Below are 57671 nucleotides of genomic sequence, written 5' to 3' on the forward strand. Positions count from 1 at the left end.
CTGAAAACCTTCAAAATTCTTGCTGAGCGTTATCGAAATAGAGGTAAAAGGCTTGGTTTGAGATTCAATTTAATCGCTGGAATCTACAACTTGGAGCTGAGTAAAAAATGATTTATGAAAGACATCTATTGGGAAAGTGAATAAGGTGATGGAAAAAACGCATTATCTTCAGCTAAATCAGGGCTTGGATTACGGTCTTGACTGGTCTGTGCCATGCTGATTCTCCTTTATTATTGCTTGGTTATTTTCAGTTTTACGAAACCTAGAGTTCTGTACCACAGCTCATTTATTCAGCATAACAAAGTTTCAACGTGGCTCTGTTTTAAGATGTAAATATAAGCTTGCCTATATGACAAGATAAACATTTGGACAATAAAAAACCCCGACATCCTGTCGGGGTTTTTCGTATTAAGTGCTGAGGTACGACAGGAGTCATACCTTCGTCCTTGAGCTGATCTTTATTGTTATTCTATTGGAGCATCCTGCTCTCTATGGTTCTATATTAAAAAACTTACATGCAGGCGTATAGGCGCAAAAAGCGGGAATTGATGTAAGCTAATTCGTACAAATTAAATAGAATTCATCTTATTATAAATTTTAAGACTTCCATAAAAATCTAAAAATACTCAGGATTAATCAATGATCACTTATGGTATCTACGGATATGAAATTACAAAAACTGCTGAATTAAAGGGTTTCAAACTGATCCCACGCTCACAAAACCATAGAGAAGTTAAAAAATTAGCCGCAGATCGAGATCATTATCATTTAACGGGATTTCTTGAAATAGATGAAAATCAAATTTTAAATCAACACACTTTAATTTTTGATTTACAGGGTATCTTATCTTTTATTGATCAAAAGAATGTGATTATTACCCATCCCTTACGCCCGCATGAAACCGATCAAACATTAGATCAAGACTATCCCTTAAAAATTACTTTTATTGGACGATTAAATGGTATTGGGTCTTTGATTTTAAGAGATACAGTTAGCCCTGAATCTAGAAAAGATTGTATACAAAAAGCTCTCAATAAATTGAAAGAGTCTGACCAAAACCAAGGAGTTTTTCGTAGTGCTTTTTTTAAATCTATAGAGCCGTTTAGAGGCAGTGAGAGCTTCATTGATGTAAATTATTATCTGCTTTTTTCTGCATTAGAATCATTAAGTCGATATCATCTTGATGATTATGATTCAAAGAATGTCTCCACTCCTATTGCAAAATTTCTTAAGCCATATAACTTTGATATATCTCAAGACAATGTCAAAAATTTAACACAATCCGTTTCCACATATACCCATTTACGCAATGCTTTATTTCATAATGGAAAATTGGAATGTGAGCCAAATATAAATGGAACATATATAAAACTCGAAATGTCAGAATATTATGCTAATTTCAGTATGCTAGTCCCACTGGTGATGTTGAAATATATCGGCTTTGATGATGGTTATACTAATTGGAATTCTTGGCTTGATCGAATGCCATTTAAGTAATCATCCAAGTTAAAAAATTGGCTTGAGATCTTCACTCAAGCCATGATGGCAACTCACACAAGCATGGCTTTATAAAACTTAGATAAATTCTTCCAACACTGAGTTTAAAAATACATGCCCTTGCTCGGTACATGCTAAGCGTATGGCATCATCCACCATTAATTTTCGACTGCGTAGTGAGTCTAACGTTTCAGCCAAACTATCCAGATTCAAACCTGTACGCTGCGCATAATATTCAGCTGCAACCCCATCATTTAAACGCAAAGCATTCATCATAAATTCAAATGGAAGTTCGTCGGCTTCAATTCGCTTAAACTGTACATGCTCCGCAGGGACTTTCGCCAAATAGTCTTTGGGTAAACGAGTTTTTTGGAACCGATAAACCCCATCTGGCTGGGTCACTTTGGCATGTGCACCTGCCCCTATCGCTAAATAGTCGCCAAACTGCCAATAATTCAAATTATGTGCGGAAGGTTGCTCTTTACGCCATGCCGAAACTTCATAATTAATAAAACCCTGTGCTTTTAAATAAGCTTCACCTTGGGCTTGAATCTCTTCAAGCACATCGTCCACAGGTAAGACAGGCTTGGTTCTAAAGAACACAGTATTCGGTTCAATCGTGAGTTGATACCATGAAATATGGGTTGCACCATTGTCCACGGCCAGCTTTAAATCCAGTAAAGCTTGTTCTAAAGTCTGTTCAGGTAAACCATGCATGAGGTCGACATTAATTCGCTGAAAGCCTGCATCACGCGCAAGGCCAATTGCTGAAATCGCATCGGCGTTACTGTGAATTCGTCCCAACTTGGTTAAATGTTCCGTGTTAAAACTTTGCACCCCTATCGATAACCGATTGATACCTGCCGCCAAATAATCGGCAAAAGGGTCATGTTCAACTGTTCCTGGATTGGCTTCTAAGGTAATTTCACAATCCGCCTCAAAAGGCAGTAATGCTTTTAGCTGTGCAAATAACCATTGATACCCTTGTGCTGAAATCAAAGACGGCGTTCCGCCGCCAATAAACACACTATGAATGTGACGCCCTTGAGTAAACTCAAGTTGAGTTTTAAAGTCTTCCACCAAAGCATGTAAATATTCTTGCTCTAGATCTAAAGACAGTTTGCCATCTGGCACCGCATGCGAGTTAAAGTCGCAATAGGGACACTTGCGCACACACCACGGCATGTGAATATATAAAGACAACGGAATATTTGCAGGATGTAAATCAGTCAAGGAAGAGACTCTAAAGCACAGCGGTAATCTTGCATATTTTAACATGACTGCATCAAGACACTTATGAAATCTGTGTCTATTTGGATTAGACTGATAAAAAGACAAGAAGAATGAATGGTTTAAAATGATGAAAATATCGAGCCACTTGCTGTTTATGCTACCACTGACCTTTGGTATTGGCATCGCTATGACTTTTCAAACGGCGCTGAATACACAGCTCAGAGAATATTTTTACTCTCCACTACAAGCCGCATTGTTATCCTTCTTCATTGGAACCTGCGTTTTAGCACTTTTGGTTGTACTCCAACCTGTGGACAAACCGCAGTTACATGATTTTTCCAATATTCCATGGTACTTATGGCTCGGTGGTTGCTTAGGGGTTTATGCCATCAGTATAAGCATCTATACTGCGCCTAAATTAGGCTTTCTCACGTTTTCAGGTTTGGTTATTTTTGGACAAATCCTGACCTCGATGATTTTTGACCACTATGGTCTACTTGGTACCGAAAAAACCCCTGTCAATTGGCAGCGTTTACTTGGTGGCGTCGTAATTTTTATTGGTGTGCTTCTCACTTTACAACGCTGAATTTATTTAGACCAAGCACATGATGAATATGAGTAATTTTTGTGTCGACTACAAATAAAATCACGTCCCATCGTTTCGAATTAAAAAAGTTATTGGTGTTAATGCTGCCCATCCTGATCACGCAGTTTTCTCAAGCGGGTCTCGGGTTAATTGATACCATCATGGCGGGGCATTTATCCCCTACCGATTTAGCCTCAATTGCCGTCGGTGTCGGTTTATGGATACCAGTGATGTTGCTATTCAGTGGCATCATGATTGCGACAACGCCGTTGGTGGCGGAAGCCAATGGCGCACGCACCCCTGAAAAAATCGCCACTATTGCTCGTCAATCCCTGTGGGTGGCCTTTATTTTGGGGAGCATTGCGGGTTTAATTTTACAAGCCATGCCGCTGTTATTGCCCCTCATGGGTGTTCCTGCAAACTTACTACCTAAAGCCAGCCTATTTTTACATGCCATTGGCTTTGGCATGCCTGCGGTGACTATGTATGCAGCACTGCGTGGATACTCTGAGGCACTCGGCCATCCACGTCCTGTGACCGTCATTAGCTTAGCGGCCTTGGTTCTTTTGGTTCCCCTGAACTTTGTCTTTATGTGTGGTTTCGGCCCGATTCCAGCACTCGGTTCAGCAGGCTGCGGATTTGCCACTGCGATTTTACAGTGGATCATGTTTTTCACCTTAGCCACTTACATTTTTAAAGCCTCGGCGTATCAAAAAACTCAAGTGTTTAGCACTTGGGAGAAGATGGATCGCTATTGGATCGAACGTATTTTAAAACTTGGTCTACCCATTGGCTTAGCTATTTTCTTCGAAGTCAGTATTTTTAGTACCGCTGCAATTATTCTCAGTCCATTGGGTGAAACCATTGTGGCGGCGCATCAAATTGCGATGTCGGTCACCTCTCAGTTGTTTATGATTCCGATGTCCCTTGCCATCGCCTTAACCATTCGTGTTGGGACCTACTATGGCGAAAAAAACTGGGAGGCTATGCGAAAGGTGCAAAAACTCGGACTGGCGACAGGTACAGTTTTGGCACTGATGACCATGCTGCTGATTGCACTGTTTCGTCCTGAAATTGTGGCGATTTATACCTCGGATCATGAAGTATCAGAAGTTGCGATGTATTTACTGCTGTTCGCACTCGCCTACCAGCTGATGGACGCTTGGCAAATTAGTGCCGCAGGCTGTTTACGCGGCATGCAAGATACCAAAGGCCCAATGTGGATCACCATGGTCGCCTATTGGATCGTGGCTTTCCCAGTCAGTATCTATTTGGCACGCTACACCAACATAGGTGCAGCAGGTGTTTGGATTGGACTGATTGTCGGTTTAAGCGTGGCGTGTGCCCTGCTCTTGCTCAGACTTTATAACAACAATAAACGCCTCAGTCAGGACTATCCATAAGTCATGCATGGCACTGAATAGGAAGGAGGCCGTTTCTTCTCCTATTCCAGCTATTTTACTGCTGTGCCAAAGCGTCTTTCAGACCTTGTGGCACTTCACTTTCATCCTCAACGTCTTTAACCACCACCTGCCCCACGATCACCTCACTACCATTAAAGGTCATGGTGGGTGAACCATACAGGCTATAACCTTCATTCAGTGCTTTGGTGACACGCGCACAAAAATGCACATCGTCCTTGCCTGTAAAATAACGATAAACTTTCATTTATTTCTTACTCAAATTTTTTCGCACAGTGTAACGCGATTTTTAAATGCAGCGACATCTTGTGTGCAATTCACTCAATTGACCACTATTATTTAAATAGAAACATCAGCTTAACAATTTAAAGTAGGCAGTTTTGCATTTGTCGCCTATGATCAAATCTGAGATGTAATGAAGATGCCCCGAGGAATATCGCATGGCAAATACGACTCGTACGCCCGGTCGTCGCTTTATGAAACTTGCCAGCATGACGGCAAGTATCGCAACCAAAACTGTGACCAATTCAATTAAAAACTTCAATGCCGATGAAGATAAAAAAAATGCGGCGCGCAGTCAGCTTTTTCAGGACATTGGACTTCAAATTGCAGACACCTTAGGTGAAATGAAAGGTGCCGTGATGAAAGTCGGGCAAATTGCATCTCAATACAAAGACATTTTTCCGCCTGAAGTGGCACGTGCAATTAGTAAATTACAACGCCAAGCGCCTGCGATGCCTTTTCAAGAGATCAAAGCTCAAGTTGAAAAAGAACTCGGCAAACCGCTCAATCAAATATTTACCGCCTTTGATGAACAACCCTTTGCCGCAGCCTCCATTGGTCAAGTGCATAAAGCCACTTTACCGAGTGGTGAACAGGTTGTGGTTAAAGTTCAATATCCGGGTGTGGAAGAAGCCTGTGAAAGCGACTTAAAACAAGTCCGTTTAGCGCTACGCCTAATGGGTGTACTTAAAATTGACCGTAAGCTGCAAGATCAACTCTTTAAAGAAATTCAAGACAGTTTAGACAACGAGCTGAACTATCAAATAGAAGCCCAAAACTTAGAGGTCGCACGTACCTTTCATCAAGCTTTAGACCCTAAAATTATTATTCCTCAAGTCTACAAAGACTATTCAAGCCGCCATATTTTAACCTTAAGCTTGGAGCACGGCGAAAGCATTGAAACTGCCAGTACATGGTCACAAGACACGCGCAATGAACTGGGCCGTCGTTTATTTCGTGCCATTGGGCGTGAGATTTTCTTCTTAAAGCGCTTCCACTGCGACCCCCACCCGGGCAACTTTGCCTTTCGTGAAGATGGTAGCGTGATCGTATATGACTACGGCGGTGTAAAAACCCTATCGACTGAAATCGTGATGCATTTTAAGCAGCTGATTCAAGCAGCGCGCGACAGTAATATCTTGGCCATGGAACAGCAACTGACCGCTTTGCACTCCATGTCTGAGCAAGGCAAATTTCCTGCCGAACTGTATGAAGCATGGTTAGAAGTGCTCATGCGTCCACTGACCACTTTGTATGACTTTGCCGAAAACTCAGCGCATCATGATGGCATTGAACTGGTCAAACCATCGCTAAAATATTGGGATGTGTTTAAACCCTCCCCCGATACACTAATGGTCAATCGTACAATCTCAGGACATTATTGGAACCTGATTCATCTCAAAGTACACGACAACCTCAATGATCTATTTGAAGAGTTGGTGCCACCTCCTGCCTAAATAAGAACTGCGGGCACGATAAAATCGCTACAACTCAATAAACCCAGTTACATAAAGTCACTGGGTTTATTTTGACTTCTTTATTGTTATATTATAACATTTCAATATAGTATATTTAAGGAGAAGTCTATGCGTGCCAATATTCATCCAGAGTATCGTGAAGTTCTGTTCCACGACACCAATGCCGACGCGTTTTTCGTGATTGGCAGTACCTTACAAAGTCATCAAACTCGTGAGCATGAAGGCAAGACATATCCTTACGTCAGTTTAGATATCTCAAGTGCTTCACATCCGTTTTATACCGGTGAACAACGTCAAACCAGTAATGAAGGTCGTGTTGCAAGCTTCAATAAACGTTTCGCGCGTTTCAAACGCTCACAATAATTTCATTTTTCTTTAAGCTATACGCGTTATAGTAAAGATATCAAGAAGCCTAAGACCTCCTCCAGCTTAGGCTTCTTTTTTATGTATTCTTTTCTGGTTCCTATTTTGACCATCTTTTTTTTCTTAATGTTTAAGCACACTATCCAACAGATAAAATCCGATCCCAAGCACGATGACACCCACCACTAAGCTCGACAGGACGTAACTCAAAGCCAGGACTGTTTGCCCCTGTCTAAATAACTGAAAAGTTTCGAGGCCAAAACTAGAAAATGTCGTAAAACCGCCCAGTATGCCCACCATCAAAAATAAACGTGCTTCTTGTTGCAGTACTGGAAACTTCTGGCTGAATGCAAAGAAAATACCCGCAGCAAAACAACCGATGATGTTGATCCACCATGTCGGCCATGGAAAACTCATACTCGGTTTAAACAACCATAATCCTGCACCGTAGCGTAAACAGGCACCTATTCCGCCCCCCATTGCCACCAAGATCCAATTCATTGACCTATCCTATTCTTTACAAAATGCGGTATGGATAAGTCCGAAGTTATCCACAGTTCATCAACTATAATGCTATTAAACCTGAATCAATCCTCGCACTTCAAGGTTTTTCAACATCGGTTGTTGATCCCTACATATCTTATTGTCTCACTCTCAAAAGTGAACACTAGCATTCAAACTCACACATGCTTTACATGGGATATTAAACCTAGCATCGCCGAATATCTTTACTTCCCCTAATGTGCTCTATGACCAATACAATATAGATTCCCAAAATCACTAGCACTCGTTCTTCATGCAAAACAGAAGGTTTTCTCTCAGGCAAAAACTCACAAGAGCACACTTTTTGGGTATGATGTGGATATAAATTTAGTCGGAAATAGACGCATGGCACAGGTATTATTGGCTCAGCTTGCAGCGGGCGAAGCAAAATTTTCAGATGTATTGGCTTTTATTGAAGCAGCCTATACACATACACCAACTGCATTTAAAAATGGTTTACAGCACAATGCGTCAACTGAAAACCAAGGCAGCGCAAAAGTGTTTTCGTTTGCACAGCTTCAAGGCCTCGATCAAGCGCAAACTTTAAGCCTATTTGCAGAACACTATGCCTCTGTTTTAGCCACACCTGATGCAACAGATCATCAAAATATTCGTCAGTTTATGTTGAATGGATGGGACGGTATTGAGTTTGACGGTACGGCATTAACTGCAAAATAAAGATAAAAAACCACGTTCAAGTAACTTGAACGTGGTTTAAAAATACAATATTAATTTTATTATTAGATACTTATAAATACTATTAACATTGATACACCTATAAGCATCCACAGATTTGACCAATAGGTTTCACGTGGAGCAAGAATTTATATGGGTGTTAATCGCCTAGCAAATATTAAAGCAGCACGATGAAGTAACTAAGCGCTACTTCCAATTTACCCCTTTACCCGTTGGATCCATTGGATTGAGCTGACCCGAAATACTTCACACGCACCATCCCCAGTATCGGTCGGGGTTAAGGATGAGGTCCAGACCATATCTTTGTCTTTAATTTCAACCAACTCACCTTTTAAACGAACCAAATCACCGCGTTTCACGTGTTTAATTTGTTTAGCAATTTCTGGGTTGGCTGGAATAATGTGCATATTCGACACCATTTGCATGGCTTTCTCGGCAGGCACAGGCAAACGATCGATTTTCCAGTTGAGATAACGGTCGTATTGATTCACGGTAATATGGCGTGCAATTTCAGGTTCAGCAAATAACCCCCAACTCACGGCGTAGTCAATCGGGGAGAATTTCGCTTGTGCATCATCCGAATACATTTTAGAACCTAAAATTCGAAAATCACCTTTAAACGGTTTCAATACCGAAATCGATTGATCTTTAGAGGTCGGTGCTAAACCTTTGGCAATGTTGTAATCTACAGTGGCACTTGCACTGATGGGTAACAGCAAACTGCTGAGTAAACTGAGCAGGATAAATTTAGATTTCATTGCAAACCTCATTCCCATCGACCTAGGAAAATACGAAACAATTTCATCTTAGTCCAGTTTCCTGAAAAGAAGCTTATGAACTTAGTAACATTATGAATGAATTATGCAGTCTACTTTTAGCCACAGCACTTTTCAGTTAGGCTAGAGCTGAAGAACAGAGCCCCAAAAAACAATCATGCTTTATAAATACTATCAACAACACATCTTTCCACATGTCCTGAATCAGGTCATGCAAGTACCAAGCTTAATGGACAAACGCCGCGAACTGCTTTTGCCAATTCAGGGAGAGGTATTGGAAATTGGTTTTGGTACAGGGCTAAATCTGCCCTTTTATCAAAATGTCGATACCGTCTTTGCCCTTGAACCCAGCCCTGAAATTTATCATTTGGCTTTAGAGCGGATACAAGCAGCAGCATTTGAAGTGCATCATGTACAAGCCCGTGCGGAAAAGCTGCCTTTTGCTGACCATAGCCTTGAGCATGTAGTCAGTACATGGACACTGTGTAGTATTGCTGAGCTAGAACAGGCTTTGGCGGAAATATTACGGGTGCTCAAACCGGGTGGCACCTTACATGTGGTGGAGCACGTATTAAATACAAATAACCTTTATATTCAGCGCCTACAACACTTACTCACGCCTGTACAAAAGCGTTTAGCCGATGGCTGCCATCTCAATCGAAATATTGAACAGGCCTTAAAAGCAGCAGGATTTAATATGATAGAACAGCACTACTTTTATGCCGAAGGTATTCCGAAACTCGGACAACTGATGTTTTTTGCACGCGCTCAAAAGCCATACTCAAGTGACGGGCTATCATAGTCATGTAGAAAGCACCTGCTCTATATCAAGCAAGATACTTTCATGGGTGCACATCGCCAAGCTTACTCGATCGTATCGAAGTCGATGCGGACCGTTTCAAAACGAACTCGCCCAGCTTGAATCGCTTGTGCAATAGCAACTTGTCCTTTGGTCAGCCTCGCCCCACCGCTTTTAATATCTATCAAAACAATTTCAATATCTTCTGCTCTCCCCTCACCATCACGCAGGTCGGTATAACCATCAAAGACCACATAGTCGACAGGATCACCCAAAAACTTAGCATCACTAGGTAAGTATTCAAACTGCGGCATAATCGGTGCCAGTTGCTCCGCCATTTTGCCTTTGAGCACTGCACGACTGGTATTGACACTGCGCTTTTGTGCATGGGTTAAAGCCTGCTGATGCTCTAGTTCTAATTCGGCAATATAGCGCTCATATTCTGCTTTGATGCGTCCATTTCGGCTGTGACTTAAAATAAAGGTGGTCAAGACCACACCAATTGCTGCACCGATCAACATTGCCATCCATATGGACATGGTTCTTTCCTAATTTTGTGCTACAGGTAGCAAGATTTAAACTTACAACTTTGGTTTGGTGTCATATCCGACACACAAAAGAATGATATGCTAGGGGTGAGCAGAATAAAATCATTTAAGGTCATGAAAACGATATTAATCGCCAACCAAAAAGGTGGCTGTGGCAAAACGATAACCGCAATCAATTTAGCTTCGGCACTCGCACAAAAAGGTTATAAAGTGGCTTTGGCCGATGCCGATAATCAAAAATCTGCTCGTCAGTGGTTAAAACAGCGTCCAGAACAAGTAGCGCATATTCAAAGTTTAGATTGGCGCCATGAGAAATCGATTGGTGAAGTACCTAAAAACATTGAATATTTAATTATCGATGCGCCGGGTGCACTGTCTGGTGAGCATGCCGAACAACTGGTCAGTGAAGCACACGCGATTGTGACCCCACTACAACCCTCATTTTTTGATATTGACAGTACCCGTCGTTTTTTAAAGCATTTACAAGACATTAAACGTATTCGTAAAGGCAAAGTGCAAATTTTGCTTTTGGCCAATCGGGTCAAAGCCAACAGTGCCAGTGCCAAAGACATCCAAGATTTTTTTGCGAAAATTGAACAGCAACCTGTAGCGTGGATTTCAGAACGTACTGCATATGGCCAATTGGCAATGCAAGGTTTAAGCGTATTTGATAAAACACAAAAGAATTACCTCTCCATTCAAAGCCAATGGCAACCGTTGCTCAACGCCATTGTCGATGACCCAAGTGCTTGGTTCTAAAATATTTTGCTATAGATAAAATGGGACTATTCCCTATTTATAATCGGTTATTCACGAGAACTTACCAAGGGTACGTTCTCGTGCGCATTTTTTTCAGTTAATATGACTTTGACCTTAGAGATATAGCAGTGAATACCGTGCAACGATACGCACCAGCCTTACAAAAAGTATTGTTATTTGGACTGATTTTTATTCTGTTCTATTTGAGCTTTCAAGTCCTGAAATACTTTATTGTACCTGTGCTTTGGGCTGCGATTATTGCCTACATCACTTGGCCTTTATATCACTCAGTACAGAAACTCTGTGGACCGCGTCCAACCTTAAGCGCCACCATCATGATCAGTATGGTGGTGTTAGTTGTCGGTATCCCGCTGACCTTTGCCATTTTTATGCTGCAACATGAAGGCCGTAATCTGTTTTATGAACTGCAAAGACAAGTGTTCTCAGGTCATTTAGATGTCCCTCAATTTATTCGGGACTTGCCCATTATTGGTAAAGAAGTCACCCGTACTTTAAAAGAAATCAACACCGATCCGAACAGTATTGTACAAAATGTCTCAGGCTGGTTTCAAAGCCATTTAAATTATGGTCGTTTGGTGCTGAGTGAAATCAGTAAAAATATTTTTAAACTCTGTTTTGCGGTGATGTCGTTATTCTTCTTCTATCGTGACGGCCAGACCATTTTAAATCAGGTCAGTAAAGCGCTGGAGATGGTGATTGGCCCACGTATCCACCACTATTTAGACACCATTTCTGAAACAACACGTGCTGTGGTCTATGGGGTTGGTCTGACTGCAATTGCGCAAGCACTCTTGGCAGGCCTAAGCTATTTTGTTGCTGGTGTCCCAAACCCAATGGTACTGACCATTGTAACCTTTATCTTTGCACTCATTCCTTTTGGCCCTCCTGTGGCATATAGTGCCGTGTCTTTATGGTTATTCTCTCAAGGGCAGACTATTGAAGCGATTGGAGTGATGGTATGGGGGGTTTGCGTGGTCAGCACGGCAGACAATGTGATCCGCCCATTGGTGATCTCAGGTGCGACTCAAATTCCATTCTTACTCATCATGTTTGGTGTATTGGGTGGTTTAGCCAGCTTTGGTATGGTCGGCTTATTTGTTGGCCCCGTGATTCTAGCGGTACTGTTAGCCATTTGGCGCGAATGGCTACATGAACAAGTCAATGACCCCCTAATGATGCCAAAAGCGACATTGGCCTATGATCCTCTTGAAGAGCCTTTAGATACGCCCAAAAAATAAGTTCAGCGAGATGACTTGAGCGCATGCTTTCCTCGAAAGTATGCGCTTTTTTATGTCAGATACAAAAACGCTGTACGGACAACATTGAACCGAAGTCCAGCCTTTGTTTGAATGGTTCTGAATTTTAAGGAAAAAAGGACCCAACATGTTGTCTTCTGCTTTCAAATTAAGCGCACTTGTGACTTTAATCGGTTTAGGGACTGTGGCATGTACCACTACACCCACTGAAACCAATACGATGGTCAAAGACGTCGATGTACACGCTGTTTCAACTGCAGGTGTAGGACAAAAAATTGGCACCATTCGTTTTATTGATAGCCCTGTTGGTTTAGCGATTCAAACCAATTTGACTCAACTTCCACCCGGCCCACACGGTTTTCATATCCATGAAAAAGGTTCGTGTGATGTGGCTGAAAAAGAAGGAAAACCTGTGGCTGCTTTAGCGGCTGGGGGACACTTTAACCCAGAAAAAGCACCAAACCACGGCACACCACTCAATGGCCATATGGGTGATTTACCGATCTTGAATGTCGACTCGGCAGGTAATGCAAAAGTCAATTTACTCGCTCCTCGCTTAAGTTTAGCTGACGTTGAGGGCTTAGCGGTGATGGTACATGCAGGGGGTGATAACTATTCAGACACCCCTAAACCACTTGGCGGTGGCGGTGACCGTATCGCCTGTGGCGTGATTAAATAAGGCTATCGCCTTTGCACTGTGAATAAAACAGTGTTCTGACCTCGTATCTGTGGATAAGTTTCAACTTATACACAATGCAGCGGAGCCATGCTCTGCTGCATTTTTATTGTCATAGGTGAATATTTGATGCAATGGAGCACCGCATTAAATTGACAGTGCCCTGAAAAAAGTTCAGGCTAAAACCAAAATAAAACTAAGCCTAGACTATTACATCGTGAACAATCTTCGTCAGTGGTTTCAGTCCTTTCAGTCCAATGCAGTTTTTATGTATTGCTTGCAAATTTTGATTGTGCTGAGTGGCACAACCTTAGGTTTGTATTTTTTAGGACTGCAACAGCTCATCGTTCCGACCACATTAGGCGCAATTGCAACGGCCTTGACTGACTTCGACGACCGACTCAGCATTCGTCTCAGAAACCTTGCCTATGTCTGTATCTTGTTCTTTAGTGTTAGTAGCATTTTAGATTTTTTACATCCTTATAAATTCTTTTTCATCTTATATTTATCACTGTCTAGTGCTTGTTTTATTTTACTGGGGGCACTGGGGCAACGCTATGCAGCAATGAGCTTTGGCACCATTCTACTTTCCCTATACAGTATGTTTGGCCTAGGTGAATATTCGGTGTGGTACTTTCAACCCAGTTGTTTTGTCTTAGGGGCATTGTGGTATGGCTGTACCGCCATTGTGTTTTATATCCTTAAACCCACCTTGGCCGTTCAGGACAACTTAGCCCGCTGTTTTAATCAAGTTGCCGATTTGCTCAACGCAAAAGCACGTCTATTCGACCCAGACAATCGAGACAATGTAGAAGCGCTGCTCTACGATTTATCCTTACAAAACAGTACTGTGGTGCAAAGTTTTAATCACACCAAAAGTTCACTACTGACGCGACTAAAAGCGTCTCGTGCCAACCAAAATACGATTTATTGGCTCAACCTCTATTTTCTCGTTCAAGACATTCATGAACAAGCCAGCTCTAATTATTTACACTATGAGCAGTTACATCAAAACTTTAGCCGTACTGACCTCATTTTTCGTATTCAAAAAAATATTCGGCTGCAAGCCCTTGCCTGTCAGGCTTTGGCACGATGTATCTTAGCCAATCAAACCTATGTATCCGATCCAACGACCACTCAGGCGTTGCTGAATTTACACAGTTCCATGCAGGACTGGATTCGAGATCATCCACACAATATTGAAGTCAAAAATCTACAACTGATTTTAAATAATTTGGACAGTGTGCATGAACGTTTTCAGCACCTCAACGAACTACAATCGCGCCAAGAACAGCGTTATCAACAGCATATTGATAACCTCAACTTATATGATGATGATATTCATGATTGGCATGATCTGTGGCTCAAACTCAACCAACATCTCACTCCCCAATCCGCACTGTTTCGCCATGCGGTGCGTATCGCCTTTGTCTTTGCTGTCGGTTATGGCATCTCGCTTTTGCCCTTTGCGCAACATGGCTATTGGATTTTGCTCACCAGTTTATTTGTTTGCCAAATGCGTTATTTCGCCACCAAAAGCCGCTTAAAAATGCGAACCTTGGGCACTATTTTGGGTGTTGTTTTAGGGATTCCGCTGCTGTATTTCGTCCCAAGTATTGAAGGACAACTGCTACTAACCATTATTTTTGGCGTGTGCTTCTTCTATCTCAGTTCCAAGAAATATGCCATGGCGACTCTGATGGCAACACTCATGGTGCTGCTGATTTTTAATTTAAAAGGTGAAGGTTATGCCATTATTTTACCGCGAATTATAGACACCCTCATTGGCTGTGCCATTGCTTGGTTCGCAGTAAGTTTTATTTGGCCCGATTGGGACTTCCGCAATATTTCCAACACCATTAAAAAAGCATCCGATGCAACCCTCAACTATTTCAATGCCATCTGTGAGCAATATCAACATGGCAAAAATAACAGCCTGGCTTACCGCAGTGCGCGCCGTAATGCACATAATGCCCAAACTGAACTGGCGAACATGATCTCCAGTCTCAGTACCGAGCCCAATCCAAACCCAGAACTGGTGCATCATGCTTTTCGCTACTTGGTATATAGCCACAGTCAACTCAGTTATATTTCTGCTTTGGGAAGTCACCGAGAATTGGTGCAGGATACGCAAGTACTGGAACTCATGCTCTGGTGTCAAAATACGCTGAATCATGTACTGCTCCATCAGCAGGCATTACCTGAACTCGACATCCAGCAGAAACTGGCCGAGATTAAACGCTTAAATGCGCAAGAAACAATGAATCAGAATTTACACTTGGTACTCAAACAAATCAGTCTACTACTGGAAACTCTGCCCGAATTGCTGAAGTTAAAAACTGAACTGCTCGCCCGAGACATTAAATAAAACAGACTACACATCGACGATCTTTAAAAGCTTCATGATGTACGGGTGTATTGTGGTTCATTTTTATCTGGTTCTTGCGTACACTCGAGCCTCATTCTCATAGATTTTTTGACCATGAACATTCAGACATTACGTGTTGTAGGATTTTTAGAAGGGATTTCTTTTTTACTGTTGTTATTCGTTGCGATGCCAATGAAATACATCTTTGATAACCCCATCCTAGTCAAATACGTGGGTATGGGGCATGGCGTATTATTTATCTTGTTTCTCATCGTGCTGTTTGTGGTCTGTGAAAAGCAAAAATGGTCTTTGAAGATGTTTATTCTAGGTTTGATCGCTTCAATCTTACCTTTTGGGCCTTTTGTGTTTGATGCCAAAATTAAAAAATTAGAGCCTGAGCAAGCTGAAGCCTGAGTTAAAAAACTGGCTTTAAAAAGGATTTTTAAAGCAGTAATAAAAAGCGCCCATTCAAATGAATGCGCGCTTTTTTTATGATGTGAACTTCGCTGAATTCAGCGAATAAAATCTTAGTAAACACCACTCTCGAGACGTTTTTGCATCACTTTTTTCACGGTCGCACGTGGAAAGCTAAACCAAAGTGCAATCAAAATGAGGCAGACCAAACTGTAGGCCCAAAGACCAAATGCCACATAAGCCACGCGAACTAGTTCAATCACGAAGAAGAACGTAAACATCATCAGTACCGAAACGGCTGCAGCAACCGTCCCTTTGGACACTTCCGATGACATCAAAGCAAAGCGATATAACACCGAAAAACTGATACCTTCACCAAAGCTCACCAAAGTCATCCCCACAATCAGTAACGGCAAGAAATAGCTTTGGAAAATGGTGCCGAGCACCACCAACAGCGTACCAACGAGCATCAAAGGCAAACCGAGTAACACAGTTTTACCCAGTGCCATTTTGTCGATGACTTTAATCAGCACAATGTTGCCCAGAATGAGACCGCCCAAGACGGGGAACTGCGCTAAGCCGTATTGCATACTGCTCAAGCCAAGTTCCTCCACCAAGATCACAGGTGAAAGTGCGATCCACAACATCAACGGCATGGCGACCATGGGTAAGCCAAAGGTGAGCGCCAAAAAGGTCTTATTTTTATAGACCGTTTTATAATCATCCCAAATATAGCGCAGCGGCTTTTTGGGATGGTGCTGCTGTGTCGCAGGCATTTTGGCTTTTAAACCAAACCAACTTAAAAAAGCCAAAAAGGCGATGCCAATAAAGCCCCAATGCCATGACACATGGTCAATCATAAACGCGCCCACTACTGGGCCTAGCAGCGGTGCCAGCAAAGAAATATTGGCCATGAGTGCCATGACTTTAATGGCATCACGCTCTTCAAAACTTTCCTGTACTGCGGCATAACCCACCGCAGAAATCATCGATAGCCCCACGCCTTGTAAAAAGCGGAGCGCCAAAAAAGACTCAATATTTTGAGTGAGTAAAATCGCGAGGCAGGTCAGCACGAAAAATGCCACACCTGCGAGCAACACTTTTTTACGGCCTAAACGGTCTGAGAGTGGTCCAAGCAGCCACGCGACACAAGCCCCGCCCAGTAAATAAAAGGACATAGACGATGGTGCCCACGCACTACTTACCCCAAAGTCTTGGGTAATCGCGAGCATGGCAGGCTGGACTAAATCGTTACCGATATAGACCGAAAATTCGAATAAAACCAATGCCAAAGGAAACATCAATGTGGCACGGCTTAACTTTAAAGTTTGTACGTTTTGCATTGTTATCTACATATAAAATGCGTACAAGCCTGAGCGAAGTCCGTTGGAGGGAGAGACGACTAAGCCCAATGACAAGCACTGTAAAATTGAATAAAAAATGTAATGGGTGCGAGAAATGCACACTGGTTTTACGCTGTATTCACAAAGCGTTTTTAGAAAAGGTGTTATTAAAATAGACCGAGCTGTGACACCGACAAATCTCAGTTAAGCTATTTTAGCAGTGTTGCATCTGTTTGTATTGTTACTTTTTTAAGTTTCATCTGTCGCATTTGGTTTTGTATTAGGCGCAATAAAATGCCCTTGTTTTAAGTCCTCATACGCCTGTAAAACTTCGGTGAAGGTGTTCATGACAAAATAACCGCGTCCATAAATCGGTTCATTTAAAGGTTGCCCACTGAGTAATAAAAAAGCACTGTCTTGTACCGCTTGTATTTCGAGATGCTCACCATGATTAGACATGACTGCCATCTGCTGTGCTTCTATCATTTCTCCGCTATTGAGCTGAAGACGACCACTACGGATATACAGCAGTGTCGTTTCGTCTTCCAATGCAGGTAAAACTGTTTTCGTACCCGCTGTAAGCTGAATATCCAGCACGGTCATAGGGCTATGAGTTTGAGCAGGCCCTGTCTGGTTTTGATAAGTCCCTGCAATCACCCTGACCGTTCCTTGAGCTTTCGCCAACTCAACTTCTGAAATAGCTTCATGACTCAAGTGTTGGTAACGTGCAGGATTCATTTTGTCTTTGGCTGGTAGGTTGACCCACAGTTGGATCATTTCAAATGCCCCACCTGTTTTGGAAAATGCCTCACTAAATACTTCTTCGTGTAGTACTCCAGCCCCTGCTGTCATCCACTGTACATCCCCTGCCCCAATCACACCGCCACTGCCTGTAGAGTCCTGATGGGTGAGTTCACCTTGATAAACAATGGTTACGGTTTCAAAGCCACGATGCGGATGTTCACTCACGCCCTTTTTTAAGCGAGTTGGTTGTAAATAACTCGGGCCTATATGATCGAGCAATAGAAAAGGTGAAACCGAATTTCCCAGTTCATAGTGTGAAAACACAGAGACGACTGGGGCAAAGTCGCCTACAGCGGTACGTGCACTTTCTGAGTGAATAAAAGCAAGGGTTTTCATTATTTATTTCTAATAAAATTACACCCACTTAAAGTGGGTGTAATTTTATTAATCGAAGTTCTTAACAAGTCTATTTGGCTGAGCATGATGATGCAGAACTATATTCTTTTTTTGTAGAACTATTTGACTTAAAGTAACCAGCCAAAAAACTTAAGTGCTTATGCCCTTTAGCAATATTTGATGAATCTTTAGTAGTAGATGAGTTAGAGACTATAACTCTAACTTTAACAGTATTTCCCATTTTATATCCCCACTATTTATTTTTTATGCTGTTTCATCGCTAGAAGACACAGCTCTAATTCAACTCTATCCCCAATTTCATCAAGAAGTGTTGCAAATTCGTTAGCTTCTTGCTGATCATTTGGTGAGCACAAATAAGTCCCGTATGATACTAGAGTAAAAACATATTTGTAAGTTTTATCTTGAATTTTTAAGGTAACAGGTTTGCAGTATATTGAACCTATATTTTGAGCACCATTCGATCTATTTGATTTATAGAATAAATTCTGTTTTACCCCCTCGTTTAAAGCACTAATAAATGTACTCTCACCACTATCTATCACCTTTCTAGCTAAAGAATTATTTGCCATGATAGTATTTGGATCTGTGTATTGTTTTTGCCTATCTAGTACTAAAGCATATTCCCATAAATTAGAGTCACTTGTAGTATCTAATACCGTCATTTCTACATGACTCCTATTAACGCCATAAAACTCCAAAAAGTCTACAACTTGTGTCATGATAAAACGAATTTGATCTTTCGGATGCGTAATTTCATCAAAAAAGTTAAATCTTTTATTAGGTTCTATTCTAGCAACACGATCAAAAAAACGTGTCCTTTTAGCATGAACAACATTTTTTATAAATATAAGAAACTTTTTTAGTAACTCTTCTTTATCCTTCTTTACCTTTTCTTCTTTTAAATCAACAACACATTTAAACACAACAAAAAATATTGTTAGAACCATTAAAGTACTATAGATATATCCATGAACATCTTTATGTTCCGAAATCCATTTCCAGTCATCCCCCCAAATGTCTAATGTTCCATAATAAAGACCAGTTAAAATAACTGAAGCAGAACTCAACCATGGTTTTTGTAATATTTTTTTTAATGACATAAAAGAGCCTCTTTAATTGGAAGCTTTTTTACGACATAAAATTTAAAAAATCAATCAATTCAGACTAATATTTTCATTTGTAAATTAATATTTACCAGATGATTTAAACTAAACTCAAGTAAAATCTGCTTCAACCATAAATCAAAGATTTATTATGAGCATTTTGCTGTTTGGAAGTTCTTGGTATTTTTACCGCGCGCACATTGGTAAGAGGTTTTCGTCGCAGTTTTTTCCCAGTCACCATCGACCAACTTAAAGTTATATACGGTACGCACCGACTTTACTGAATCATCTAACAAACCTGTTTCAGTCACTTTGACTTCTGCCGCAGTCGGGGACTCCACTGTATTAAAGTACTGGCGGATTTCAACCGTAGCCAACTCATTACGCAAATCTGGACGCTCTTTGAGTACCTGAGCCAACGGCGTATCTGACGAACCGACTTTATTTACTAACTCTTTGGTCGTCGCACAACCAGACAATAATCCCACACATACGGCTGAAGCTAAAATAAGACGCAACATAAATCCCACCCAAAATTCATTATTTATCAGTCCATCATGCCTTTTTTAGGCCTATTACACTATTTAGTAAATGTAATTCAGTTCCTTCAGCCATAAAAAAGCGCATCACGATGGATGCGCTTTTAAAATTCAATTCGAACTTAAAGGTCGAATAATTTACCCGGGTTCATAATTCCGTTTGGATCGAAAACTTGCTTCAATGCCTTCATATATTCAATTTCTTCCGCCGAACGGGTGTAGTCAAGGTATGGCTTTTTGGTCATGCCCACACCGTGCTCCGCAGAAATTGAACCATCGTATTTTTTCACGGTTTCGAAGACATATTTATTCACCACCTGACATTTAGCAAAGAATTCGTCTTTGCTTAGGTCAGCTGGTTTTAAAATATTTAAGTGTAAATTACCGTCACCAATATGGCCGAACCAGCAGATTTCAAAGTCTGGGTAGTTGCTTGCCACAATGGTATCAATTTCTTTAATAAATGCAGGTACGTGTGTAATCAACACGGAAATATCGTTTTTGTATGGTGTAAATGGCGCAATCGACTCAGAAATGTCTTCACGTAAACGCCATAAGCTTTCCACTTGATCGAGGCTTTGGCTCAACACGCCATCCAGTACCCAGCCTTGTTCCATGCAGTGCTCAAAAATTTCCATCGCCTTGTCCATAATTGGCTCAAATGGCGCTTCAAATTCTAACAATACATAGAATGGACATTCGGTTTCAAATGGACGTTGTACATGACCATGTGCCAACACTTTTTGCATTGCCAGTTCACCAAAGAACTCAAATGCAGTCAGGTCAATTTTTGCTTGGAAAGCATGCAGTACAGGCATCACAGCATCAAAGTCAGGCACGCCCAATACCATTACTTGAAGGTCTTGCGGTTGGCGTTCCAGCTTGATTTCAGCTTCAGTCACTAAGCCTAGTGTCCCTTCACCACCAATGAATAAATGTTGCAGCGCATAACCAGTCGCGTTTTTGATCATGCCTTTGTTTAGACGAAGCACATCACCCTTACCCGTGACTACGGTTAAACCGAGTACCCAGTTACGCGTCATGCCGTATTTAATGACTTTAATACCGCCTGCATTGGTGCCAATGTTTCCACCAATTTGACTCGAGCCCGCAGAAGCAAAATCGACTGGGTAATACATGCCTTGCTCTTCAGCATAGTTTTGCAACTGCTCAGTCACCACGCCTGCTTGGACGCGAACCATACGGTCTGCTGGGAAGAATTCCAAGATTTGGTTCATCTTGTCCATGCTCACCACAATTTCACCGTTGGCAGCGACTGCACCGGCAGATAAGCCAGTGCGACCACCTGATGGTGTAATCGCAACATTAAACTCATTTGCAAGTTTCACAACCGCTTGCACTTGTTCCGTGCTCGATGGAAAAACGATGACTGACGGGTTTGGATCAAAATGTTTGGTATGATCGCGTCCCCAATTTTCAAGGCTATCCGCATCGGTTTTAATGCGGTTTTCACCTACAATTGCTGTCAATTGGGTCAATAACTCTGGGGTTAAAGCGACTGGAGCATTCATCGTTTTCAGACCTTGCAAGAAGTAAACAAGTTGTTTGTGGCGCTAGGGTTCTCTGCATGAAAAGCGCTTCATTTCAGTCTTTCCATGCCCTAAGGCTCAGGCAGTTCGTGAGGATTTAAGCAGCAGTGTGCAACTGGCTTATTTTCACGGAGTCATATTATAAGGCATTTTTTCTGTTTCCCGCAGAAAAAGCTGTTTTATTCAGGATACCTTTGAAATGATTAGTTTAATTAGACCAAAAAGACTTTTTTACGCACTATAGAGGCTAAAAATACCCAGCAGAGTCCGCATAAAGGAAATGTATATCGGGCGCGGTACGTGCTATTATATCGCCACTAAATTTGGCCTTTGTAGCGGAGCCGTAATGAGCCAACATCTTTCACTTCCTAAAGATAAAATTCGTTTCTTGTTGTTAGAAGGCGTTCACCAAAACGCAATCGACACACTAAATGCTGCCGGATACACCAACATCGATTATCGTAAAACAGCGCTTGAAGGTGAAGCGTTGAAAGAAGCGATTAAAGATGCACATTTCATTGGTATTCGTTCCCGTACACAACTCACTGAAGAAGTGTTTGAAGCAGCGAATAAATTAATCGCTGTTGGTTGTTTCTGTATTGGTACCAACCAAGTGAACTTAAATGCTGCGATGGTTCGTGGTATTCCAGTATTTAACGCACCATACTCAAATACACGTTCAGTGGCTGAACTTGTACTTGCTGAAGCTATCCTTCTTCTTCGCCGTGTACCTGAAAAATCGACAGATACACATGCAGGCGGTTGGAACAAGTCAGCTGTTGGTTCGTTCGAAACTCGTGGCAAAACTTTAGGGATTGTCGGTTACGGTTCAATCGGTTCACAACTTTCTGTCCTTGCTGAAAGCTTAGGTATGAAAGTGATCTACTTCGACACAGTAACGAAATTACCTTTAGGTAATGCACGTCAAGTCGGTAGCTTAAACGAACTTTTAGCCAATGCTGATGTTGTTTCTTTGCATGTACCTGATGTTCCATCTACACGTAACTTCATGACCAAAGAAAAATTTGCACAAATGAAAGAAGGTGCAATCTTCATCAATGCTGCACGTGGTACATGTGTCGTGATTGAAGACTTAGCAGATGCCTTGAAATCAGGTCATGTTGCTGGTGCTGCGGTTGACGTTTTCCCGAAAGAACCAAAAGCCAATGGTGAAGAGTTCATTTCTCCACTACGTAATATTCCAAACGTGATCTTAACCCCGCACGTAGGTGGTTCGACCATGGAAGCGCAAGCGAACATTGGTTTAGAAGTGGCTGAGAAATTCGTTTCTTATTCAGATAAAGGTATGACTTTATCTGCGGTGAACTTCCCAGAAATCGCATTACCGTTGACCGAAGGCAAACACCGTTTACTTCACATCCACAAAAACGTGCCAGGCGTGTTGTCAAAAATCAACAACTTGTTTGCTGAACACGGCATCAACATTTCTGGTCAGTCTTTAATGACCAAAGGTGATGTTGGTTACTTGGTGATGGATGTAGACGCAACCGCATCTCAAGAAGCTTTAGATACTCTACAAGACGTTGAAGGCACAATCCGCGTTCGCGTATTGTTCTAATTCGACTCTATTTAAAAACCACAGCTGCCAAGCTGTGGTTTTTTTATTTTTGAATACTTGTTAAAATTTTATGTGCGACCCAAGCACATTCCCCGCTACTTTTCGCAAGTATTCATTTCTCTATCTAGTATTCTAATAATGCCAAATCTAAAAAGTACTCCACACCTTCAAGCGACCTTTTTATTGCTGATTGCAATGCTCAGCTTGCAAAGTAGTGGTTCACTGGCCAAAGTGCTGTTCGATCAATTTCCCATTTTAACCGTTTCCGCCATGCGCTTGCTGTTGGGATCAATCATTTTGGCCGTGCTGTTTAAAATTTGGCAGGTTGACTTTAAGCAAGTCAAATATAAAGCCATTCTCAGCTATGGTTTTGCTTTGGCAGGCATGAACCTATTGTTTTATTTATCCATTGCTCGCCTGCCACTCGGCATTGCAGTGTCGTTTGAGTTTATTGGCCCACTCAGTGTTGCTCTGTTTTATGCCAAACAACGCTTTGACTTTGTTTGGGTCGGGCTGGCTATTTTAGGCTTGGTTTTACTGTTTCCTTTCGACCAAGCAGCTCAACCTTTAGATCCTCTTGGGATTGCATTTGCACTAGGTGCAGGTGCATGTTGGGCCTTGTATATCGTGGCGGGACAGCGCCCATCGGGTGTTTCGGGCAATCATACCGTGTGCTTAGGTATGTTTGTCGGCATGCTGATATTAATGCCACTCGCCCTGTTCAGTGGTTTACCCACAAATGTGTTTGAACCCTCAAACCTGATCTATTTCGTAGCTTTAGCAGTTTTGGCCAGCGCTCTGCCTTTTAGCTTGGAAATGATTGCGCTACGCAATTTAACCGCTTTAAGTTTTGGGACGCTCATGAGTCTTGAACCTGCTATCGCAGCACTATCCGGTTTTGTCTTTCTAGGCGAGCAACTATTGTGGTCACAGTGGCTTGCGCTTAGCGTGATTATCATGGCGTCTATTGGTTGTACTTATACAGCCCAGAAAAACCGCCAAGCCGCAGTTTAAACCATGTGATTCAGTGTTTGAATTTAGCTTTTAAATCCAAAGGCTGTATCGATTACTTTTAAATTCATGTCGTTGCATTTAAAAAATCAACTTATTCAGCATCCAACTTGGGTGCTGAATCGTTATACTAATCCACCTTCTTAAAATAACAGGTCACCATGACCTGATGTGTGCATGATGCCTAATTCTCAACTGATGGCAGTGATGTTCATGGTCTTGTCCATGCTGTCCTATCAAATCAGTGCTTCTTTTGCCAAGCAGTTGATTGCCATCCTTGACCCGCTAACCGTGGTGACCCTTAGACTGTGCTTTGCGGCAATTTTAATTGTGCTGATGTTCCGCTCATGGAGCATCATGAAACGCCTACCGCATTTAAAGTGGAAAGATTTACTCAGCTACACGGCAGCCTTATGCCTCATGAATATTTTATTCTACGCTTCGCTGGGTAAACTGCCGCAAGGTATTGCCGTCGGTTTAGAGTTTTTAGGTCCTTTAACTTTAGCGCTACTCTCGATTAAACAACGTCGTGATTATATCTGGGTCGGATTAGCGATTTTAGGCATTGCACTGATGGTGCCGTGGCATCAAGCGAATGCAACCAACTTCTCTTTCTTAGGTGCTGCATTTGCGGTTTCAGCGGGTGCTTGCTGGGCGCTGTATATTTATTTTGGGCAAAAAGTCGTCCGTCAAAATATCGGCATGCATGCTCTTAGTATTGCTATTGTGATCTCAGCCTTGGTGCTTCTGCCCATCAGTGCCACGCATAACCCAACAGCGCTGATGCAAACGGAATACTGGCCGAAAGCCTTATTGATTGCACTACTCGCCACAACCATTCCCTATGCTCTAGACCTCATGGCTTTGAAACGTTTAAGTAAACTCAGCTATGGGACGCTTTCAAGTTTGTCACCGGCTTTAGCAGCCTTGGCAGGTTGGTTACTACTGAAAGAACAAATTAGCATGTGGCAAACGTTGGCGCTGGTTTGCATTATGATTGCCTCTGTTGGGGTTACCTTTAGAGCCAAACAGCAAAGTGATGACGCGATTTAATCACAAAAGATGGCACTCGCCATCTTTTGTTTAAAATAGACTTAAACCAAACTGTCTTTTTCAATTTTTTTGTACTTTTTGTATTCCTGCTGATACTGCTTAGCGAGTACAGTCTTTTCAGCATCGAGTAAAATTTTTCCTGCTTGCTGAAAGAAACCATGCTCTTCTTCTTGTAAGTGATGATGTACGGTTTCCGATAATTTTTTTGCAATTGCCAACCAGCCCGGATTTGAGAATTCCGTCTCGGTCAATTGTTCCAATAACTCATCCATTTTATGGTGCTCTGCCAAAGCATGGCGGGTAATGTTGAGGCCCGAATCAGTCATCATTAAAGGGATATAAAAATAACGGTCTTCTGCCACAGCATGGGCAAACAATTCATTTTTAAGGCGTTCAAATAGCTCACGGCGCTCAGGTGTATCCCCTGAAGTTTGGAGTAGTCGTTCGGCCAAATTTCGTTGTATAACGTGACTTTCTCTTAAGGCTTCAAATATATTCATTCTATGCTCCAGTTCCGTTCAACTTAAAACATCATTTTTTATTGAAAAGCTTCTTGGCACAGCATTGAGTGCGCTGTATTGATCATAAATGCAATAAACAAGAAATGAGGTCACAGACTGCACATTTTTTGTAATGAAGTTTTAAAGGTGTAGCCCGATTACATCAAAAACATTTGATAGCTCAGCCTGAGAATTAAAATAGTTACCAAAATAAGAAATAAAATGCGGATAAAACCACTGCCATATTTCAGCGCCATTTTTACCCCACAAATAGATCCGATCATATTTGCGACGGCCATCGTGCCTCCTACAGCAAAGAGCACATGCCCCGAGGGAATGAAAAAGCTTAGCGCTGCAAGATTGGTCATCACATTGCCAATTTTAGCCAATGCCGCCGCATGCAAAAAATCAACGCGTAAATAGCGAATAAAATAGAAAATAAAGAAGCTGCCCGTACCTGGGCCAAACAAACCATCGTAAAAGCCAATGGCTAAACTTCCGATCCCTGCCAACAGCAAAATTTTAGGCGTCACACGCTGCGCCATATGCACTTGCCCAAATTGCTTCTTCATGAGGGTATAGACCGCCATCACAATCAACATGACCAAGACAAAGGGTTGGAGGACTTCTTTTGGAATCATGGCCACACTGGCCGCACCCCCAAATGAACTGATAGCAGCACATACTGCGACCACAGCCAAAAGTTTCCATTCAAAGCGAACTTTGCGGGCAAAGGAAACGGCGGAAGTGGCTGTACCCACCACTGCCGCTAATTTGTTGGTGCCAAATAAAGTGGCAGGTGCCATCGACGGAAATGCATTCATCAAAGCGGGAATTTGGATCAGTCCACCACCGCCAACGGCAGCGTCAATTGCGCCTGCACAAAAGGCAAAAAAGATCAGACTGATAATAATGTCGATGTCCACGCCTTATCCTTTTTTTACTGAGTGGTATATTTCGATTATAGATTTAAAACTCGCTTTGGAACCAATCTTTTCTTATCGGTAATTTCAGCCAAACCTAAGCATTTTTCCCCATCGAAAACCAAGACCTGCGCTTCCGCTGTATGCTCAATATTACTTTCCATACCGCGACTAAAGTATTCACTGCGCCCTTCTGGAACTTGTACTTTAGGAAAATGATCTACGGGTGCATACACAGGTAACAACAGTGCTTCGCGCTCTTGTTCAGACAAACTTTCCAAATACTCAATGGTATAACTTGGAATCAGATCAAAATGACCTGTTTTAATGCGGTGTAAATAAGTTAAATGGCCGTAAGTACCCAATGCCTTCGCAATATCTTCGCCTAAAACACGAATATATGTACCTTTCGAGCAGGTAATATCGAGGGTGACACTGTCTGCTGTGAATGAAAGCAACTCAATCGCAGAGATGGTAACCGGACGGGCTTCACGCTCAATTTCAATCCCTTTACGGGCTAACTCATATAAAGGACGACCATCTTTCTTCAAAGCGGAATACATTGGTGGCACTTGCTGAATATCACCCATAAATTGAACCAAAACGGATTGAATCAACTCTTCGGTTAACTCAGGTACAGCCTGCTCTAACAACTGCTCGCCTTCCACATCACCTGTGGTGGTACTGTGACCCAGCTGAATGGTGGTTTGATAGCGCTTCACCGAGTCCAACAAAAAGTGCGAAAATTTGGTCGCTTCGCCCAAACAAATCGGCAGCAGTCCCGACGCCAATGGATCAAGCGCTCCTGTATGCCCCGCCTTTTGCGCACGGTATAACCAGCGCACTTTTTGCAATGCCGCATTTGAACTGATCCCCAATGGCTTATTCAATAAAAATACACCATTCACTGCACGGCGCTGGATTTTTGAAGCAGATGATTTCATAACATAGACACGTCTTAAAGCTGCCGCAATACTATCAACCGCTTGTCTAGTTTTACAACTTTTCTGTTGTTTATTTGCCCTTTTGTTTCAGAATAAATCGAGTTCAGTCATATGAACCCAATAAAAAATACAATACGGATGTTAGGCATAGGATATGCAAAAAAAGAAATTATGGCTCATTTTCGCCGTGATCGTCGTTGTCATTCTTGGTTTTCTCATTTGGCTCGCACCCAATGCAACTGTTGGCTCAAACCAAGGGCCGATTAGCTCTAGTGCTCAAAATACGACAGGCTTATTACCCGCAGCGTCAGACTTGCCACATGCTTCAGGACTGCCTTTTGTCAGCAACAGCCAACAGGACACCGAAATCAACTGCCAACTGGTGCTCGACCAAAGTAATCGCTTAGTTGTAAATGAACAAACACGTAACTGTTTTGAATATTTTATTACTCAATATGGTGAAAAAAATATTGACCAGATCAAGCAAGATTTTAAAGCCTATATCCAGCAAGGTTATCAAGAGCCTGCGCTTAAGCAAATTTTAGACCTTTGGACTCGTTATTTAGGTTATCGTGTGCAATTGGGGAGCCTGAAGGAGCCAAGCCTAAATAAAGAAGACCCTGAGTACTATCGTAAAATTTTTGCTTCGATGAAAACCCTACGTAGCCAGTTCTTTTCCGACTATGAAATCGAAGGTCTCTTTGGCGCTGAAAATACCTACCATGAATATACCTTAGACCGCATGAGCATCATGGCAGATCAGTCCCTGACTGAAGTACAAAAAGCGCAGAAACTGAAAGAACTGTTTGCTCAACTGCCCGAAGATTGGAAAGAAAATCTAGAACAACTCTCCAAACTCGAAGATCTGCGTAAACTGACCTCAGATATTAAGACGCGCGGCGGTTCTGCAGAAGAAATTCGCCAAATGCGCCAGAATCTTGTCGGTGCCGAAGCGACCGTACGCCTAGAAAAACTCGACCAAGATCGAAACCATTGGAAATCTCGGGTCAATACTTACTTAGAACAACGCGACAGCATTCTCAAAAGCAACATGAGTCAAGACGCACAGCAGCAAGCCATTCAAAAACTACGTGATCAACAGTTTAATAATTCACAAGAACAACTTCGACTAGGAGCCTTTGAAACCACGCATGACACAGGAGGAAAACCTCCGTTCGCAGATTAAAGCTATACCGTGTTTGACTTTTTCAGGATGAAAAAAATGTTTATAACGAAAAGAATGATACAAACAATGTCACTCGTAGGTCTGGTTACCAGCCTTGGACTCAGCGCAACCACAGCCACAGCTGGATTACAGACGGTGACTGCAAGCGTAAAAAGTAATTATGCTCAGACTAAATATCCATTGCTATTTACCCATGGCATGTTTGGGTTCAGCCGAGTGGGCGTTCCCGAACTTGGACTAGATTACTGGTATCAAATTTTACCCGACTTGGCTCGAAATGGCGCAACCACCTTTGCAGCACAAATTTCCCCTTTAGAGTCAACTGAAGTACGGGGTGAACAGTTACTACAACAAGTTGAAGAGGTCATCGCCCTGACAGGCAAGCCCAAAGTTAATTTGATTGGGCATAGCCATGGTGGACCAACCATTCGCTATGTAGAAGCAGTTAAACCGCAATATGTGGCCTCACTGACAGGTGTGGGAGCAACATTTAGAGGTTCAAAAGTGGCAGACCAGCTTCTTGCCAATCAAGGCGGAACACAACTGCTCAGCCTAGCGGCGGATTATATTATTGGCCCTATGCTTGCTTATGGGCAAAGTAACCCTGCATTAAAAAGCAATTTAACGGCATCGCTCACCTCGATTAGCGAGCAAGGCTCCAGTGCTTTTAATCAGAAATATCCAACAACAGCACTGGCTTCAGACTGTAACAAGAGCGGAGCAATATCCAGCAATGGCGTGTATTACTATTCGTGGACAGGCACATCTCAAGTCACGAACATTCTCGATGTTGCAGACAGTGCGATCTCACTGTTAGGGCCTTTAGCCTATGGCCATTTAGACAATGATGGTTTGGTGGCACGCTGTAGTACACACTTCGGTAAAGTCATCCGTGATAACTATGACTGGAACCATTTAGATGAGGTCAACCAAGTTATGGGGCTACGTGGACTATTTAGCGCAGACCCTGTTGATGTCTATCGCCAACATGCCAATCGCTTAAAACTTCAAGGACTCTAGTTCTATTTTTCCCTTCGAATCTTTAACGTTTCGGAGGGATGCCTCCTAGAATTATCCAGTTACAAACTGTATTTAATTTAATCGGATTTCTCTACGCTCCTCCTCCCTCACCTTTATACTCATTTTGACAACTTAAATTGTCGTCATAAAAAATAAAAAACGAGGATGATCAATGAAATATGGATTATTGATAGCTGGACTGCTGTTGACCTGCGCACTTGCTGCTACACAAACGCAAGCAGCTGCTTCACAAATTAAATCAAACTACGTTGCCTCTAATTATGCAAAGACCAAATACCCTTTGGTTTTTGCACATGGTATGGGTGGCTGGATTCGAGCAGGAACCGATGAACTTGGTGTGGATTACTGGTATCAAATCTTGCCAGATTTAGCCCGTAACGGTGCAAACGCATGGGCAACACGCGTTTCTCCATTCAACACATCTGAAGTTCGTGGTGAACAACTGCTGCAACAAGTTGATGAAATCTTAGCGATTACAGGAGCACCCAAAGTCAATTTGCTTGGTCATAGTCACGGCGGACATAGTATTGTCTATGTCTCAAATGTTATGCCCAATAAAATCGCGTCTGCAACAGCCATTTCTAGCCCTTTAAAAGGCTCTCCTGTGGCGGATTTGATTATTTCCGCCCAAGGTACGCCGCTAGAACAATCGCTGGTAGGCTTAATCAACTTTGGGTCCAAAGCTATTGTTTGGGCACAACAGCAAAATCCGAAATTACTTCCACATGATGCACTCGGTGCGGGTAAAAGCTTAAGTCAAGCTGGGTCTAAAGCTTTTGCACAGAAATATCCACTGGGTATGCCAAAAACAAGCTGTGGTGAAGGCTTAGCGAAAGAAAATGGAGTTTATTTTTACTCTTTCTCTGGCAACTCAACATTAACCAATATTCTTGATCCAGACTCATTATTGGGTGCGACAGGCTTACTCATGCAAGCGCCTAATGATAATGATGGCTTAGTCTCACGTTGTAGTGCCAAGTATGGCAAGACCGTGCGCGATAACTATAATTGGAACCATTTAGATGTGATTAACCAGTTCTTTGGACTACGTTCTATTTTTGCTCCGGACCCTGTGGATGTTTATCGACAACACGCCAACCGTTTGAAGCTTCAAGGACTCTAAAATTTAGGCATAAAAAATGCGCCATTGGGCGCATTTTTTTACTCGTATAAAACTTAAACTTAAGCTTTAACTTTACGAGCTGGTAACTTTTCACGAATACGTGCAGCTTTACCAGACAATTCGCGTAGGTAGTAAAGTTTAGCGCGACGAACATCACCACGACGTTTCACTTCAACTTTAGCTACGATTGGAGAGTGAGTTTGGAATACACGCTCAACACCAACACCGCTAGAAATTTTACGTACTGTGAACGCAGAGTTCAAACCACGGTTTTTCTTCGCAATTACAACACCTTCAAAAGCCTGAAGACGCTCACGGTCGCCCTCTTTAACTTTTACAGAAACAATCACTGTATCACCTGGTGCGAAAGCAGGGATGTCTTGTTTCAATTGTGCATTTTCAATTACTTGAACTAAAGGATGCTTACCGCTCATGGGGTATCTCCAATAATGCGAGTCAGAAGAGGTCTGATCATCGCGGGGGCTAGAGGCTAAAGCGCATAGACCCGATTATCTTTCCCTTTAAAGTTGACCATCTCAACTTTAAAGAGCCTATTAAAGAATACTTAAACTCAATTTAAGTACCGTTTTCGAAGACAGCACCAATTTCTCAGCAATGTCTTACAAATCTTTCAGCCATTTTTTTTGCTGCTTGGTCAATTCTACTTGTTCGACCAGTTCAGGTCGACGTTCAAGTGTTCGCTGATAACGCTGCAAAAACCGCCATTTTTCAATGTTTGCATGATGACCTGATTTAAGTACCTCAGGCACATCCAAACCTTCAAACTGGTCAGGCTTGGTATATTGTGGGCAGTCTAACAGACCATCCACAAAGGAGTCTTGCACATGGGATTGTTCATCAGACATCGCCCCCGGAAGCCTCCGGATAATACTGTCTAATAAAACCATCGCTGGCAGTTCACCACCCGACAAAACATAATCACCAATTGACCATTCCTGATCAACATATTGCTGGATCAAACGTTCATCGACCCCCTCATAACGCCCACACAGTACAATCAATCCGTCATATTGAACGAAGTCTTGTACTGCAGTTTCGTTTAAGGTTTTTCCTTGCGGTGACATATACACCACAGGAACCTGAACTGCGCCTGCTTCATTTGCAAGCTCTTTGGCACGGTGGATTGCTTGTGCCAAAGGCTCCGCCATCATCACCATACCCGGACCACCACCGAATGGACGTTCATCCACCCGTTTGTAGTTGCCCGTCGCAAAATCGCGAGGATTAATGCAATGAATTTGCATCAAATCACGTTTTGCTGCGCGCCCGCTAATACCGTAGGCTGTAATCGCTTCAAACATTTCAGGAAAAAGCGTAATGACTGCAAAAAACATCGCAGACTCCCTTATTTCCAAAAAGTGTTAGTAGTCTACGCCCCAATTGACGTAAATACGACCAGCTTCGAGATCAACGCGTTGCACCACATCTTTATGCCATGGAATCATGCGTTCTTCAGCATCAACACTGTCTGGTGTTGCGTGAACCACCATCACATCATTGGCACCTGTCTCAAACATTTCATGGATTTTTCCGAGATTTACTTCTTGTTCTTCATCATCCAAACCTAACACTGTTAAGCCTTTCAAATCTGACCAGTAAAACTCATCCATTCCTGCTTTAGGAAGTTGTGCTTTTGAAATCCAGACATTTGCGCCAACTAGGTTATCTGCTGCAGTGCGATCAATCACGCCTTTTAGCGAAACAACTAAGCCTTTGCCATGCGGTTTCCAACGTTTTACATCTATGGTTTGCCAACCTGCTTTGGTTTCAATGTACCAAGGCAGATAGTCAAAGATATTGCTCATTGGTTCTGTATTGGAATAGATCCAGAGCCACCCATTTAATCCATATGCTGAACGTAACTGTCCAATCTGAATACGATCTTCGGGAACATTCTGTGTTGGTGTCATGGGCTACCTACTACTTAATTAGCAAAAATTATGCAGTAGCTGCAGCTTTCTTAGCTTGAGCAGCTAAAGAAGCAACACGTTCAGATGGTTGAGCACCTTGAGCAACCCAGTGTGCAAAACGGTCAGCATCTAAACGAAGTTTTTCTGCTTTACCTTGAGCTGTTGGGTTGAAGAAACCAATACGTTCGATGAAACGACCGTCACGTGCATTACGGCTATCAGTTACAATAACTTGATAGAACGGACGTTTTTTAGCACCACCGCGTGCAAGACGAATAACTACCATGATACAACCTTATAGTTTTTACGGATTATCCCTGCCCCGACCACCGGAACATTTCAAACCCCTTTCATAGAGGGCAATATTTTACGTTATCTTTGCTGTGAAGGAAAGATTAAAATTTGTTTATCCACAATTTTGAATTTGGGTTTTATTTGCCGTCCCAGTTGGATGTGCCACTTAGGGCACAAGTCGATGCACCTTTGGTCCAGCATTTTTCTCCGCGGTGATTTAAAATACTAACCCCATCATTTTCCTGAATGGTTCCATCAATAGGAGTAGCTGTTAATGTCCATGTATTTGCTGCAACATTTGTTAAAGATACTTCATACAATGGATCACTATCTTGAGGAATTTCAAGATTATTGTTTGCATTGAGTGTATAACCTAATGTTCCCAATGTGATCGGGTTACCATTCGCCAATAAAAACCTAAAGTTGGATACTTTATAACGCTGAATTTGGTTAGCTAGAGCAACCAGTTCAGCCTGAGCTTCTACACGCTTTGTTTTTCGTACATGCTCTTGATAAGATGGATAGGTGATAGCAGCCAAGATACCAATAATTGCAACTACAATCATAAGTTCAATAAGCGTAAATCCTTTATTCATTTACCACTCCTCACTACCATTCGCGGTACTGCCACAACTCTCAAAATCAACATTTGCTGTAGTTTTATTCTTACAACGCACCCCTGTACTTGTAAGTAGCATCGTATAATTTTTATCGTCTGAACTCAAAGCTTGAATTGCCCAATTCCGACCTGCCGCATCCTCATCTGTTAACTCCAAATCTGGATCATTTCCATCTCTGATCGTTAATGTATATTTAATCGCAGAGCCAGTTGCTCCCACGGGTAATACTGCACTTGTCGTCGTAAATCCTCGATAACTAAAATTACGCGCTTTATGCCGATCTAACAAAGTAGCTAATCGCTGTATCTCTTGTTGTGCCTGACTGGCTACCGCGCGTCGTACATACTCTTGATATGACGGTATAGCAATTGCTGCGAAAATCGAAACAATTACTACAACAACCATTAGTTCAATCAATGTAAATCCAGAGGACTTTATTATTTTTTTCATAGTTCCTCCTTAAATTAACGTCGATCGTACCAACGCTGAGGAATCAGTTTATTCCCAGTATTGTAACGTTTATCTAAAATAGCATTGCCCGTAACCCCTGATGTATCTACGTTTGCAACAATAAGTCGTTGCATCCCACTACCATCACCTGCACCAACAGCACCACCGACGATACCTGCTCCCATACTTAGCCTATAAGAAGTAGATGTTCCACCATTACATTGCCCATACGGCATACAGAATAAAGTCATGAAGCTTTCACCCTTTACACCAGCTCCACAATCTCCAGACATTCCATTTCGACTTCCATCAAAAGTGGTTACAAACATGTCATTATTGATAACCAATGGTGTAGACATCACCTTCTCACTCTGTACTAAAGTGGACTTAAATAAGTAGTACCAACCCTGAGTTAAGTCATAAGGCGCTCTATAAGAGGTAATAGCAAATCTATTGGTATTATCAAGTGCAACGAGTTGATTAATAAGAGTGTTTCCAACATTACCACTCTCATTCAACAACGTTACACCTAATGTATTTAATTTATTAGGAGCTGTCCCTGTTGCTGTAACAACATATGCATTCGAACTCGTCAAATTAAATAAATCACTTCTGGCTACGTCTTTATCATATAAGTTAAAAACACCATCGTGTTTATAATTGGTACTTGTACTATATTCCGCGAGAGGTTGACTTCGGTTTCCACTACCAATTGATACAACACCAAAAATTGTTCCACCTTCTGAATATGTGGAGAAACTAGGCATTTCGTAGAAACGTGGACTATATATGCCATTGTTTAAATTAAGAACTCTTGTAGGCTGTTTGGCAAATAATGCTGTGTTGGTACCAGCTTTATTATTTAAATCGATACGCCAAACTTGACCACCTAAGTCACCAAAGTATAAGTGATCAGTTAATCCATCAGAGTCTCGATCTACAGCTTTAATCTGACTCACCACACTATATTTCATGTCCACATCATAAGAACTGGCTGTACCAGTCGTTGGAGCATAAGTCGGGCCAGGGTTTGCTGTTGTTGGTGATGTATGCACTGTTGCATTCGCACTCGCCCACCACAATAAACTACCATCAAGCGCATCAAACATATACACACCAGAACCAATCTTATTGGTTTGAGCATAGTCATTATATTCATAACCACGGTAATATTTGATTTTTGCTTGTTTCGCTGCACGCTCTGCCGCTGTCGTCTCTGGCATACTAGTAATGGATGTTGGTAACCCTTCAGCATCATAACCTCCACCTACTAGCATGACGAGTTTTTTGGTTCCTTTCCAATTAATCCAAGTCAATGTAGGCTTAGACCAACTTTGCCCCATACACGCAAGTGGATTCGCACTCGAACACTGACTTAATGCAGGCGGGGTTATAGTAAATTTAAGTGTTGGATTATTGATATCAGCTAAGTCCAACGCATAATAATTACGTCCTCCCATACGTAAACCACCATAAACAATCTGTTTACCTGATCGACTATTTAAACCCGCCCCAACAGTTAACATATCATCTGCCGCATTGACATATTCAGTATAAGAAGTCCAAGGCCCATCAACCCCATAATACAACTTATCCATTCCACCAATCGTGGTATCAAAGTTTAACAATGCATCCTTTTGGTTTTCCACCATACTATTCGGTAAAAATGCGAATTTTTCTTCTCCAGTATCTGCATCAACTATATGCAAAACACCTTGCGTGGTTCCAAATAAAATATAGTCATCTCGCTCTTCAGAACCGAGAACACCATTTTCATATGTCACTTTCCCTTGATTTGTAAGAAGCAATGGCGAAGAATGCATTACAGCACCTACCTGACGCAACTCCTCCGCTTGAGCAATCGACGTATTTGTAATGGTTTGAGGTTGTTTGGCATTTACACGATAACCAAGCAATGATAATAAATATCCTCTAGCTGGATCAGTACTATTGACCAAAGTTAAATCCAACGCTCTTAATGTAGTTGCGTCCAAATATTCATTATTTGTTGCTGTTGCAGGTCTGTCGGTTAATATTTTGCGCTGTATTGCACCATTCGTATTTGAACGTAGTTTTAACCGTGATTTGACACCACCAACCAATCTATTTTTACTGCTACCAAGAATGGATTCATCATCCTGATTTACACCCGTAACTGCATCGGCAGACCATAAATCGTAGTTATCACCAATTTTACCTTGGCTATTGACAAAAATATCATCGTTTTTATCGACCAACGTACCTGTACTAGTAACTTTATACTTTTTCAGGTTACCCGCCCATAATTGATAGCTCTTATCAGGGGTTGGTTGGAACTGTGGATAATACGCATAATTTTGCAATGCAGCAGGATTTAATTGATCATTTGGGATCGTTGATGTTCCAGTTGTTACAGCTGGAATTTCTGTTGACAAGTTATTAATAAAGTCATTTACGCTATCAATAACGTCTTGAGAACTTGTCCCCGCATACCAACCACCTTGACCGCGAATACCCCAACGTGCTGCACGTTTTTCGTTATTATCATCATTCACCGTGCCTAGTAATGCGATATTTTCTTCTTCAGATAAGTTTTTATTATAAGAAGGGATTGAGTTATAAGCTGAGCCAAATCCAACAACAGCTGTTTTGAGTTTTAAATCGCGTGGGTTAGCATTGGTTGTTTGATTCAAGATACGCGTACTAAATTTTTCTACACAATCCCATCCACCGCTTGAATCAGAACAGGTAAACGCACTACTTCCAGCTAACGCAGTTTGCATTAAACTCTGTGCCGAATTATTCCCATTTGGCACACCATCGGTTAGTACATAAATACCTTGACCACTACACTGCTTAGTCTCTGCATCTGGCTCTAACTGTGCAGATAAAGAGGTTGGCATTTTATATTTTGAGTAATCAGTTGCTAATACGCCACTACCCGCAGCATATTGTCCAGATGCCGAATTAGTCGCAGAATAATAACATGTTGCAGAAAAAGAACCATTACTTGCGGCTAAATTACACGATTGCGCCCCATAAGTTCGAGCAACCGATGAATAACGATTACCATTATAAGTACAAGTAGAACCAGTAAGCCCACTACACTCATACCAATAACTATTATAATATGCATATCTATTACGATTTGAAGTAGATGTACCCAACATATACGCAGCAGCTTCTGCATACGCATTCGCTGTTGGTGTACCGCCATTAGCCTCAAGATTCGCTACTTCTGTCATTAGGCTTTTACGATGTGTTTCAGAAGCTAAGGTTGTTTCAGTATCTAAACCTAACCTTTGAACAGGAATACGAACTTGTCCACGAGTACCATCGCCATTAATTGAATAGGTTGTCAATCCAAAAAATTTATCTTTACCAATGGCATTAGCACCATATAAAAGTTGATACATTGCATCTTTAACCAAAGTTAAACGATCCCAAAAAACTGCATTACCTGAACTAGAGTAATAAAATATATTTCCAGAAATATCTTGCGTATAGTATCCAGACGGTGCTGATGTTCTCGTTGTTTGTAATGTACAGTCTGAAATGTTTACAGAACCATCTATCCCACAAGACAAATATCTCCAATTTCCAGACACTAGAACTCTTTTAAAATAGTAGGTTCTACTTTCTCGTCTACATCCTACTTTTGTATACGATATCCCATTTTCACTAAAGCTTTCGGTTCTACGGTTACTGCTGCTACAACTTGTATATTCAATGTTATTTGCATCATGATAATCCATACTTCCCGAAATATCTAAAACAAACATCAAAGAGATATTTCCTGAGCGTGCTTCTTGATAAATCTCAATATCACTCGCATATGAAGCAGTTGCACTAAACACAAATCCTGTCATAAGAGCTGATAAGCTCATAGCCAATGCTTTCTTTAAAGGATGAGCTATAAGTTGTTCTATATTTCTAATTTTCATTTCATTCACCCTTAAAGAAATGCCTGACCTAACGTATATTCAGTGACATGTGTTGTAAAAGGCACATTTAAATCCGATAGACAATTTGCTACACCATTCGTCGAACTATTACTAATATGACTATCTAAACAGTCATCAATATCATCTGTATCTGCTGAAGTAAGTGCAGGCATCAGTGAAGTCGTATTCACAATCACGCGATCTGTTTTTTGAATTTTAGATAGTTCTTCATCCGTACCACGAACTGAGTCTTGGAATGGGGTAGATGATACCGAATTTGTAAAACTCACAGATACTTGGGTCATGACAGCTCTACGTTCGCTGGTAAAAAAGTTTGCATTATTCGCTCCTGTTCGACAGAAGCCACTTACTCCTTGATCCGTATTCACAATATTTCCACTATCATTCACATAGACCATGCTCGCTTGCGACAAAGTAAAGAATTGAGCTCGACTGCCTCTATAACAAAATACTAACTCTTTACCTTTGTTTTCAGGGCCCCTAATAAACCCAAACATGCCATCAGCTGCTAAACTGCGTAATAAATTATTTGTATCTTCAACGTTAAACGTTGCAGCATCAGAGTTTTGGATCATGAGTTGTTGAGCTTGGCTATTGGTCGCAATATTTAATGACACCATACTTTGACGAATAGCCAATGTACCAATAATAGTGATCGCCAATAAAAGGATTAATACGACGATGAGTGTCGAGCCATGTTGTTGTCTAATCATCACTCTCTCTCCCCCAGCGCGTTACGTATTGCAACCTCTTGAGTCACGACCTGACGGATAAATCCTTGAGGATTACCATTTTCTCCAATTGCCACATCTTGGTCTAACACCACAAAAGCATTGTTTTGTGCTGTCGATGCTTCTTGGCCTGTTGACTGGCCTGAGCGTGCGAGCACACCTAAACTCACTCCTAAAATACGCGGTTTAGTCCCTGTCAATGCCATATATTCGTGAATACCGATATATCGACGGTTACCAGTAGCATTACTTACATTAAGCAATACACGAAAATGATCAACGCGTTTCATAATGATTTCACCAGCATCACCATAACGAGCAAGATTGGTGTCACTATAGTTACCAGCATCACATACTAAAGCTAAAGGGTTCGCTTCTCCAGCTCCAGCATTTGCATCTATTCGCAAAAAATAACGCTGAATAACAATACGATCTACTGTCGTGATTTCACGCCCTTCGCAATCAAAACCACCTGTTTGTGCAGGTTTATACTGAATTACGAGTTGATCACTATTTTGAGTTACATTCGATGCACCAGTCCACTCATTATCGCTACCAACTGCATCACCATTACTTCGGCTTAATAAAACATCATCCACATCGGCTTGAATTCCTGTAGGCAGATTGGATTGACTCAAAACAACACCTCCATGAAGTAAGGCATCATTCATCGCAGCTTCAACAGTATTCAGATTGGCTAATCTAAGATCCTGAGTTATATAGTTAAGCCCAAAATTTGCATTGTCTTGTAAATCCGCCATTCCTTGTTGTACTTGACTACTTTTCACCCCTGTCAAAAACAACATTGCTGCTGCTGCAACCACAATCAGCCCAAGAGCTAGAGCAATCATGAGTTCAATAAGTGTAAAGCCTTTTTGTATTTTCATTAGTAGGCCTCCATGACTACACAAGTCGATTCATCACGGTAAGCACCCGCTGTGGTACAGTTATTTAAACCATCCGCATTGGTTGCCGCAGTGTCCCCCCATGCAACATAAATGCATCTCCGCCCATTACTCACCTCTGGGCAAGCAAACATATTGACTGTCATCCCCACTCGTTGAGCAGATAAATTTGTAAGTGCAGCATCAAAACGTGCCATTTGTGTTGGCGTACAAAATGCTGTGTAACAATTCGGATTGGTGATATTGGTCGCATTTCCCGCAATAGCCGTAGCATACACACCCAACTGGTCACGATTAACACGAATTTTCTCAGCTAAATCACGTGCCAAATTAATTGCTTGTACACGGTTAGCCCCCTCACTAGATGCCTCAATTGCTCGATATTGCAACGCTACAAAACCAAGCACACCAACTGCAAGAATAAGCAAGGCAACCAATACTTCTATTAACCCAACACCTGCTTGCTTTTTTATAGTTATCATGAACAATCCCCTTCAACGATCTGCTGGATCGCCCCCATTTTAGATATCATGACCATTCTGGAATATTTAGGATCAGAAGATGCATCACAAATTTCAAAACTCGTATCTGTGGCAATAATTTGATTTGCTGCTGGATCTTTCACAAGGCCTGTCGGCATAAAAACTATTTCTGTCGCACGACCAGTCTTTAAACTGGACTTACCGACTGGCATCCAATTCAACGTATCGTCAGTATTTTCATCCGCAGACAATAATTCAACTGTAATTTCTCTGCGCTCTAAAGCAGCTTTTGCCCTTGCCTGATTTAAAGTAGCAACCAATTCTTTTGTACTTTTATTTAAATTTTGGCGCTGTAACATATCCCCGAAAGAAGGAGCAGCCATCATCGCGATAATTGCCATAACAGCAATCGTCACCATCAGCTCAATTAAGGTGAACCCTTTATGTTTATTTTGCATACTCCCTCCCCCAAGGCAACAAAACTTTACCCTATTTAAAATCATATTCTAATTCTTTACACAATCAGCACAATACAGGATAAAAGGCATAAAAAAACAGATGATTGCCAATTTACAATCATCTGTCAATTTTTCAATAAAATTAGAATGTTAACCAATCCACCTTTTAGGCTTGAGTTACCGCAATACGTAACTCTTTTGGCAAACTAAAGGTAATATTTTCTTCCGTTCCAGCAAGCTCTTTTGGTGGTGTTGCACCCCAGTCTTGTAATCGTTTAATCACTTGCTTAATTAAAATTTCAGGTGCAGATGCACCCGCTGTGACGCCAACCTTGGCGATATTTTCAAACCACGCTTGTTGAAGTTCATCTGCATTATCGACCAAATAAGCGGCTTTACCCATTCGCTCGGCCAATTCTCGTAAACGATTCGAATTCGATGAGTTTGGTGAACCGACCACCAATACCACATCACATTGGGTTGCTAAATCACGCACCGCATCTTGACGGTTTTGAGTCGCATAACAAATGTCATCTTTACGCGGCCCTTGAATCTCAGGAAATTTCGCGCGTAACGCATCAATCACTTTTGCAGTATCGTCGATCGATAAGGTGGTTTGAGTAACAAAAGCCACGCGCTCAGGATGATGCACTTGAAGCTCAGCCACGTCTTGCTCATCTTCAACCAAATAAATCGCACCACCATTTTTCAGGTCATATTGCCCCATGGTACCTTCAACTTCAGGGTGGCCTTCATGACCAATTAAGATAGCCTCAACCCCCTCACGGGCATATTTTGTAACTTCAATATGAACCTTGGTCACCAATGGACAAGTTGCATCAAAAACCTTTAAACCACGACGTTCGGCTTCGATTTGTACCGCTTTAGAGACCCCATGCGCACTAAAAATTACAATATTGTCATCAGGTACTTCATCCAATTCATCGACAAAAATTGCGCCACGTTGACGTAAATCGTCTACGACAAATTTATTGTGTACCACTTCATGTCGTACATAAATGGGTGGATTAAAACACTCAAGCGCACGATTTACGATGGCAATCGCACGGTCAACACCTGCACAAAAACCACGTGGATTGGCCAATACAATTTCCATATGTTCCTCGATACCACTTTTCAATCAGCGGAAACTAATAAAATAAATGCAAACAAAGTGACGCCTTGCTATTTCGTTTAAACCTTGTCTGCTCTAAAATAGAGAAGATATTTTATCATATCAGGAAAAATATCATGTCGGGTCTCTTGTTTGTCGTTTCTGCAGCTTCAGGAACAGGCAAAACATCCCTCGTAAAAGCCCTCCTTGACCGTGTAACGAATCTTCACGTTTCTGTTTCTCATACTACACGTGGGCAACGTCCCGGCGAACTTGATGGTGTACATTACCATTTTACCGAAAAAGACTCATTTTTGGCCTTGGTTGAACAAGGTGGTTTTATTGAATATGCCGAAGTCTTTGGTAATTACTACGGCACAGCTCAAGCCACCGTAAAAGAACAACTGGCGAAAGGTCATGATGTCCTACTGGAAATTGACTGGCAAGGCGCACAGCAAGTTCGTAAGCTTTTTCCTGACTCTAAACAAATTTTCATTTTACCACCAAGCCAGTTTGATCTGCGTCAACGTCTGTCTAACCGTGGCACAGACTCGGTTGAAGTGATTGAGCGGCGTTTAGGCTGTGCAGTTGAAGACATGCAACAATATGTTAACTTCGACTATGTCATTATTAATGATGATTTTAATAAGGCATTGCACGATCTTGAGTCTGTGATTATTGCCAATCGTTTAGTCATTACGCAGCAAGCGAGCCGTCATCAGAAAATGATTTCTGAGCTGATCACCCCAGTTGAAAAGTGATTAAAACTTGAGTCTACAGACAAAGCACCTTATACTGCACAGTCTATTTAATTTTAGCCTTTGTAACGAGAACTCTTATGGCACGCGTAACCGTTGAAGATTGTTTAGACCATGTAGACAACCGCTTTGAGCTTGTACTAGTGGCAAGCAAACGCGCGCGTCAATTGGCACGTCAAGGCATTGAACCTACTGTTGAGTGGGACAATGACAAACCGACTGTAGTTGCATTACGTGAAATTGCAGCTGGTCATGTTTCTAAAGATATTTTGAAACAACGTGAACAAGACTACCAAACTTCAAGTCTTGATCTTGCACTGTCTGCAAACAATTTGAATTTAGATAATTTTTCTTTCCAATAAGAAAAATTTATCGTTTAAAAGCCTAGTTTTTAACTAGGCTTTTTTATTGGATAACTTTTATATTTGTGCAATACACGTTATAACTAGAAGATAGGATTCATCGTGGTTTAGGTGTGTCTTTTTTGCTTTTCTCTCAATGAATAAATTGACAACTGATGCAATATGTTTTTCATTAGAGGATCTGTAAAATTTTCTTGTCATTGCTACGTCTTAAAGGTGTTTTATGCCAGGCCCAACGGTCAGCCAAGCTAAACAACAGCTCAAAACTATTATCGATGCTTACTTAACTGAAAGCGACGTCGAGCGAGTGCTTGCGGCCTGTGATTATGCGGATATTGCCCATGATGGTATTACCCGTAAAAGTGGCGAACCCTATATTTTACACCCGATTGCGGTAAGTTGTATTTTAGCGCATATGCGTCTAGATGCCGAAACCCTGATGGCGGCACTTTTACATGATGTCATTGAAGACACAGATTTTAGCAAAGAAGATATAGCAGAAAAATTTGGCAAAACCGTCGCAGAACTGGTCGATGGCGTCACCAAACTCAGCCAATCCAGCGATAAAGAATATAACAAAGCCGCTTCTTTCCGAAAAATTCTGCAAGCCACACTACAAGACCCACGTGTCATTATTATTAAACTGGCTGATCGCTATCACAATATGACTACCTTGGATGCACTACGCCCCGATAAGCGTGCGCGTATTGCCCAAGAAACCTTTGATATTTTTGTCCCGATGGCACGTATTGTTGGTATGAATGAGATGGGCGATAACCTCGAACATTTGTGTTATCAAAACCTTGATCTCGACATGTATAACAATGTCCAAGAAGCCCTCCTGCAAACCAAACCCAAACGCTGTGAATATCAAAGCAAATGGGAAAACAATCTGACCGAACTATTAAAAGCCCATCAAATTTCAGGTCGAATTAAAAAGAAAAATAACAATATCGAACTGCTACGCCACTTTGTAAAAAATGACATTGATCTGCATGAACTTACGCATAGTCATGCCTTTGAAATTATTCTAAATAGCATTGCTGACTGTGACCGCTTAGCCGATGTGTTGCGAGAGAGTTTTCAAGTTTTACATTTTGCAGACCATATTCGTAAACCACTCCCAGGTGGTAACCAATCACTGCTGCTGCGCTTAAAAGGTGAAAACACAACCTTATCAGTCACCATTCAAACCGAACTGATGCGTAAAGCTGCGCGTTTTGGTGTGGTCCTAGGCGACAGTGCTCCGCAAGCTTGCCGCTCTGCGATTCAAGCCTCGATGCAGAACTTAAATGTCTTGATCGATGGTGCCTGTGCCAAAACCACTTTTAGCGAACTGCTCGATTATTTACACCAAGAGAAAATTTGGGTGTATACACCACAAGGTCATCTACACGAGTTACCACAAGGTGCAACGGTAGTCGATTTTGCCTACTCTGCTAGCTTATTTTTAGGGAACCATGCGGTAGGTGCGAAAATCAATGGGGAAACCAAACCACTTTCTACGCCATTGCACAGTGGTCAGGTGATTGAAATTATAACCGATGTCTTGGCCACTCCAAACCCGGATTGGCTCAGCTTCGTCAATACACAAAAAGCCCGCCGTGCCCTACAAAATATACTGCGTGAGCAAGACATCGAAGAACAACGCCTCGTTGGACAACAAGCTTTAAATCGTGCTTTAAAACTATTTAATGTATCCATTAAAGATTTAACCGAATCAGACTGGTTAGAGCTTTTACAGTGGCGACATATCGAAAATAAAGACCAACTCTTTGAGCAAATTGCCGTGGGCGATTTACTGCCGCAGTTGGTCGCAAATCATTTGTTTGCGCATGACCAAAGTGCACAGGAATCTGACCGACTCATTCAAGGTACTGAAGGTGTCGATGTCAAATACGCACATTGCTGTAACCCCGTGTTGGGTGACCCAATTCAAGGACATTTATCACGCCGCGGCCTTATTGTGCATCGTGCACGTTGCCACAATCTGCTGCATGAACAACATCTACACCCTGAAAACATCATGCCGTTGCAATGGACCAATGAGAATGAAGAAGAAATTAGTTTCACTGCATATTTATTGATTAACATGGCCATGGATGACGAACAAATTTCCGACCTGATTTACCAATGTCGTAAAGAAAAAATCGGGGTCGAAATGGTACGTAATCAAGACGACAAGACTTATGTCAATGTTGTGGTACACAACCGTAAGCAAATTGCAAAAATCATTCGCGATCTACGCATGCATTTTGGCTTCCCACGTATCAGTCGATTGGCTCAACCAGTGAGCATTGCGGAAACATCGATTGCGAGTTAATTGTTTAAATCCACACATTTTAATGCCAATCTAGGCTATGATTGATGGTGAATATAATAGGAGAACACGATGTCCCGCCAAGTAATTCATACTGAAAATGCCCCTGCTGCGATCGGCACTTATTCGCAAGCAATCTTAGTTGGCAATACACTTTACCTTTCTGGTCAGATCGGTTTAGACCCATACAGTATGGAGTTGGTTGAAGGCATCGAAGCACAAATTCGCCGTGTTTTTGATAATTTAAAAGCTGTCTGCGAAGCTGCTGGTGGAACGTTGGCAGATATCGCGAAGTTGAATATTTTCTTAACCGATCTTTCAAACTTCCAGTTGGTCAACCAAATTATGGGTGAATATTTCGCACAACCTTACCCAGCACGCGCAGCACTCGGTGTGGCAAGCCTACCCAAAAATGCATTAGTTGAGATGGATGGTATTGTAATTATTAATCAATAAGTTATATTTTTTAAGAAAAAGCCACCGATTGAGTGGCTTTTTTTCATCCAAAATCTCAATAAAGACAACCAAGATTTCAAATGATTTTTATTGACAAACGATAACAATTATCAATAATATCACTTATCTTATTTCTTTCATGTGGCTTGCTGAAATGTACGTGTGCTTATGCCGTGGTATTACAGATCAAGATATTAAAGACGCTGTTGAAAATGGTGCGGGCAGTTATCGCGAAGTTCGCGAGATGCTCGATCTCGGAACATGCTGTGGTCGCTGTGCACCGGAAGCACGCTCAATCATCAGTGCCGAAGTATCTGCCATTGCCTCACGCTTAGCCATTGCTGCCTAGATATTTGATTCGTTTTTTAGAATAACCATAATTATAAACTTACTCTTTATGAGTAGTTCTTCCCCCGCTTATGACTCTAGGCGGGTTTTCTTTTTTTAAATGTCTAAAAATTAAATTTCCACCTCGTATGCTTTTGATTGCGATTTTCATTTGCTGTTCTATAAATTACTCGCCAAACTCCACTTTGTTGTTTAAGATATTTCTCATAAGTTATTGATATTATTTTTAAGCAGCAGTTTGAATGGAGCTTTCTCATGAAGGGCAATCGTGATGTAATTAATCAGTTAAATCAGGTGCTTTATCATCATTTAACTGCCATTAACCAAAATTTCCTACACTCTCGTATGTTTAATGACTGGGGCATTGAGCAACTCGGTTCAGCTGAATATAAAGAGTCAATCCGTCAAATGAAGCATGCTGACAAAATTATTGAGCGCATTCTTTTTTTAGAAGGTCTACCAAACCTACAACACTTGGGTAAACTCTACATCGGTCAACATACTGTTGAAGTTCTAAACTGTGATATCCGTAAAGTCAAAGAAAACATTGAATCCATTCAAGCCGCTGTTAAGCTTGCCGAAGAACAGCTGGACTATGTCACTCGAGATCTTGTTCAAGAGATTTTAGAAAAAGAAGAAGAGTGGTTGGACTGGACGACGACACAACTCGATCTAGTTGAAACCGTAGGTGTAGAGAACTATATTCAGAGTCAAATTTAGGACTTTTCTATCATTTAAAAAAACCTGCATATGCAGGTTTTTTATTATAGTTTTAGGTTTACTTCCAAGGTCGAAGATCGACGATTTTTACTACTTCGCCTTTGTCTTTATTGATTAAAACTGTCATATCAACAGCATTGGCTTTTAGAGGAACAAAACCAGTTGCTTGTGGATATTTTGATAAAATACGATCTACTTGTTTTGCATTATTATATTGTTTTAACAGCATTACACTTTGAGCCTGCTCTTGTATTTTTTCTGTGACTTTAGATAAGTCTACATAATTTTCTGGTCGCTGCGCTAGAGATATACCACTCAAAACTTCATCAAAGACTTGTTCCGACTTTAGCTTAGGATCCTGAGACAACATTACAGCTCTAAAAATAGGACGCTCAAACAGAGCTAACTGGTAGTCTGATTTCCCAGTATCTCCCACAATCTGACTACATTGAATAAGCTCAAATTTATTTTGATTAAAAACAATCCAGCATGGTTTTGCCAAAACCATGCTGGATAAGCCATATATCAATGCAATAAGTTGAATCAAACCAATGATAGCCAAGTCAAACTTGAGTGTCTTTTTATATTTTCTGTATACAATAAAAGTAAGCAAAGGACCTAGAACAATATCAATCATGACCATAATTAATAAAACCTCTTTACCACCTGTAGCTGTCAGTAGCGGGTAAGGGTATAACACAAAATATACAATCAAAAAAACGATAGATAGAATTAAAACTGATACGAATATATGTATTAAAAATGCATTAAACTTTTCACGAAATAGTTGAAGCGTATCCATCATTTACTTTCCCTTCACTTTGTTTACAATATGTAAAATTTTTAAAATTATACTTCAATGCAAAATTATCTCTCCAAGATATTACTCATTCTTATTCCTTTTTTTTGCTTCATTGCCTATTCCAGCTTAAGTATTTATTGGACCAGCTATCCCTATGATGCATGGCGTATTTATGAAATACTTATTTTATTTATTTTTTCTTTTTCTCATTTTTTAATTAAAAATCAATATCTTACAGAATCAAGAAAAGCGCATTTATTAACCTTTATTTCAATCATTTCAATATCGTTCTTAGCAATATTAACCATAAGCTTCTCCACAGCCTTTGATCGTGCGATCGCAGAAGCCAGTTTAATTTTTTTGCTCATCAACTTTACTTTAATTTATTCATTTTTAATAAAAAAATACTCCAAACTTTCCAAAAACATTGCTACATCTATTGCATTTTTACCAATGTTGAGCCTTATTTTCTTACCACTTGCGCTAGTTAATCGACTACAAGGAGGAGATGGTGTTTGGACTCAATCCTTTACGAATATTAGAATGTTGGATGATGCTTTACTTCCATGTTTATTTCTCATTTGGCTACAGCCAATTTATTCTAATTTTGACTTCCAAAAAAATAAGCTATTAAAAAGTTGCTTATATATTGTGTCCACTATTTACGTCTTAAGTTTTCTATTTCATGGTGCACGTGCCTGCTTACTATCTATTTTTATTGGTCTCTGTATCAGTTTAATATTTACACCCAATCATCAACGTAAATTTTTAAAACTTCCGATCATTTCTCTTATTTTGGCTTTAGTCATATTTAATCTCTATCACCTCTCATTTTCTGAAGCGATAGGCCCATCTATTAACCGCATTACCAGTAGTGGAAGGCTCGATTTATGGGAAAAAGCTGTACATCTTTGGTTTGAACACCCTATCCTTGGCGTTGGTGGAAATAACTTTATGTTACATACACCGTTTCTATTACCAACTCACCCGCACAACTTTTTTCTAAAATCACTATCAGAATGGGGTATTGCAATCTTTATTCTCATATTAAGCTTAATTCCCATCATACAAGCAATCTATAAGCAACGTAAAAATATCCCCATCTTCCTTATCGCAGGAGCAATTGCTATTTTCTCTAATAGTTTACTTTCTGGAAGTTTCGTATACCCAGTAAGCCAAATTATCAGCCTTACATTTATAGCTTTTTTACTAAGCTTTTTAAAAGTTTATACTATTTCAGAACCAACGAGTTATTTTCAATATAACAAAAAACTATGGGCCATTATTTCATACTTATCATTAATTGCCCTATTGTATATTCATGGGCAAGATATATTATGCTATACATGTATAAGTATTGATGATTTCGGTGCTCCTAATTTTTGGGATCAAGGGCGGGCTATACATCTATTACCTATATCCAATTTACATAAATAATGAAACTAACATTTTGCTCATATTAATTTGCAATTATTGACAACTTCTGACAATTTTTTTATGTCAGATATAATCTCTAAAACACAACACATTGATTTATATTAAAATATGTTTGGTATTGTTGTTGCTCTGTTTCATATAATGAAGGAGGATTTCAATGAAAATAAACATGGGATTTACATTAATTGAACTCATAATTACTGTTGCTATTATTAGTATACTTGCGGCAATATCAATTAATTTATATCAAAGCTATATGATTAAGAGTCGCATTAACTCAGCTTTTTATGAGATTTCAGAAGGTATAGCCTCCTACGAAATTAATGCAAATCATAACTATTTAACCATTACAACTGCTGAAGATATCAGCTTGCAAAGCTCTACACACTTTTGCACGATTAGTGTTACAGCTCCAGATACCTTAGGTGTCGCAAATAAGGCTATTAGTTGTAAGCTCAAAAATAAAAATGGGTTAGGGAATTTAGCTGAAATCTATTTCTCACGTAATACCAATGGTCACTTTTCCTGTCAAAGTATTGATATTCAAAATAAATATTTACCAACATCTTGTATTTAATCTATATATTTACTTTTAAATCAATTAAATTCTACCAAAAAAAAAGAGAGCCTTAGCTCTCTTTTTTTTATAATTTCAGAAATTATGAACAAGTACCTGGCTTATATTTAGGATCCAAGGTTCCTGTTACAGAACATGTCCAAGCACCAGCTGCTGTACGGTTAAGGCTCAAAGTTCCAGAAGAGACTTTTGGAGAACCTTTTAGCGCACAAGTGATTGCACCTGTTTTAGAGCCATCCGCACCTGGTTCTGCCACTGTTACAGTACAACGATCTGAACTTTTTATACCAACTGCTGTAGCTGTATAGTCTGCAGCATCAGTTTTACCTTCATTTACAAGCACTTCGTACTGTGTCTTAGCTGGAGAAATCTCAGCTAAGCCTGAAGTAGCTTGTGATTTCGCAATATAATCTTGATAAGCAGGAATCGCAATCGCTGCAAGAATACCGATAATCGCAACAACGATCATTAGCTCGATAAGGGTGAAACCCTTTTGAACTGATTTCATAACATTCTCCACAAATGTTTTGTTAATTTTTTATAAGCTTTTTAAGCTGCTTTGTAATTAGCATGTATTATGCCAACTTTTATTATATTTATTTTCAAATAAAAAACAGCACTTTATTTCACTATTTAAAAATTTATTTTTTGTCATTGTATTTTTATGTAAAAAACTGACAAATATTGTCAGTTTCCCTCTTTCTAGTTCAACATAATTGGCGAATTGCTCAATTCATCAGCGTTATCGTCTAATTGATTGGCATAGAATTGATCCAAAATACTCCCGATTTGTGTAACACCATCGGTTAAAGCCAGCCGATACTCTCGCTGTGCCATTTTTTCAATAATGCTCTGGCAAACCTCATCCCACACTTGCTGTGTGGTGGCTTGTCGAATCCCACGGTCAATAACAATTTCAACTTTGCGTTCGCACAAGTTTAAGTACAGCAAAATACCGCTATTCAACTCGGTATCCCAAACACCCAGCTCAGCAAAAAGCCGTTTCGCACGTCCACGAGTATCTAAATAATAGGCTTCTCGTGCAGGCATGTGCCCTTCTATCACCACTTGAATTTCCCCAATGTGCCCATGTTCAGCAGCAGCTACCGCTTGCGCAATCGCATGTTGATCTTGCTGATTAAAAAAGCGTTTACTCGCTGGCATGTGTAATAAATGCTTTAGCCAACGTTTAAAACTGGGTTGCACAACGTCATCTAGCTTTGGTTTAGTGACGATGTCCGTCGTTTCAGTTGTTGTTACCATGACCCTGATGCTCCTCCACCGCCGAAGCCGCCGCCCCCGCCACTATATCCACCTCCACCAAAACCGCCGCCGCCACGACCTCCGCGACCACCTCCGCCGCCAGAAGAGAGAAAGAGCTGAAAAATCGTTTGGGCTAAGGTCGTGATGAGTAAAAAGAAAATCCCACCACCAATCAGTAAGCTGGTGATTAAGCCTGCTCCATTCACCAAGCCTGCCACGGTTCCTGCAACTGCAGCCGTCGAGGCACTTAAACGCCTCCCCACCACCAAAGAGCCAATTGCGCCTGCAATTAAGATAACTAAAGCCGTACTCAACGTTTTACTTTTGGCCTCTTGTTCCCGAGTGGCTTGGTCTTGACGTTCTTGTAGTTCTTGCGCCGCTTGGGCTGCAACTTCAGGATCAAGATTTAGAATACGTTCAATTTCAGTAAGCCCTGCATTGATCCCTTGGGCATACTGAGCTTGTTTAAAATATGGTGTGATTTGTTGGTTAATAATGCGATTCGCAATAATGTCAGGAATGACTCCTTCCAAACCATAGCCCGTAAGAATCTGCATACGCCGGTCATTAACGGCAATTGCGATCAGCAAACCGTTGTCCTGCTTTGCTGAACCGAGCTGCCATTGATCTGCAATACGCATGGCAAAACCAAAAATATCCTCTTGACCTGTGGTCGGGACAATCACCACGCCTATTTGGGCTTTTCCTGTGTCATGCAAGGCACGAATTTTTTGGTCAATGGCTTGCTTATCTTCAGCACTTAAAATATGTGCTTGATCGATCACTGGTTCATTTAAGGTTGGTAACACCCGTATCGATTCACCTTCTGCCATATCATTGGCAATAGGTGGTTGTGACACGGCATCAGCATTGGTAGAGCTTACATTATTAGAACTCGCTGCTTGCTGACCTTGAATAATTTTTCCAGCAACGACTGTTTCCGCAGCACCATCTGTCGCTGTAGCAACCTCTGCCCATGTTAACGAACTTAGACACGACAATCCTGATAAAATGAATGCAAGCACCCATTTATATGAAAAGCGTACGAACTGTTGCTGTCCTATCATTCATTCACCCTATGGTTCTGATTACTTTAAGTCACAGCTAGTTAAATGATACTGTTGGCACTTTTTGCGCGCTTTGCTCTGCACTAAAGTTTGGTTTGGTATCCATCCCAATCACCTTCGCAGTCATGACTTGTGGGAACTGACGTGCATAGGAGTTAAAGTCTTGTACTGTACTAATGTAGCGATTACGCGCCACAGCAATACGGTTTTCGGTACCTTCGAGTTGAACCTGTAAATCACGGAATTGCTCATTGGCTTTTAAGTCTGGATAGTTTTCTGAGACCGCAATTAAACGCGACAATGCACCTGTCATTTGCGCCTGCGCTTCTTGATATTTTTGGAATAATGCAGGGTCTTCTAATACTTCTTTATCGACTTTTAAACCTGCCACATTGGCACGAGCCTGTGTGACCTCAGTTAGGACTTGCTCTTCATGCTTAGCATAGCCCTTCACTACATTCACCAAATTCGGCACCAAATCTGCGCGGCGTTGATATTGGTTTTGTACTTCCGACCACGCAGCTGTAACCGCCTCATCTTTAACCTGTAAGGTATTATAACCACAGCCCGATAGCGTTAACGTGCTCGTAAGGGTAACAACGACAGCAGTTTTTTTCATAAAATTCATTCAGCTATCCTCTTTCTTTTGTATTTATTGCAATAACCTGATTGTAAACACATTTGATTATCCTTTTGTTGCTTTTAGTTAAAGCATCTAAAAGTGAAAAAGCCGAGTGATCTTTACTCGGTCTTTATTGCTCATTTCTTATACTTAACATTAAACAACCGCGTGCAACTCCTACTGAAAACCTTCTAGTTGATAATCTTCTGCCAAACGGGTTTTCCAGTATTTCAACAACTGTGTGTAATCAATATCTGAGGGATGAAAGTTGGTTTTGTAGTAAGACAGATATTCTGGCAGCAATTGCACAAACATCTTCGCCAGCAAATACAATCCAAAGAGATTCCCACCCAATTTAGGTATACTCTTTTTGTGGTCTTGTAAAAATAATCGACTGGCCGAGTAAAAAGTTAAACTGGCGAAACCTGTCGTTACACTGCGCATAATTAAACGGCGAATCTTGTCATCACCATACACATCTTGATAAACATCAAAGGCAACCACACGATGCTCAATTTCTTCAATGGCATGCCACACCCAGAGTTTAACCGCATCATCATCCAAGGTACTCAATACCTCAGGATGCCTTAAAATATAGCCGCCTAGCAGTGCCGTAAAATGCTCAAAAGCGCAGGTGATTGCGAGCTGAATTTTAGGATGCAGATTTTTCACATCATCATCTTTACGCGCCAACCATGCCTGAAAACGGTCAAGATTATAATCATCACGGCGCCATGCAGCATTAAATGCCGTGTGTGCTTGAGAATGCATCGCCTCTTGACCAATAAATGCCGCAATCTGCGCTTGCAGATTGTCATCCTTCACTTGGTCACGTACATTGCGCACGCTATACACAAAGAACTGCTCACCGATGGGAAAAGTTGAAGACAATGCCGTCAGTAAATGCGACATGACTGGTGAATTGGCAAAATAATGCCTCCGAATGGCTTTGGGGTTGAATTGCAAACGTCGAATTGTCATACCCTGAGCTTTTGGACGATGTTGATATAGCTTTTCTGTCGTCACTTGAGTCATGTCTATTTCCTAACATTTAACCGAGCGATCTTCAGTATCTGGATTTATCAATGCGACACATATGGCAAAAATGCTTAGTGCGTTTGCAGATTCGCCCATTTTTACAAGACTTACCACCAGATCTCTTTCGATTTATCCCGATCCACCTCTTTCATATCATCTCAGACAAATAGTGATCATAAAAAACCCGCCGAAGCGGGTTTTTGTGTTGGACGATTTAGATTAAATGTCTAAATAATCCAAAATACCTTCAGCCGCTTGACGGCCTTCCCAAATTGCTGTGACAACAAGGTCTGAACCACGAACCATATCACCACCCGCAAAGATTTTCGGATTTGAGGTTTGGAATTTATAGGTTTGCTGTTCAGCTGCAACCACACGACCTGAACCATCAAGGTTAATATTCACATTTGTAAACCAATCTGCAGGGCTGGTACGGAAACCAAAAGCCAATAACACTGCATCTGCAGGTAAAATTTCTTCTGAACCCGGAATTGGTTCTGGACTGCGACGACCACGGCTATCAGGCTCGCCAAGTTGAGTCGTAACCACTTTCACGCCCGTAACTTTGCCATTTTCACCGACGATTTCAATCGGTTGACGGTTAAACAAGAAGTTCACACCTTCTTCTTTGGCATTTTGCACTTCACGACGCGAACCTGGCATGTTTTCTTCATCACGACGGTATGCACAGCTCACCACTTCCGCACCCTGACGAATCGAAGTACGGTTACAGTCCATTGCTGTGTCACCACCGCCAAGAACGATCACCTTTTTACCTTCAACACTAATGTATTCGCTTGGGTCTTTTTCCCAACCTTGAGTACGGTTGACATTGGCAATCAAGAAATCCAAGGCATCATAGACACCATTTAAATCTTCACCTGCGAAGCCACCTTTCATGTAGGTATAAGTACCCATACCCATGAACACCGCATCGTATTCAGTAAGCAATTGATCGATGGTGACATCTGTACCAATTTCAGTATTTAAACGGAATTCCACGCCCATGCCCGTGAAGATTTCACGGCGACGCTTCATCACATCTTTTTCCATTTTAAATTCTGGAATACCAAAAGTCAGTAGACCACCAATTTCAGGGCGTTTGTCGAATACTACAGGTTTAACCCCGCTACGCACCAAAATATCAGCACAGCCTAGACCCGCAGGGCCTGCACCAATGATCGCGACTTTTTTATCTGTCCACTTTACTGAAGACATATCTGGACGCCAGCCCAGTGCAAACGCAGTGTCATTGATATATTTTTCAGCGTTACCAATCGTCACTGCACCAAAACCATCATTTAAGGTACAAGCCCCTTCACATAAACGGTCTTGCGGACAAACACGACCACACACTTCTGGCAACGTGTTGGTTTGGTGACACAGCTCTGCTGCTTGGAAAATACGGCCTTCAGCAATCAACTTTAACCAGTTTGGAATGTAGTTATGTACTGGACATTTCCATTCACAATATGGGTTACCACACCCTAAACAACGGTGGGTCTGATTTGCTGCCACTTCCGCTGTAAAAGGTTTATAAATTTCCACAAACTCTGCTTTGCGGACCTGAATCTCTTTTTTCTCTGGATCTTGGCGTGCTACATCCAGAAATTGAAAGTCATTGTTTAGGCGCTCTGCCATGTCTCTCTCCGTGGGTAGGTGCAGCCCGTTTATCTATCGTCTGCACCTGCCTATGTATCAGCAGTAGTGGAATTATTGTGGATCAGCTTGAGTGGTTTTCAACAAAGTCTGTAAGTTGGCAGCTTTCGGTTTCACCAACCAGAATTTACGACTGTAGAAATCAAACTCGTTACGGATCTTGTACGCCCAAGCACTACCAGTCTCAGCAATGTGTTCATCTAAGATACGGCTTAAGAACTCTTTATGTTCTTCCATCGATTCAGTCGAAATACGATTCAGCTCAATTAGCTCGTGGTTGTAATGATCAACGAAGTCATTATCAAGGTCAAGAACGTAAGCAAAACCGCCTGTCATACCTGCACCGAAGTTATGACCCACTTTACCAAGTACGGTCACGATACCGCCCGTCATATATTCACAGCAGTGATCGCCCGCACCTTCAATCACGGCAAAAGCACCTGAGTTACGTACCGCGAAACGTTCACCAGCTGTACCTGCCGCAAACAATTTACCGCCCGTTGCACCGTATAAACAAGTGTTACCAATGATTGCCGTTTCTTGGGTTTGGAAAGGTGATCCTTTTGGTGGGAAGATCGACACACGACCACCTGCCATGCCTTTACCCACGTAGTCGTTCGCATCGCCTTCTAATCGAATGTGCAAACCACCTGCGTTCCAAACGCCGAGAGATTGACCCGCAGTACCCACCAAGTTCATCTTCACTGGGTGCGCTTCCATGCTGAGGTTGCCATAACGACGCGCAATCTCACCTGAAATACGTGCTCCAATTGAACGATCACAGTTGCCAATGGTGAAGTGATATTCACCAGTGGTCCCAGCTTCAATTGCTGGCAACATTTCTGCCACCATTTTCTCAGCAAGCAAGCCTTTATCAAACGGTGCGTTACCTTCAACTTCGCAGTACTGCGCCTTACCTTGCGCAGAAGGATGTGACTCCAGTAATGCACTCAAATCAAGGTGCGCATGTTTCTCCGTTTCACCTGGAAGCATTTCAAGCAAGTCTGTACGACCAATCAAGTCTTTTAAACTCGAAACACCCAACGCTGCCAACCACTCACGTGTTTCTTCAGCAATGAAGGTGAAGAAGTTAATGAGCATTTGTGGCTCACCAATATAATGTTCTTGACGTAAATGATCTTGTTGAGTTGCAACACCCGTTGCACAGTTATTCAGGTGACAAATACGCAGGTATTTACAACCTAAAGCAATCATTGGTGTAGAACCAAAGCCAAAGCTTTCTGCACCTAAAATCGCAGCTTTTACCACGTCTAGACCGGTTTTCAAGCCACCATCGGTTTGAACACGAACTTTACCGCGCAGGTCATTGACACGAAGTGCTTGATGCGCTTCAGAAAGACCCAACTCCCAAGGCGAACCTGCATGGTGAATTGAAGACAATGGAGAAGCTGCTGTACCACCGTCATAACCTGAAATGGTAATGAAGTCAGCATAGGCTTTTGCCACACCTGCAGCAATCGTTCCTACACCCGGCTCAGACACCAGTTTCACTGAAACCATCGCCTGAGGATTGACTTGTTTTAAGTCAAAGATCAATTGTGACAAATCTTCAATCGAGTAAATGTCATGGTGTGGTGGTGGAGAAATTAGGGTCACACCCGGTACTGAATAACGTAAACGTGCAATTAAGCCATTCACTTTACCCCCTGGTAATTGACCACCTTCACCCGGTTTAGCCCCTTGCGCTACTTTAATCTGCAAGACTTCAGCAGAGGTTAAATACGCAGGTGTTACACCAAAACGACCTGATGCAATCTGTTTGATTTTCGAGTTACGAATCGTGCCATAACGCGCTGGATCTTCACCGCCCTCACCCGAGTTTGAACGGCCACCAATGGTGTTCATCGCAATGGCAATTGCTTCATGTGCCTCAGGAGACAACGCCCCCAAAGACATGCCTGCAGAGTCAAAGCGCGGTAAAATCGCTTCTACAGACTCCACTTGATCTAGAGCAATCGAGTTGTCTGTTTTTAACTTTAATAGGTCGCGAATTGTTGCCACTGGACGGTTATTCACCAGCTCAGCATATTCTTTAAAGTCTGCATATTGACCAGAACGCACTGATTTATGCAAAGCATTGATCACATCTGGGTTGAATGCATGGTATTCCTTGTCGAAGACAAATTTCAGCAAACCACCTTGATCGATTGGTTTACGTGTTTTCCATGCGGTATCAGCCAATTTCTTTTGGTCATTTTCAAGGTCAACAAAGGTTGCACCTTTGATACGGCTCGGTACACCCGTGAAGCATTTTGAAACCACTTCTTCAGACAGACCCACCGCTTCAAACAACTGACCACCACGGTAAGAGGCCACCGTAGAAATACCCATTTTTGAAAGGACTTTTAACAAGCCTTTTTCAATGCCTTTACGGAAATTCACTTGCGCTTGGATTGGGTCACCCAATAGCTCACCTTTTGCAACCAAGTCATTGATCACATCATAAGCAAGGTAAGGATAAATTGCAGTTGCACCAAATCCGAGAATAACCGCAAATTGGTGTGGATCACGCGCCAATGC

At 41.5% G+C, this 57671-nt stretch carries 59 protein-coding genes and 2 pseudogenes (1 of these 61 running past the window's edge); 27 read left to right on the forward strand and 34 right to left on the reverse strand.

Going from position 1 to position 57671, the window contains the following annotated elements; translation table 11 throughout:
* Positions 1-111, forward strand: a pseudogene (locus tag MF4642_RS04800) (IS5/IS1182 family transposase); the annotation flags it as partial.
* 17 nt (positions 112-128) lie between these two features.
* Here the strand turns inward: MF4642_RS04800 and MF4642_RS04805 are convergent.
* Positions 129-215: pseudogene (locus MF4642_RS04805) on the reverse strand (protein deglycase HchA); the annotation flags it as partial.
* A gap of 424 nt (positions 216-639) precedes the next feature.
* Between MF4642_RS04805 and MF4642_RS04810 the strand changes: the two are divergent.
* Complete coding sequence (locus tag MF4642_RS04810; protein WP_078389972.1) at positions 640-1497, forward strand: hypothetical protein; 858 nt, start codon at positions 640-642, stop codon at positions 1495-1497.
* A 78-nt stretch (positions 1498-1575) separates the two neighbouring features.
* Here MF4642_RS04810 and hemW read toward each other — a convergent pair whose 3' ends face one another.
* Positions 1576-2730: a radical SAM family heme chaperone HemW gene (gene hemW, locus MF4642_RS04815; RefSeq protein ID WP_078425477.1), complete on the reverse strand. Its 1155-nt coding sequence runs from the start codon at positions 2728-2730 to the stop codon at positions 1576-1578.
* Positions 2731-2854: 124 nt separating this feature from the next.
* Here hemW and MF4642_RS04820 point away from each other — a divergent pair, with 124 nt between their 5' ends.
* Together MF4642_RS04820 and MF4642_RS04825 are read left to right on the forward strand one after the other, a co-directional pair.
* Positions 2855-3316: a DMT family transporter gene (locus tag MF4642_RS04820; protein ID WP_078425478.1), complete on the forward strand. Its 462-nt coding sequence runs from the start codon at positions 2855-2857 to the stop codon at positions 3314-3316.
* A 101-nt stretch (positions 3317-3417) separates the two neighbouring features.
* Positions 3418-4719: an MATE family efflux transporter gene (locus MF4642_RS04825; protein WP_078425567.1), complete on the forward strand. Its 1302-nt coding sequence runs from the start codon at positions 3418-3420 to the stop codon at positions 4717-4719.
* 55 nt (positions 4720-4774) lie between these two features.
* Here MF4642_RS04825 and MF4642_RS04830 read toward each other — a convergent pair whose 3' ends face one another.
* Positions 4775-4984 carry a DUF1737 domain-containing protein gene (locus MF4642_RS04830; RefSeq protein ID WP_004691402.1) on the reverse strand — a complete coding sequence of 70 codons (210 nt, stop codon included), beginning with the start codon at positions 4982-4984 and terminating at the stop codon, positions 4775-4777.
* Positions 4985-5177: 193 nt separating this feature from the next.
* On the opposite strand from MF4642_RS04830, the gene MF4642_RS04835 reads away from it, so the two are divergent.
* Positions 5178-6476 carry an ABC1 kinase family protein gene (locus MF4642_RS04835; RefSeq protein WP_078425479.1) on the forward strand — a complete coding sequence of 433 codons (1299 nt, stop codon included), beginning with the start codon at positions 5178-5180 and terminating at the stop codon, positions 6474-6476.
* 129 nt (positions 6477-6605) lie between these two features.
* Entirely contained in the window at positions 6606-6860 is a 255-nt protein-coding gene (locus tag MF4642_RS04840; protein WP_078389975.1) for a type B 50S ribosomal protein L31, read from the forward strand.
* A 123-nt stretch (positions 6861-6983) separates the two neighbouring features.
* Here MF4642_RS04840 and crcB read toward each other — a convergent pair whose 3' ends face one another.
* The gene (gene crcB, locus MF4642_RS04845; RefSeq protein WP_078425480.1) at positions 6984-7361 is read right to left on the reverse strand and encodes a fluoride efflux transporter CrcB; all 378 of its coding nucleotides are present in this window, start codon (positions 7359-7361) and stop codon (positions 6984-6986) included.
* Positions 7362-7748: 387 nt separating this feature from the next.
* On the opposite strand from crcB, the gene MF4642_RS04850 reads away from it, so the two are divergent.
* Positions 7749-8081, forward strand: coding sequence for a HopJ type III effector protein (locus tag MF4642_RS04850; protein ID WP_078425481.1), 333 nt, complete (start codon positions 7749-7751; stop codon positions 8079-8081).
* 215 nt (positions 8082-8296) lie between these two features.
* On the opposite strand, the gene MF4642_RS04855 is transcribed toward MF4642_RS04850, so the two are convergent.
* Positions 8297-8857 carry a hypothetical protein gene (locus tag MF4642_RS04855; RefSeq protein ID WP_078425482.1) on the reverse strand — a complete coding sequence of 187 codons (561 nt, stop codon included), beginning with the start codon at positions 8855-8857 and terminating at the stop codon, positions 8297-8299.
* A 175-nt stretch (positions 8858-9032) separates the two neighbouring features.
* On the opposite strand from MF4642_RS04855, the gene MF4642_RS04860 reads away from it, so the two are divergent.
* Complete coding sequence (locus MF4642_RS04860) at positions 9033-9677, forward strand: class I SAM-dependent methyltransferase (RefSeq protein WP_078425483.1); 645 nt, start codon at positions 9033-9035, stop codon at positions 9675-9677.
* Positions 9678-9739: 62 nt separating this feature from the next.
* Here MF4642_RS04860 and MF4642_RS04865 read toward each other — a convergent pair whose 3' ends face one another.
* Positions 9740-10213, reverse strand: a complete 474-nt coding sequence (locus MF4642_RS04865) for a Holliday junction resolvase-like protein (protein ID WP_078425484.1) — start codon at positions 10211-10213, stop codon at positions 9740-9742.
* A gap of 123 nt (positions 10214-10336) precedes the next feature.
* Here MF4642_RS04865 and MF4642_RS04870 point away from each other — a divergent pair, with 123 nt between their 5' ends.
* The 5 genes from MF4642_RS04870 (at position 10337) to MF4642_RS04890 (ending at position 15716) form a co-directional block, all read left to right on the forward strand.
* The gene (locus MF4642_RS04870) at positions 10337-10981 is read left to right on the forward strand and encodes a ParA family protein (RefSeq protein ID WP_004977991.1); all 645 of its coding nucleotides are present in this window, start codon (positions 10337-10339) and stop codon (positions 10979-10981) included.
* A 137-nt stretch (positions 10982-11118) separates the two neighbouring features.
* Entirely contained in the window at positions 11119-12240 is a 1122-nt protein-coding gene (locus tag MF4642_RS04875) for an AI-2E family transporter (RefSeq protein ID WP_162841300.1), read from the forward strand.
* Between the two features lie 145 nt (positions 12241-12385).
* The gene (sodC, locus tag MF4642_RS04880; protein ID WP_005401320.1) at positions 12386-12937 is read left to right on the forward strand and encodes a superoxide dismutase family protein; all 552 of its coding nucleotides are present in this window, start codon (positions 12386-12388) and stop codon (positions 12935-12937) included.
* 214 nt (positions 12938-13151) lie between these two features.
* Positions 13152-15302, forward strand: a complete 2151-nt coding sequence (gene yccS, locus MF4642_RS04885) for a YccS family putative transporter (RefSeq protein WP_078425486.1) — start codon at positions 13152-13154, stop codon at positions 15300-15302.
* Positions 15303-15416: 114 nt separating this feature from the next.
* Positions 15417-15716 (forward strand): DUF3817 domain-containing protein, encoded by a 300-nt coding sequence (locus MF4642_RS04890; protein ID WP_004977999.1) that lies wholly within the window; start codon positions 15417-15419, stop codon positions 15714-15716.
* A 113-nt stretch (positions 15717-15829) separates the two neighbouring features.
* Here MF4642_RS04890 and MF4642_RS04895 read toward each other — a convergent pair whose 3' ends face one another.
* The 5 genes from MF4642_RS04895 to MF4642_RS04915 form a co-directional block, all read right to left on the reverse strand.
* On the reverse strand, positions 15830-17059 hold the full coding sequence (locus tag MF4642_RS04895) for an MFS transporter (RefSeq protein ID WP_078425487.1): 1230 nt from the start codon (positions 17057-17059) through the stop codon (positions 15830-15832).
* A gap of 249 nt (positions 17060-17308) precedes the next feature.
* Positions 17309-18199, reverse strand: a complete 891-nt coding sequence (locus tag MF4642_RS04900; RefSeq protein WP_078425488.1) for a pirin family protein — start codon at positions 18197-18199, stop codon at positions 17309-17311.
* Between the two features lie 257 nt (positions 18200-18456).
* Positions 18457-19320, reverse strand: a complete 864-nt coding sequence (locus MF4642_RS04905; RefSeq protein ID WP_078425489.1) for a hypothetical protein — start codon at positions 19318-19320, stop codon at positions 18457-18459.
* 152 nt (positions 19321-19472) lie between these two features.
* Positions 19473-19844: a hypothetical protein gene (locus MF4642_RS04910; protein ID WP_004978014.1), complete on the reverse strand. Its 372-nt coding sequence runs from the start codon at positions 19842-19844 to the stop codon at positions 19473-19475.
* A gap of 140 nt (positions 19845-19984) precedes the next feature.
* On the reverse strand, positions 19985-21394 hold the full coding sequence (locus MF4642_RS04915) for an FAD-binding oxidoreductase (protein WP_078425490.1): 1410 nt from the start codon (positions 21392-21394) through the stop codon (positions 19985-19987).
* A gap of 364 nt (positions 21395-21758) precedes the next feature.
* Between MF4642_RS04915 and serA the strand changes: the two genes are divergently transcribed.
* The 3 genes from serA to MF4642_RS04930 all read left to right on the forward strand — a co-directional run bounded on the left by serA (position 21759) and on the right by MF4642_RS04930 (position 25055).
* Complete coding sequence (gene serA / locus MF4642_RS04920; protein WP_004691438.1) at positions 21759-22991, forward strand: phosphoglycerate dehydrogenase; 1233 nt, start codon at positions 21759-21761, stop codon at positions 22989-22991.
* A 138-nt stretch (positions 22992-23129) separates the two neighbouring features.
* The gene (locus tag MF4642_RS04925; RefSeq protein WP_078425491.1) at positions 23130-24005 is read left to right on the forward strand and encodes an EamA family transporter; all 876 of its coding nucleotides are present in this window, start codon (positions 23130-23132) and stop codon (positions 24003-24005) included.
* Positions 24006-24182: 177 nt separating this feature from the next.
* Positions 24183-25055, forward strand: coding sequence for an EamA family transporter (locus MF4642_RS04930; protein WP_005401327.1), 873 nt, complete (start codon positions 24183-24185; stop codon positions 25053-25055).
* A 41-nt stretch (positions 25056-25096) separates the two neighbouring features.
* On the opposite strand, the gene MF4642_RS04935 is transcribed toward MF4642_RS04930, so the two are convergent.
* From MF4642_RS04935 to truB, 3 genes are all read right to left on the reverse strand, one after another.
* Entirely contained in the window at positions 25097-25555 is a 459-nt protein-coding gene (locus MF4642_RS04935) for a hemerythrin domain-containing protein (RefSeq protein WP_078425492.1), read from the reverse strand.
* Between the two features lie 158 nt (positions 25556-25713).
* Positions 25714-26481, reverse strand: coding sequence for a sulfite exporter TauE/SafE family protein (locus MF4642_RS04940; RefSeq protein ID WP_078425493.1), 768 nt, complete (start codon positions 26479-26481; stop codon positions 25714-25716).
* Positions 26482-26516: 35 nt separating this feature from the next.
* Entirely contained in the window at positions 26517-27422 is a 906-nt protein-coding gene (gene truB / locus MF4642_RS04945; RefSeq protein ID WP_078425494.1) for a tRNA pseudouridine(55) synthase TruB, read from the reverse strand.
* A gap of 154 nt (positions 27423-27576) precedes the next feature.
* On the opposite strand from truB, the gene MF4642_RS04950 reads away from it, so the two are divergent.
* The 3 genes from MF4642_RS04950 (at position 27577) to MF4642_RS04960 (ending at position 30772) form a co-directional block, all read left to right on the forward strand.
* Positions 27577-28608: a lipase secretion chaperone gene (locus MF4642_RS04950; protein WP_078425495.1), complete on the forward strand. Its 1032-nt coding sequence runs from the start codon at positions 27577-27579 to the stop codon at positions 28606-28608.
* 54 nt (positions 28609-28662) lie between these two features.
* Positions 28663-29628: an esterase/lipase family protein gene (locus tag MF4642_RS04955; RefSeq protein ID WP_101495439.1), complete on the forward strand. Its 966-nt coding sequence runs from the start codon at positions 28663-28665 to the stop codon at positions 29626-29628.
* 172 nt (positions 29629-29800) lie between these two features.
* Positions 29801-30772, forward strand: a complete 972-nt coding sequence (locus tag MF4642_RS04960; protein ID WP_078425496.1) for a lipase family alpha/beta hydrolase — start codon at positions 29801-29803, stop codon at positions 30770-30772.
* 59 nt (positions 30773-30831) lie between these two features.
* On the opposite strand, the gene rplS is transcribed toward MF4642_RS04960, so the two are convergent.
* From rplS to ispH, 12 genes are all read right to left on the reverse strand, one after another.
* Positions 30832-31206: a 50S ribosomal protein L19 gene (gene rplS / locus MF4642_RS04965; protein ID WP_004644987.1), complete on the reverse strand. Its 375-nt coding sequence runs from the start codon at positions 31204-31206 to the stop codon at positions 30832-30834.
* A 186-nt stretch (positions 31207-31392) separates the two neighbouring features.
* Complete coding sequence (gene trmD / locus MF4642_RS04970; protein ID WP_004644986.1) at positions 31393-32127, reverse strand: tRNA (guanosine(37)-N1)-methyltransferase TrmD; 735 nt, start codon at positions 32125-32127, stop codon at positions 31393-31395.
* Positions 32128-32154: 27 nt separating this feature from the next.
* Complete coding sequence (rimM, locus tag MF4642_RS04975; protein ID WP_004978035.1) at positions 32155-32703, reverse strand: ribosome maturation factor RimM; 549 nt, start codon at positions 32701-32703, stop codon at positions 32155-32157.
* Positions 32704-32731: 28 nt separating this feature from the next.
* Positions 32732-32989, reverse strand: a complete 258-nt coding sequence (gene rpsP / locus MF4642_RS04980) for a 30S ribosomal protein S16 (protein WP_004718284.1) — start codon at positions 32987-32989, stop codon at positions 32732-32734.
* Between the two features lie 145 nt (positions 32990-33134).
* Positions 33135-33593, reverse strand: coding sequence for a type IV pilin protein (locus MF4642_RS04985; protein WP_078425497.1), 459 nt, complete (start codon positions 33591-33593; stop codon positions 33135-33137).
* Positions 33594-34067 carry a type IV pilin protein gene (locus tag MF4642_RS04990; protein WP_078425498.1) on the reverse strand — a complete coding sequence of 158 codons (474 nt, stop codon included), beginning with the start codon at positions 34065-34067 and terminating at the stop codon, positions 33594-33596. It abuts the gene before it with no gap.
* Between the two features lie 14 nt (positions 34068-34081).
* Positions 34082-37990 carry a pilus assembly protein PilY gene (locus MF4642_RS04995; protein WP_153041788.1) on the reverse strand — a complete coding sequence of 1303 codons (3909 nt, stop codon included), beginning with the start codon at positions 37988-37990 and terminating at the stop codon, positions 34082-34084.
* 11 nt (positions 37991-38001) lie between these two features.
* Entirely contained in the window at positions 38002-38724 is a 723-nt protein-coding gene (locus tag MF4642_RS05000; protein ID WP_171262495.1) for a pilus assembly protein PilX, read from the reverse strand.
* Complete coding sequence (locus tag MF4642_RS05005) at positions 38724-39629, reverse strand: prepilin-type N-terminal cleavage/methylation domain-containing protein (protein ID WP_078425500.1); 906 nt, start codon at positions 39627-39629, stop codon at positions 38724-38726. Before MF4642_RS05005 ends, MF4642_RS05000 begins: the two co-directional genes overlap by 1 nt.
* Entirely contained in the window at positions 39629-40129 is a 501-nt protein-coding gene (gene pilV, locus MF4642_RS05010) for a type IV pilus modification protein PilV (protein WP_078425501.1), read from the reverse strand. Before pilV ends, MF4642_RS05005 begins: the two co-directional genes overlap by 1 nt.
* A complete protein-coding gene (locus tag MF4642_RS05015) occupies positions 40126-40587 on the reverse strand; it encodes a GspH/FimT family pseudopilin (RefSeq protein WP_078425502.1) in 462 nt (153 codons plus the stop codon). The genes pilV and MF4642_RS05015 overlap by 4 nt, the downstream gene beginning before the upstream one ends.
* 166 nt (positions 40588-40753) lie before the next feature.
* The gene (ispH, locus tag MF4642_RS05020; RefSeq protein ID WP_078425503.1) at positions 40754-41704 is read right to left on the reverse strand and encodes a 4-hydroxy-3-methylbut-2-enyl diphosphate reductase; all 951 of its coding nucleotides are present in this window, start codon (positions 41702-41704) and stop codon (positions 40754-40756) included.
* A 134-nt stretch (positions 41705-41838) separates the two neighbouring features.
* On the opposite strand from ispH, the gene gmk reads away from it, so the two are divergent.
* The 6 genes from gmk to bfr all read left to right on the forward strand — a co-directional run bounded on the left by gmk (position 41839) and on the right by bfr (position 46665).
* Positions 41839-42462, forward strand: coding sequence for a guanylate kinase (gmk, locus tag MF4642_RS05025; protein WP_005401338.1), 624 nt, complete (start codon positions 41839-41841; stop codon positions 42460-42462).
* Between the two features lie 77 nt (positions 42463-42539).
* A complete protein-coding gene (rpoZ, locus tag MF4642_RS05030; RefSeq protein ID WP_078425504.1) occupies positions 42540-42821 on the forward strand; it encodes a DNA-directed RNA polymerase subunit omega in 282 nt (93 codons plus the stop codon).
* 223 nt (positions 42822-43044) lie between these two features.
* Positions 43045-45144 carry a RelA/SpoT family protein gene (locus tag MF4642_RS05035; protein WP_078425505.1) on the forward strand — a complete coding sequence of 700 codons (2100 nt, stop codon included), beginning with the start codon at positions 43045-43047 and terminating at the stop codon, positions 45142-45144.
* 69 nt (positions 45145-45213) lie between these two features.
* The gene (locus tag MF4642_RS05040) at positions 45214-45597 is read left to right on the forward strand and encodes a RidA family protein (RefSeq protein ID WP_004691470.1); all 384 of its coding nucleotides are present in this window, start codon (positions 45214-45216) and stop codon (positions 45595-45597) included.
* A 154-nt stretch (positions 45598-45751) separates the two neighbouring features.
* Positions 45752-45946 (forward strand): bacterioferritin-associated ferredoxin, encoded by a 195-nt coding sequence (locus MF4642_RS05045; RefSeq protein ID WP_010327639.1) that lies wholly within the window; start codon positions 45752-45754, stop codon positions 45944-45946.
* A 254-nt stretch (positions 45947-46200) separates the two neighbouring features.
* Positions 46201-46665 (forward strand): heteropolymeric bacterioferritin subunit Bfr, encoded by a 465-nt coding sequence (bfr, locus tag MF4642_RS05050; RefSeq protein WP_058870405.1) that lies wholly within the window; start codon positions 46201-46203, stop codon positions 46663-46665.
* A gap of 58 nt (positions 46666-46723) precedes the next feature.
* Here the strand turns inward: bfr and tfpZ are convergent, their stop codons facing one another.
* A complete protein-coding gene (gene tfpZ / locus MF4642_RS05055; RefSeq protein WP_227518517.1) occupies positions 46724-47470 on the reverse strand; it encodes a TfpX/TfpZ family type IV pilin accessory protein in 747 nt (248 codons plus the stop codon).
* Positions 47471-47524: 54 nt separating this feature from the next.
* On the opposite strand from tfpZ, the gene MF4642_RS05060 reads away from it, so the two are divergent.
* Complete coding sequence (locus MF4642_RS05060; protein ID WP_078425506.1) at positions 47525-48904, forward strand: O-antigen ligase family protein; 1380 nt, start codon at positions 47525-47527, stop codon at positions 48902-48904.
* A gap of 157 nt (positions 48905-49061) precedes the next feature.
* A complete protein-coding gene (locus MF4642_RS05065) occupies positions 49062-49481 on the forward strand; it encodes a pilin (protein ID WP_227518518.1) in 420 nt (139 codons plus the stop codon).
* An 82-nt stretch (positions 49482-49563) separates the two neighbouring features.
* On the opposite strand, the gene MF4642_RS05070 is transcribed toward MF4642_RS05065, so the two are convergent.
* From MF4642_RS05070 to gltB, 7 genes are all read right to left on the reverse strand, one after another.
* On the reverse strand, positions 49564-49989 hold the full coding sequence (locus tag MF4642_RS05070) for a pilin (protein ID WP_078425507.1): 426 nt from the start codon (positions 49987-49989) through the stop codon (positions 49564-49566).
* Positions 49990-50183: 194 nt separating this feature from the next.
* Complete coding sequence (locus MF4642_RS05075; protein ID WP_078425508.1) at positions 50184-50744, reverse strand: TPM domain-containing protein; 561 nt, start codon at positions 50742-50744, stop codon at positions 50184-50186.
* The gene (locus MF4642_RS05080) at positions 50738-51811 is read right to left on the reverse strand and encodes a TPM domain-containing protein (RefSeq protein WP_078425509.1); all 1074 of its coding nucleotides are present in this window, start codon (positions 51809-51811) and stop codon (positions 50738-50740) included. Before MF4642_RS05080 ends, MF4642_RS05075 begins: the two co-directional genes overlap by 7 nt.
* A 37-nt stretch (positions 51812-51848) precedes the next feature.
* Positions 51849-52439: a LemA family protein gene (locus MF4642_RS05085; protein ID WP_078425510.1), complete on the reverse strand. Its 591-nt coding sequence runs from the start codon at positions 52437-52439 to the stop codon at positions 51849-51851.
* Between the two features lie 171 nt (positions 52440-52610).
* A complete protein-coding gene (locus tag MF4642_RS05090) occupies positions 52611-53468 on the reverse strand; it encodes a metal-dependent hydrolase (protein WP_078425511.1) in 858 nt (285 codons plus the stop codon).
* Positions 53469-53690: 222 nt separating this feature from the next.
* Positions 53691-55112 carry an FAD-dependent oxidoreductase gene (locus tag MF4642_RS05095; RefSeq protein ID WP_005401346.1) on the reverse strand — a complete coding sequence of 474 codons (1422 nt, stop codon included), beginning with the start codon at positions 55110-55112 and terminating at the stop codon, positions 53691-53693.
* Between the two features lie 72 nt (positions 55113-55184).
* Positions 55185-57671: the 3' portion of a glutamate synthase large subunit gene (gene gltB, locus MF4642_RS05100; RefSeq protein WP_171262496.1), read on the reverse strand. It continues 1989 nt past the right edge of the window; only the last 2487 of its 4476 coding nucleotides appear in the window; the start codon falls outside the window, past its right edge; the stop codon is at positions 55185-55187.

Origin of the sequence: Acinetobacter sp. MF4642 (genome assembly GCF_002018925.1) — a bacterium.
GTDB classification, from domain to species: domain Bacteria; phylum Pseudomonadota; class Gammaproteobacteria; order Pseudomonadales; family Moraxellaceae; genus Acinetobacter; species Acinetobacter johnsonii.

Excerpts from the sequence above, each read along its gene's own strand:
- MF4642_RS04810 (WP_078389972.1), top strand. The coding sequence starts at position 640 with ATGATCACTTATGGTATCTACGGATATGAAATTACAAAAACTGCTGAA.
- MF4642_RS04820 (WP_078425478.1), top strand. The coding sequence starts at position 2,855 with ATGATGAAAATATCGAGCCACTTGCTGTTTATGCTACCACTGACCTTT.
- MF4642_RS04825 (WP_078425567.1), top strand. The coding sequence starts at position 3,418 with ATGCTGCCCATCCTGATCACGCAGTTTTCTCAAGCGGGTCTCGGGTTA.
- MF4642_RS04830 (WP_004691402.1), bottom strand. The coding sequence starts at position 4,984 with ATGAAAGTTTATCGTTATTTTACAGGCAAGGACGATGTGCATTTTTGT.
- MF4642_RS04835 (WP_078425479.1), top strand. The coding sequence starts at position 5,178 with ATGGCAAATACGACTCGTACGCCCGGTCGTCGCTTTATGAAACTTGCC.
- MF4642_RS04840 (WP_078389975.1), top strand. The coding sequence starts at position 6,606 with ATGCGTGCCAATATTCATCCAGAGTATCGTGAAGTTCTGTTCCACGAC.
- crcB (WP_078425480.1), bottom strand. The coding sequence starts at position 7,361 with ATGAATTGGATCTTGGTGGCAATGGGGGGCGGAATAGGTGCCTGTTTA.
- MF4642_RS04850 (WP_078425481.1), top strand. The coding sequence starts at position 7,749 with ATGGCACAGGTATTATTGGCTCAGCTTGCAGCGGGCGAAGCAAAATTT.
- MF4642_RS04855 (WP_078425482.1), bottom strand. The coding sequence starts at position 8,857 with ATGAAATCTAAATTTATCCTGCTCAGTTTACTCAGCAGTTTGCTGTTA.
- MF4642_RS04860 (WP_078425483.1), top strand. The coding sequence starts at position 9,033 with ATGCTTTATAAATACTATCAACAACACATCTTTCCACATGTCCTGAAT.
- MF4642_RS04865 (WP_078425484.1), bottom strand. The coding sequence starts at position 10,213 with ATGTCCATATGGATGGCAATGTTGATCGGTGCAGCAATTGGTGTGGTC.
- MF4642_RS04870 (WP_004977991.1), top strand. The coding sequence starts at position 10,337 with ATGAAAACGATATTAATCGCCAACCAAAAAGGTGGCTGTGGCAAAACG.
- sodC (WP_005401320.1), top strand. The coding sequence starts at position 12,386 with ATGTTGTCTTCTGCTTTCAAATTAAGCGCACTTGTGACTTTAATCGGT.
- MF4642_RS04890 (WP_004977999.1), top strand. The coding sequence starts at position 15,417 with ATGAACATTCAGACATTACGTGTTGTAGGATTTTTAGAAGGGATTTCT.
- MF4642_RS04895 (WP_078425487.1), bottom strand. The coding sequence starts at position 17,059 with ATGCAAAACGTACAAACTTTAAAGTTAAGCCGTGCCACATTGATGTTT.
- MF4642_RS04900 (WP_078425488.1), bottom strand. The coding sequence starts at position 18,199 with ATGAAAACCCTTGCTTTTATTCACTCAGAAAGTGCACGTACCGCTGTA.
- MF4642_RS04905 (WP_078425489.1), bottom strand. The coding sequence starts at position 19,320 with ATGTCATTAAAAAAAATATTACAAAAACCATGGTTGAGTTCTGCTTCA.
- MF4642_RS04910 (WP_004978014.1), bottom strand. The coding sequence starts at position 19,844 with ATGTTGCGTCTTATTTTAGCTTCAGCCGTATGTGTGGGATTATTGTCT.
- MF4642_RS04915 (WP_078425490.1), bottom strand. The coding sequence starts at position 21,394 with ATGAATGCTCCAGTCGCTTTAACCCCAGAGTTATTGACCCAATTGACA.
- serA (WP_004691438.1), top strand. The coding sequence starts at position 21,759 with ATGAGCCAACATCTTTCACTTCCTAAAGATAAAATTCGTTTCTTGTTG.
- MF4642_RS04925 (WP_078425491.1), top strand. The coding sequence starts at position 23,130 with ATGCCAAATCTAAAAAGTACTCCACACCTTCAAGCGACCTTTTTATTG.
- MF4642_RS04930 (WP_005401327.1), top strand. The coding sequence starts at position 24,183 with ATGCCTAATTCTCAACTGATGGCAGTGATGTTCATGGTCTTGTCCATG.
- MF4642_RS04935 (WP_078425492.1), bottom strand. The coding sequence starts at position 25,555 with ATGAATATATTTGAAGCCTTAAGAGAAAGTCACGTTATACAACGAAAT.
- truB (WP_078425494.1), bottom strand. The coding sequence starts at position 27,422 with ATGAAATCATCTGCTTCAAAAATCCAGCGCCGTGCAGTGAATGGTGTA.
- MF4642_RS04950 (WP_078425495.1), top strand. The coding sequence starts at position 27,577 with ATGCAAAAAAAGAAATTATGGCTCATTTTCGCCGTGATCGTCGTTGTC.
- MF4642_RS04955 (WP_101495439.1), top strand. The coding sequence starts at position 28,663 with ATGATACAAACAATGTCACTCGTAGGTCTGGTTACCAGCCTTGGACTC.
- MF4642_RS04960 (WP_078425496.1), top strand. The coding sequence starts at position 29,801 with ATGAAATATGGATTATTGATAGCTGGACTGCTGTTGACCTGCGCACTT.
- rplS (WP_004644987.1), bottom strand. The coding sequence starts at position 31,206 with ATGAGCGGTAAGCATCCTTTAGTTCAAGTAATTGAAAATGCACAATTG.
- trmD (WP_004644986.1), bottom strand. The coding sequence starts at position 32,127 with ATGTTTTTTGCAGTCATTACGCTTTTTCCTGAAATGTTTGAAGCGATT.
- rimM (WP_004978035.1), bottom strand. The coding sequence starts at position 32,703 with ATGACACCAACACAGAATGTTCCCGAAGATCGTATTCAGATTGGACAG.
- rpsP (WP_004718284.1), bottom strand. The coding sequence starts at position 32,989 with ATGGTAGTTATTCGTCTTGCACGCGGTGGTGCTAAAAAACGTCCGTTC.
- MF4642_RS04985 (WP_078425497.1), bottom strand. The coding sequence starts at position 33,593 with ATGAATAAAGGATTTACGCTTATTGAACTTATGATTGTAGTTGCAATT.
- MF4642_RS04990 (WP_078425498.1), bottom strand. The coding sequence starts at position 34,067 with ATGAAAAAAATAATAAAGTCCTCTGGATTTACATTGATTGAACTAATG.
- MF4642_RS04995 (WP_153041788.1), bottom strand. The coding sequence starts at position 37,990 with ATGAAAATTAGAAATATAGAACAACTTATAGCTCATCCTTTAAAGAAA.
- MF4642_RS05000 (WP_171262495.1), bottom strand. The coding sequence starts at position 38,724 with ATGATTAGACAACAACATGGCTCGACACTCATCGTCGTATTAATCCTT.
- MF4642_RS05005 (WP_078425500.1), bottom strand. The coding sequence starts at position 39,629 with ATGAAAATACAAAAAGGCTTTACACTTATTGAACTCATGATTGCTCTA.
- pilV (WP_078425501.1), bottom strand. The coding sequence starts at position 40,129 with ATGATAACTATAAAAAAGCAAGCAGGTGTTGGGTTAATAGAAGTATTG.
- MF4642_RS05015 (WP_078425502.1), bottom strand. The coding sequence starts at position 40,587 with ATGCAAAATAAACATAAAGGGTTCACCTTAATTGAGCTGATGGTGACG.
- ispH (WP_078425503.1), bottom strand. The coding sequence starts at position 41,704 with ATGGAAATTGTATTGGCCAATCCACGTGGTTTTTGTGCAGGTGTTGAC.
- gmk (WP_005401338.1), top strand. The coding sequence starts at position 41,839 with ATGTCGGGTCTCTTGTTTGTCGTTTCTGCAGCTTCAGGAACAGGCAAA.
- rpoZ (WP_078425504.1), top strand. The coding sequence starts at position 42,540 with ATGGCACGCGTAACCGTTGAAGATTGTTTAGACCATGTAGACAACCGC.
- MF4642_RS05035 (WP_078425505.1), top strand. The coding sequence starts at position 43,045 with ATGCCAGGCCCAACGGTCAGCCAAGCTAAACAACAGCTCAAAACTATT.
- MF4642_RS05040 (WP_004691470.1), top strand. The coding sequence starts at position 45,214 with ATGTCCCGCCAAGTAATTCATACTGAAAATGCCCCTGCTGCGATCGGC.
- MF4642_RS05045 (WP_010327639.1), top strand. The coding sequence starts at position 45,752 with ATGTACGTGTGCTTATGCCGTGGTATTACAGATCAAGATATTAAAGAC.
- bfr (WP_058870405.1), top strand. The coding sequence starts at position 46,201 with ATGAAGGGCAATCGTGATGTAATTAATCAGTTAAATCAGGTGCTTTAT.
- tfpZ (WP_227518517.1), bottom strand. The coding sequence starts at position 47,470 with ATGATGGATACGCTTCAACTATTTCGTGAAAAGTTTAATGCATTTTTA.
- MF4642_RS05060 (WP_078425506.1), top strand. The coding sequence starts at position 47,525 with ATGCAAAATTATCTCTCCAAGATATTACTCATTCTTATTCCTTTTTTT.
- MF4642_RS05065 (WP_227518518.1), top strand. The coding sequence starts at position 49,062 with ATGAAAATAAACATGGGATTTACATTAATTGAACTCATAATTACTGTT.
- MF4642_RS05070 (WP_078425507.1), bottom strand. The coding sequence starts at position 49,989 with ATGAAATCAGTTCAAAAGGGTTTCACCCTTATCGAGCTAATGATCGTT.
- MF4642_RS05075 (WP_078425508.1), bottom strand. The coding sequence starts at position 50,744 with ATGGTAACAACAACTGAAACGACGGACATCGTCACTAAACCAAAGCTA.
- MF4642_RS05080 (WP_078425509.1), bottom strand. The coding sequence starts at position 51,811 with ATGATAGGACAGCAACAGTTCGTACGCTTTTCATATAAATGGGTGCTT.
- MF4642_RS05085 (WP_078425510.1), bottom strand. The coding sequence starts at position 52,439 with ATGAATTTTATGAAAAAAACTGCTGTCGTTGTTACCCTTACGAGCACG.
- MF4642_RS05090 (WP_078425511.1), bottom strand. The coding sequence starts at position 53,468 with ATGACTCAAGTGACGACAGAAAAGCTATATCAACATCGTCCAAAAGCT.
- MF4642_RS05095 (WP_005401346.1), bottom strand. The coding sequence starts at position 55,112 with ATGGCAGAGCGCCTAAACAATGACTTTCAATTTCTGGATGTAGCACGC.